50 protein-coding genes and 1 pseudogene (1 of these 51 cut by a window edge) are annotated in these 57671 nt (G+C 70.7%); 23 read left to right on the forward strand and 28 right to left on the reverse strand.

The features are described 5' to 3' along the window. Positions 1-60 precede the first annotated feature (60 nt). The gene (locus C7C45_RS17795; protein ID WP_110564783.1) at positions 61-1248 is read left to right on the forward strand and encodes an ABC transporter substrate-binding protein; all 1188 of its coding nucleotides are present in this window, start codon (positions 61-63) and stop codon (positions 1246-1248) included. 67 nt (positions 1249-1315) lie between these two features. Here C7C45_RS17795 and ddaH read toward each other — a convergent pair whose 3' ends face one another. Then, the gene (ddaH, locus tag C7C45_RS17800; protein WP_341866496.1) at positions 1316-2149 is read right to left on the reverse strand and encodes a dimethylargininase; all 834 of its coding nucleotides are present in this window, start codon (positions 2147-2149) and stop codon (positions 1316-1318) included. Positions 2150-2208: 59 nt separating this feature from the next. Between ddaH and C7C45_RS17805 the strand changes: the two genes are divergently transcribed. Together C7C45_RS17805 and C7C45_RS17810 are read left to right on the forward strand one after the other, a co-directional pair. Then, a complete protein-coding gene (locus tag C7C45_RS17805) occupies positions 2209-2673 on the forward strand; it encodes an Lrp/AsnC family transcriptional regulator (RefSeq protein WP_110564785.1) in 465 nt (154 codons plus the stop codon). Between the two features lie 72 nt (positions 2674-2745). After that, positions 2746-3699 carry a zinc-binding dehydrogenase gene (locus C7C45_RS17810; protein WP_110564786.1) on the forward strand — a complete coding sequence of 318 codons (954 nt, stop codon included), beginning with the start codon at positions 2746-2748 and terminating at the stop codon, positions 3697-3699. 90 nt (positions 3700-3789) lie between these two features. Here C7C45_RS17810 and C7C45_RS17815 read toward each other — a convergent pair whose 3' ends face one another. The 3 genes from C7C45_RS17815 to mobA form a co-directional block, all read right to left on the reverse strand. Beyond that, entirely contained in the window at positions 3790-4896 is a 1107-nt protein-coding gene (locus C7C45_RS17815) for a T3SS (YopN, CesT) and YbjN peptide-binding chaperone 1 (protein ID WP_110564787.1), read from the reverse strand. 81 nt (positions 4897-4977) lie between these two features. Further along, positions 4978-5244: a DUF6457 domain-containing protein gene (locus C7C45_RS17820; protein ID WP_110564897.1), complete on the reverse strand. Its 267-nt coding sequence runs from the start codon at positions 5242-5244 to the stop codon at positions 4978-4980. Next, positions 5241-5918 carry a molybdenum cofactor guanylyltransferase gene (mobA, locus tag C7C45_RS17825; RefSeq protein ID WP_110564788.1) on the reverse strand — a complete coding sequence of 226 codons (678 nt, stop codon included), beginning with the start codon at positions 5916-5918 and terminating at the stop codon, positions 5241-5243. Before mobA ends, C7C45_RS17820 begins: the two co-directional genes overlap by 4 nt. A 135-nt stretch (positions 5919-6053) precedes the next feature. Between mobA and fdhD the strand changes: the two genes are divergently transcribed. After that, positions 6054-6920 carry a formate dehydrogenase accessory sulfurtransferase FdhD gene (gene fdhD, locus C7C45_RS17830; protein WP_110564789.1) on the forward strand — a complete coding sequence of 289 codons (867 nt, stop codon included), beginning with the start codon at positions 6054-6056 and terminating at the stop codon, positions 6918-6920. Positions 6921-6935: 15 nt separating this feature from the next. Here the strand turns inward: fdhD and C7C45_RS17835 are convergent, their stop codons facing one another. The 3 genes from C7C45_RS17835 to C7C45_RS17845 form a co-directional block, all read right to left on the reverse strand. Beyond that, positions 6936-7643, reverse strand: coding sequence for a GAP family protein (locus C7C45_RS17835; RefSeq protein ID WP_110564790.1), 708 nt, complete (start codon positions 7641-7643; stop codon positions 6936-6938). A gap of 119 nt (positions 7644-7762) precedes the next feature. Continuing rightward, positions 7763-7981 (reverse strand): flavin reductase, encoded by a 219-nt coding sequence (locus C7C45_RS17840; RefSeq protein ID WP_244200429.1) that lies wholly within the window; start codon positions 7979-7981, stop codon positions 7763-7765. A 27-nt stretch (positions 7982-8008) separates the two neighbouring features. After that, positions 8009-8326 carry a hypothetical protein gene (locus C7C45_RS17845; RefSeq protein WP_110564792.1) on the reverse strand — a complete coding sequence of 106 codons (318 nt, stop codon included), beginning with the start codon at positions 8324-8326 and terminating at the stop codon, positions 8009-8011. Positions 8327-8526: 200 nt separating this feature from the next. On the opposite strand from C7C45_RS17845, the gene C7C45_RS17850 reads away from it, so the two are divergent. After that, positions 8527-9276 carry a DUF5753 domain-containing protein gene (locus tag C7C45_RS17850; protein WP_110564898.1) on the forward strand — a complete coding sequence of 250 codons (750 nt, stop codon included), beginning with the start codon at positions 8527-8529 and terminating at the stop codon, positions 9274-9276. Beyond that, positions 9264-9467, forward strand: coding sequence for a DUF397 domain-containing protein (locus C7C45_RS17855; RefSeq protein ID WP_110564793.1), 204 nt, complete (start codon positions 9264-9266; stop codon positions 9465-9467). The genes C7C45_RS17850 and C7C45_RS17855 overlap by 13 nt, the downstream gene beginning before the upstream one ends. Positions 9468-9537: 70 nt before the next feature. Here the strand turns inward: C7C45_RS17855 and C7C45_RS17860 are convergent, their stop codons facing one another. The 3 genes from C7C45_RS17860 to C7C45_RS17870 all read right to left on the reverse strand — a co-directional run bounded on the left by C7C45_RS17860 (position 9538) and on the right by C7C45_RS17870 (position 11292). After that, entirely contained in the window at positions 9538-9936 is a 399-nt protein-coding gene (locus C7C45_RS17860) for a hypothetical protein (RefSeq protein ID WP_110564794.1), read from the reverse strand. Further along, positions 9933-10184 carry a hypothetical protein gene (locus C7C45_RS17865; protein ID WP_110564795.1) on the reverse strand — a complete coding sequence of 84 codons (252 nt, stop codon included), beginning with the start codon at positions 10182-10184 and terminating at the stop codon, positions 9933-9935. The genes C7C45_RS17860 and C7C45_RS17865 overlap by 4 nt, the downstream gene beginning before the upstream one ends. A 61-nt stretch (positions 10185-10245) precedes the next feature. Next, on the reverse strand, positions 10246-11292 hold the full coding sequence (locus tag C7C45_RS17870; RefSeq protein WP_110564796.1) for a DUF4192 domain-containing protein: 1047 nt from the start codon (positions 11290-11292) through the stop codon (positions 10246-10248). Between the two features lie 173 nt (positions 11293-11465). On the opposite strand from C7C45_RS17870, the gene C7C45_RS17875 reads away from it, so the two are divergent. The 5 genes from C7C45_RS17875 to C7C45_RS17895 all read left to right on the forward strand — a co-directional run bounded on the left by C7C45_RS17875 (position 11466) and on the right by C7C45_RS17895 (position 18151). Beyond that, complete coding sequence (locus C7C45_RS17875; RefSeq protein WP_110564899.1) at positions 11466-12377, forward strand: fructosamine kinase family protein; 912 nt, start codon at positions 11466-11468, stop codon at positions 12375-12377. After that, entirely contained in the window at positions 12374-13387 is a 1014-nt protein-coding gene (gene moaA / locus C7C45_RS17880; protein WP_110564797.1) for a GTP 3',8-cyclase MoaA, read from the forward strand. Before C7C45_RS17875 ends, moaA begins: the two co-directional genes overlap by 4 nt. 3 nt (positions 13388-13390) lie before the next feature. Then, positions 13391-13645, forward strand: a complete 255-nt coding sequence (locus tag C7C45_RS17885; RefSeq protein WP_110564798.1) for a MoaD/ThiS family protein — start codon at positions 13391-13393, stop codon at positions 13643-13645. Between the two features lie 11 nt (positions 13646-13656). After that, the gene (locus C7C45_RS17890; RefSeq protein WP_110564799.1) at positions 13657-14904 is read left to right on the forward strand and encodes a metallophosphoesterase; all 1248 of its coding nucleotides are present in this window, start codon (positions 13657-13659) and stop codon (positions 14902-14904) included. 61 nt (positions 14905-14965) lie between these two features. Beyond that, entirely contained in the window at positions 14966-18151 is a 3186-nt protein-coding gene (locus C7C45_RS17895) for a UvrD-helicase domain-containing protein (RefSeq protein ID WP_110564800.1), read from the forward strand. A 167-nt stretch (positions 18152-18318) separates the two neighbouring features. On the opposite strand, the gene C7C45_RS17900 is transcribed toward C7C45_RS17895, so the two are convergent. Together C7C45_RS17900 and C7C45_RS17905 are read right to left on the reverse strand one after the other, a co-directional pair. Further along, a complete protein-coding gene (locus C7C45_RS17900) occupies positions 18319-18960 on the reverse strand; it encodes an A24 family peptidase (RefSeq protein ID WP_110564801.1) in 642 nt (213 codons plus the stop codon). A gap of 10 nt (positions 18961-18970) precedes the next feature. Next, positions 18971-19975 carry an EamA family transporter gene (locus tag C7C45_RS17905; protein WP_208641207.1) on the reverse strand — a complete coding sequence of 335 codons (1005 nt, stop codon included), beginning with the start codon at positions 19973-19975 and terminating at the stop codon, positions 18971-18973. A 444-nt stretch (positions 19976-20419) separates the two neighbouring features. On the opposite strand from C7C45_RS17905, the pseudogene C7C45_RS35065 reads away from it, so the two are divergent. The 3 genes and pseudogenes from C7C45_RS35065 to C7C45_RS17925 form a co-directional block, all read left to right on the forward strand. Further along, a pseudogene (locus C7C45_RS35065) lies at positions 20420-20914 on the forward strand (LppU/SCO3897 family protein); the annotation flags it as partial. Positions 20915-21303: 389 nt separating this feature from the next. After that, complete coding sequence (locus C7C45_RS35715; RefSeq protein WP_425271144.1) at positions 21304-21750, forward strand: LppU/SCO3897 family protein; 447 nt, start codon at positions 21304-21306, stop codon at positions 21748-21750. A 136-nt stretch (positions 21751-21886) separates the two neighbouring features. Further along, positions 21887-23131 carry an ATP-binding protein gene (locus C7C45_RS17925; protein ID WP_110564802.1) on the forward strand — a complete coding sequence of 415 codons (1245 nt, stop codon included), beginning with the start codon at positions 21887-21889 and terminating at the stop codon, positions 23129-23131. A 15-nt stretch (positions 23132-23146) separates the two neighbouring features. Here C7C45_RS17925 and C7C45_RS17930 read toward each other — a convergent pair whose 3' ends face one another. Beyond that, the gene (locus C7C45_RS17930) at positions 23147-23695 is read right to left on the reverse strand and encodes a GNAT family N-acetyltransferase (RefSeq protein ID WP_110564903.1); all 549 of its coding nucleotides are present in this window, start codon (positions 23693-23695) and stop codon (positions 23147-23149) included. A 134-nt stretch (positions 23696-23829) separates the two neighbouring features. On the opposite strand from C7C45_RS17930, the gene C7C45_RS17935 reads away from it, so the two are divergent. Continuing rightward, positions 23830-24375 carry a DoxX family protein gene (locus C7C45_RS17935; RefSeq protein ID WP_110564803.1) on the forward strand — a complete coding sequence of 182 codons (546 nt, stop codon included), beginning with the start codon at positions 23830-23832 and terminating at the stop codon, positions 24373-24375. Between the two features lie 215 nt (positions 24376-24590). Next, positions 24591-26036, forward strand: coding sequence for a glycosyltransferase 87 family protein (locus tag C7C45_RS17940; protein WP_110564804.1), 1446 nt, complete (start codon positions 24591-24593; stop codon positions 26034-26036). Positions 26037-26042: 6 nt separating this feature from the next. Here the strand turns inward: C7C45_RS17940 and C7C45_RS17945 are convergent, their stop codons facing one another. The 5 genes from C7C45_RS17945 to C7C45_RS17965 form a co-directional block, all read right to left on the reverse strand. After that, positions 26043-26471 (reverse strand): molybdenum cofactor biosynthesis protein MoaE, encoded by a 429-nt coding sequence (locus tag C7C45_RS17945; RefSeq protein WP_110564805.1) that lies wholly within the window; start codon positions 26469-26471, stop codon positions 26043-26045. Further along, the gene (locus C7C45_RS17950) at positions 26468-27727 is read right to left on the reverse strand and encodes a molybdopterin molybdotransferase MoeA (protein WP_110564806.1); all 1260 of its coding nucleotides are present in this window, start codon (positions 27725-27727) and stop codon (positions 26468-26470) included. Before C7C45_RS17950 ends, C7C45_RS17945 begins: the two co-directional genes overlap by 4 nt. An 82-nt stretch (positions 27728-27809) precedes the next feature. After that, positions 27810-28280 carry a MogA/MoaB family molybdenum cofactor biosynthesis protein gene (locus tag C7C45_RS17955; protein WP_110564904.1) on the reverse strand — a complete coding sequence of 157 codons (471 nt, stop codon included), beginning with the start codon at positions 28278-28280 and terminating at the stop codon, positions 27810-27812. Then, a complete protein-coding gene (gene moaC / locus C7C45_RS17960; protein WP_099856846.1) occupies positions 28277-28768 on the reverse strand; it encodes a cyclic pyranopterin monophosphate synthase MoaC in 492 nt (163 codons plus the stop codon). Before moaC ends, C7C45_RS17955 begins: the two co-directional genes overlap by 4 nt. 263 nt (positions 28769-29031) lie before the next feature. Beyond that, entirely contained in the window at positions 29032-31890 is a 2859-nt protein-coding gene (locus tag C7C45_RS17965) for an AfsR/SARP family transcriptional regulator (protein WP_167454746.1), read from the reverse strand. Positions 31891-32748: 858 nt separating this feature from the next. Here C7C45_RS17965 and C7C45_RS17970 point away from each other — a divergent pair. The 4 genes from C7C45_RS17970 (at position 32749) to C7C45_RS17985 (ending at position 37766) form a co-directional block, all read left to right on the forward strand. Beyond that, positions 32749-35268: a putative bifunctional diguanylate cyclase/phosphodiesterase gene (locus C7C45_RS17970; protein WP_425271143.1), complete on the forward strand. Its 2520-nt coding sequence runs from the start codon at positions 32749-32751 to the stop codon at positions 35266-35268. 68 nt (positions 35269-35336) lie between these two features. Continuing rightward, positions 35337-36695 carry a glycosyltransferase 87 family protein gene (locus C7C45_RS17975; protein WP_110564809.1) on the forward strand — a complete coding sequence of 453 codons (1359 nt, stop codon included), beginning with the start codon at positions 35337-35339 and terminating at the stop codon, positions 36693-36695. A 41-nt stretch (positions 36696-36736) separates the two neighbouring features. Further along, entirely contained in the window at positions 36737-37369 is a 633-nt protein-coding gene (locus C7C45_RS17980) for a phosphoribosyltransferase (RefSeq protein WP_110564810.1), read from the forward strand. A 19-nt stretch (positions 37370-37388) separates the two neighbouring features. Continuing rightward, entirely contained in the window at positions 37389-37766 is a 378-nt protein-coding gene (locus tag C7C45_RS17985) for a TFIIB-type zinc ribbon-containing protein (RefSeq protein WP_208641208.1), read from the forward strand. Between the two features lie 159 nt (positions 37767-37925). On the opposite strand, the gene C7C45_RS17990 is transcribed toward C7C45_RS17985, so the two are convergent. The 4 genes from C7C45_RS17990 to C7C45_RS18005 all read right to left on the reverse strand — a co-directional run bounded on the left by C7C45_RS17990 (position 37926) and on the right by C7C45_RS18005 (position 46342). Further along, entirely contained in the window at positions 37926-38570 is a 645-nt protein-coding gene (locus C7C45_RS17990; protein WP_110564812.1) for a response regulator, read from the reverse strand. A 47-nt stretch (positions 38571-38617) separates the two neighbouring features. Beyond that, positions 38618-39958 carry a sensor histidine kinase gene (locus C7C45_RS17995; RefSeq protein WP_110564813.1) on the reverse strand — a complete coding sequence of 447 codons (1341 nt, stop codon included), beginning with the start codon at positions 39956-39958 and terminating at the stop codon, positions 38618-38620. A gap of 59 nt (positions 39959-40017) precedes the next feature. After that, on the reverse strand, positions 40018-42090 hold the full coding sequence (locus tag C7C45_RS18000) for a serine hydrolase domain-containing protein (protein WP_110564905.1): 2073 nt from the start codon (positions 42088-42090) through the stop codon (positions 40018-40020). 151 nt (positions 42091-42241) lie between these two features. Next, positions 42242-46342, reverse strand: coding sequence for a replicative DNA helicase (locus C7C45_RS18005; protein ID WP_110564814.1), 4101 nt, complete (start codon positions 46340-46342; stop codon positions 42242-42244). 396 nt (positions 46343-46738) lie between these two features. Here C7C45_RS18005 and C7C45_RS18010 point away from each other — a divergent pair, with 396 nt between their 5' ends. Then, on the forward strand, positions 46739-48289 hold the full coding sequence (locus tag C7C45_RS18010; protein ID WP_110564815.1) for a hypothetical protein: 1551 nt from the start codon (positions 46739-46741) through the stop codon (positions 48287-48289). Between the two features lie 294 nt (positions 48290-48583). Here C7C45_RS18010 and rplI read toward each other — a convergent pair whose 3' ends face one another. The 4 genes from rplI to rpsF all read right to left on the reverse strand — a co-directional run bounded on the left by rplI (position 48584) and on the right by rpsF (position 50240). Next, complete coding sequence (rplI, locus tag C7C45_RS18015; protein ID WP_110564816.1) at positions 48584-49030, reverse strand: 50S ribosomal protein L9; 447 nt, start codon at positions 49028-49030, stop codon at positions 48584-48586. Between the two features lie 14 nt (positions 49031-49044). Further along, a complete protein-coding gene (gene rpsR, locus C7C45_RS18020; RefSeq protein ID WP_013289355.1) occupies positions 49045-49284 on the reverse strand; it encodes a 30S ribosomal protein S18 in 240 nt (79 codons plus the stop codon). A 41-nt stretch (positions 49285-49325) separates the two neighbouring features. Next, positions 49326-49859 carry a single-stranded DNA-binding protein gene (locus tag C7C45_RS18025; protein ID WP_208641209.1) on the reverse strand — a complete coding sequence of 178 codons (534 nt, stop codon included), beginning with the start codon at positions 49857-49859 and terminating at the stop codon, positions 49326-49328. A 90-nt stretch (positions 49860-49949) separates the two neighbouring features. Then, positions 49950-50240 (reverse strand): 30S ribosomal protein S6, encoded by a 291-nt coding sequence (gene rpsF, locus C7C45_RS18030; RefSeq protein WP_007073791.1) that lies wholly within the window; start codon positions 50238-50240, stop codon positions 49950-49952. A gap of 638 nt (positions 50241-50878) precedes the next feature. Between rpsF and C7C45_RS18035 the strand changes: the two genes are divergently transcribed. Together C7C45_RS18035 and C7C45_RS18040 are read left to right on the forward strand one after the other, a co-directional pair. Next, positions 50879-51670 (forward strand): deoxyribonuclease IV, encoded by a 792-nt coding sequence (locus C7C45_RS18035; RefSeq protein WP_110564817.1) that lies wholly within the window; start codon positions 50879-50881, stop codon positions 51668-51670. Continuing rightward, complete coding sequence (locus C7C45_RS18040; RefSeq protein ID WP_244200430.1) at positions 51667-54141, forward strand: hypothetical protein; 2475 nt, start codon at positions 51667-51669, stop codon at positions 54139-54141. The genes C7C45_RS18035 and C7C45_RS18040 overlap by 4 nt, the downstream gene beginning before the upstream one ends. Positions 54142-54418: 277 nt before the next feature. On the opposite strand, the gene C7C45_RS18045 is transcribed toward C7C45_RS18040, so the two are convergent. Both C7C45_RS18045 and C7C45_RS18050 read right to left on the reverse strand, forming a co-directional pair. After that, positions 54419-55924, reverse strand: coding sequence for a glycosyltransferase family 87 protein (locus C7C45_RS18045; protein ID WP_110564818.1), 1506 nt, complete (start codon positions 55922-55924; stop codon positions 54419-54421). Positions 55925-56050: 126 nt separating this feature from the next. After that, positions 56051-57671, reverse strand: partial view of a transglycosylase domain-containing protein gene (locus tag C7C45_RS18050; RefSeq protein ID WP_110564819.1) — the 3' portion only. It continues 1277 nt past the right edge of the window; the window shows 1621 of its 2898 coding nt (coding positions 1278-2898); its start codon lies beyond the right edge, outside the window; its stop codon occupies positions 56051-56053.

The raw sequence follows: 57671 nt of genomic DNA on the forward strand, positions 1-57671 counted from the left end.
ACCAGGTAGAACGCCGGAGGGGCGGTGTTCGGCCCTGCAACGCTCCTTGGAAGGAACTCGGTGTCGCAGATGAATCGCAGGCGGGCGCTCCAGCTGTTGGCCGCGCTCGGTACCACCGGTTTCGTCGCCGGGTGTGGCTCCGACACCGATCCCCAGCCGACCACCAACGCGAGCCCGATCAAGATCGGCCTGATCACGCCGCAGGCCGGTGGCTTCAAGAGCATCGGCGACGAGATCATCAACGGCTTCCAGCTCTTCCTCGACCTGCACGACAAGCGGCTGGGCGGCCACCCGGTGGAGCTGCTGACCGCCGACGAGGGGGACACCGCGAAGACCGGCAAGGCAGCCGTCGACGGCCTGCTCAAGCAGGGCGTGCTGGCGCTCACCGGGGTCGTCAACTCGGCGGTGATGGTCGGCATCCGGGACACCGTTGAGCAGGCCCGGGTCCCGCTGATCGGCTCCAACGCCTCGCCGAGCAGCCTGCAGAGCGTCTTCTACATCTGGCGCACGTCGTACGTGCTCGATGAGGCCGGCCGGGCGCTGGGCGGCTACCTGCGTGACCAACTGCCGGCGAACGGCCGCGTGGCGATCATCATGCCGGAGAACGTCGGCAGCCCCGACGTGGTGCGCGGCTTCCGGCAGGCGTTCGGCGCGAGCGACCCGCGCATCGGTGACCCGGTGACCTACACCAACCCCACCAACACCCCCGGCAAGACGACATACTCCTCGGACATCACCAAGGCACTGGCCAAGAAGCCCACCGCGGTCTTCTGCTTCTTCGCCGGAGCAGCCGCGGTCGAGTTCATCAAGCAGTTGCGGGAGAAGTTCTCCGGGCCGATCTACGCACCCGGCTTCCTCACCGAGGGCACCGTGCTGGAGAACCTGAAGGAAGACGCGCTGGGCATCCAGACCGCGCTGAACTACTCGGCCGACCTGAACAACACGTCCAACCGGGTCTTCGCCTCGGCCTACCGGAAGAAGCACCAGGTCACGCCCACCACCTACGCCATGGCGTCGTACGACGCGGCGCAGGTGCTCGACCAGGCGATCCAGCTTGCCGGCGGCTCGCCCAACTCGCAGCAGGTCAACCTGGCCCTCGGCAAGCTCGGTCAGATCGACAGCCCGCGCGGCATCTGGCAGTTCAACCAGCCGCGTACCCCGCAGCAGAAGTGGTACCTGCGGGAGGTGCAGCGCGATGGCCAGGTCATGTCGAACGTGCTGATCAACGAGCTGGCCACACTGGGCTGAACGCCCGCCCGCAGCACGATTCGGGGCCGGTCTCCCACTGGGAGGCCGGCCCCGGGGCCTTCGTGGGTCAGTGCCGCAGTTCGGCGATGCAGCACTTCACACTGCCGCCGCCCTTCTTCAGCTCGGCCAGCTCGACGGGGACCGGTGTGTAGCCGGCGGCCTTGAGCTTGCCGGCCAACCGGGCGGCTTCGCTGTTGAGCACCACGTTCGCGCCGTCGCTGACCAGGTTGAGCCCGAAGGCCAGAGCGTCCTCGTCGTCGGCGATCACCGCGTCCGGGAAGAGTTGGGTGAGCACCCGCTGGCTGGCCGCGGAGAACGCGCCCGGGAAGTAGACGACGTTCGAGTCGTCGATGGCCGCCAACGCCACGTCCAGGTGGTAGAAGCGGGGATCGACCAGACGTAGCGACACCACCGGCCGCCCCAACGCCTCCTGCGCCTCGGCATGCGCCGGGATCTCGGTGCGGAAGCCGTGGCCGGCCAGGATGAGCCCGCCGTGCGTCTCCGGGACGTACGCGAAGTCGCCCTCACCCTCGTTGGTCTCGCTCGGCGCGATGAACCGCCACCCCTGCGACTCGTAGAAGGCGTGGTGGGCGGCGGCCTCGGCGGCCCGCTGTTCGTGCTTGAACCGTGCGCCGTACGCGGTGCCGTCCACCATGAAGGCACCGTTTGCGGCGTAGACCATGTCGGGCAGGCCCTGCTCGGGGGTGAGCAGGTGCACCTCGTGGCCGAGGCCGACAAGCGTCTCGCGCAGCCGGTCCCACTGCTTGACGGCCAGGTCCCGGTCGACCGGGGTGGTCACGTCCATCCACGGGTTGATCGCGTACTCGACCGCGAAGTGCTCGGGCGAGCACATGAGATATGTCCGCTTTCGCGGGACTCGCTGCTGGTTCACGGTCACCAAGAGTAGGTACCGTGGAACTTTGGTAACAGCCACAACCGTTGCTTCCCAGAGGCGGAACGTTGCAGATAGACGCGGTAGACCAGCGGATCATTGCGTTACTCGTCGCCGACGCCCGTGCGTCGTACGCCGACATCGGTACCCGGGTGTCACTCTCCGCCCCGGCCGTCAAGCGTCGCGTCGACCGACTGCGCGCCACCGGTGTGATCAGGGGATTCACGGCCGTGGTTGACCCGGCCGCCGTCGGCTGGACCACCGAGGCGTTCGTCGAGCTGTTCTGCGCCGGACGAACCACCCCGGCGCAGATCGGTGTGGCCACCCGGCGACACCCGGAGGTGGTCGGCGCGTACACCGTCTCCGGGGAGGCGGACGCGCTCGTGCACCTGCGCGCCGCCGACATCGCCCACCTGGAGGCGGCGCTGGAGCGGCTGCGTGGCGAGCCCTTCGTGACCTCCACCCGCAGCACGATCGTGCTGTCCCGGCTGGTCGAGTCCCCCGGCGTGGGCCCGTCCACCCGCACCCCTTGACCTCAACCCAGGTTGAGGAGATGGACTGGCCCGAAGCGTGGGCGGGCCGCCCACCACAGTCGAGGGGATGTCATGCGAGCAGTCTGGTTACGTGAGTTCGGTGGACCCGAGGCGCTGGTGCCCGACGCGGCGCCCGACCCGACGCCCGGCCCCGGTCAGGTGCTGATCGACGTCGCGCACGCGAACATCACCTTCGTCGAGACGCAGCAGCGCTCGGGTCGCCCCGGGCCGTTCCAGGTCACCCCACCGCTGATCCCCGGCAACGGCGTGGGCGGGCTGATCGCCGCCGTCGGGCCGGACGTCGACCCGGCACTGATCGGGCGGCGAGTGGTCAGCGCCACCGGCGGATCCGGCGGATACGCCGAACGCGCGGCAGTGGACGCCGCCGCGCCGTTCGAGGTGCCCGCCGGGTTGGCGCTGGACGAGGCGGTGGCGCTGCTCGCCGACGGGCGTACCGCCACCATGCTGGTCCAGGCCGTCGGCGTCCGCCCCGGTGACCGGGTGTTGGTGGAGGCCGCCGCGGGCGGCGTGGGCAGCCTGTTGGTGCAGCTCGCGGACCAGGCCGGCGCCCAGGTGATCGGCGTCGCCGGTGGGCCGGGCAAGGTGGACCTGCTACCCGGCCTCGGTGCCGACCTGGCGGTCGACTACCTCCTGCCCGACTGGGCCGACCGCGTCCGTGCTGCGCTGGGCGGGGTCGACGTGGTGCTCGACGGGGTCGGCGGCGCGGTGGCCCGAGCGGCCTTCGACCTGCTGACCCCGGGCGGCCGCATGATCAGCTTCGGGTTGGCGAGCGGGCAGTGGTCCCCGGTGTCGCCCGAGGCCGCCACGGAACGGCAGGTCACCCTGGTCCGACCGGACGTGCCACCCGCGCAACTGCGGGCGTACACCGAACAGGCCCTGGCGGACGCGGCAGCCGGCCGCCTGCGACCGCTCATCGGCCAGCGCTTCCCGCTGGAGCGCGCCGCCGACGCGCACGCCGCCATCGAGGCACGCGCGACGGTCGGCAAGACCCTGCTGGACGTCTAAGGCCTGTTTCACAAGGGCGGTCGAGCCGAGGCGGAGTCCGGGCGGCGGTCCGGGCCCGCCGCAGGCCGGCCAGTTCTTATGAAACAGGCCTTATAGATACATGCCGGTGCGGTGCTCCGACTCGTCGCGCCGGACCGGCTTGTCGCCCTCGCCGAAGAACCGCCTGCCACCGAACTCGCCGTGCAGACGGTCGTCCAACTCGTCGGCGAGACCGGTCATCACCTGCACCGCCAGCATGAGGTGGGTGGCCTGGAAGTTGCGGCCGAAGACCGGAATGGACGCCCAGACCGTGTCGTCGGCGCAGTAGAGGCGGCCGATCGGCATCCGGTTGGTCAACTCGGAGAGCTTGACGTAGAGCCGTTCGGTCGGCTCCACCTCCGTGAGCACCGGGGAGAAGACGTCCACCAGAGGCGGGTTGTCCCGCACCCGCACGAAGACCATCGCCGAGCCCGCGCGGATGGTGATGTCGCCGTCCGAGTCGATCTGCAACCGGTCGGTGTCCGACTTCAGCATCGTGGAGACCACGGTCCGAACCCGATCCGCCAGGTCGAGCACGTCGTCCCGCTCGACCTGCGCGGCGGCGGCCTCCGCCAGCGCCTCCTCCAGGTCGGCCTCGACGTCGGCGTCCGGGCCGAACTCGCTGCGCGCGGTGCCCAGCGGGTCCACGGCCAGCGGCTCACCCTCGGTGTCCTGCACCAGATAGACGAGGAACGCCGGGTGCGGGGCGCCATAGACGTCTCGCAGCGTGCGGGAGAGCAGCGCGGCGATCCGGGTCGACTCGGCCGTCGTAGCGTCCAGGCCGAAGGAACCACCGGAGCCGGCGACCACCCCGGGTGGCGACCAGCCAAGCGCGATCATGTCCGCCACCGCGCTGCGGTCCAGTCGGTAACCCGCCGGCAGGGCGGCGTTTCCGACCGCCCGGGCGGACAGCCCACCGTCGTCGTTCACGTCGACGCTGATCGAGTAGACGGCATCCCCGGTCCCGGAGGCGGTGGGGTCCAGGGTCAACTCCAGGTGCGTGCCGACCGGAAGTTCCCGCAGCCGCACGGCGAGTGCCCGGGCGAACTCCCGCCACGCCTCGGTCACCTTCGCCCGCAGGTCGGTGGTGCTGGGTTCGTCGAGCAGGATCGATTCTGCCGGCTCAGCCGTAGCGCCGGGCAGCTCATCCTGCGGCGCCGAGGGGTGGTCAGCCGTCATGATCGCCTCCGTCCGTCACGATCACCCTACCCACGCCCATCGGCAGCCCGATCAGCCCGGACCGGGATCGGACAACAGCGGTCAGCGGGCCGTCGGATCCGCCGGGTCCGCGCCCAGCTCGACCGGCCAGCTGCCCGCCAGGGCGCTGAGCCGGGCCGCGGCGTCCGCCGGGTCGGCACCCCGGCCGACCGCCAGCCCAAGCAGGTACGCGGTGACCGGCGCACCCGGCCGTAGCACCTGGTGGGCGACGTCGCGGGCCAGATCCAGCACCGCCGGCACGGGCACCCCGGCCGGGTCCAGATCCAACTCGGCGCAGACCGCCGTGACCCAGTCGTCCAGCACCGTCATCGCACCCACTCCTCCGCCCGGCGTACGTCCTCGTCAGTGTCGCAGTCGAACCAGGGCGGCGGGCCGTCGCCGGACCACGGGACCTCCCGTACTACGAGGTTGGCCAGCAGCGCCCGGACCGGGGCCCCGGCCAGGTTGCCACCCCGCTCAACCGTCAGCCGGTCCAGCTCGGCCCGCAGCGCCGCTACCCGCCAGACACCGCAGAGCGACTGCCGCCGTCCGTCCCCGTCGACGAAGCACGCCCCGTCCGGCCCCCGCTCGCTGCCGCCGAGGCCGCTACGGGCTGGCGGTGCCGGAGCAGAGCCGCCGCCCGCCGGTTCGGTGTCGATGGTCTCCCGGTCGAGGTGGGTCAGCAGGGAACCGATCGCGGCCCGGGTGAGTAGCGGCAGGTCGGCGGCGAGCAGCGCGACCAGGGTGGCGTCGGAGTCGAGCAGCGCCAGGCCGGCCGCCGCCGCTGCGACCGGGCCCCCGCCGGGCGGGTCCTCCCGGACGACCCGCACGCCCGCCGGCACGGCGTCGGCCGTACCGACCAGCACCCGTGGCGTCGCATCGGTGACGGCGGCCAGAACCCGGTCACGCATCGGCCGGCCGCCGACCGGGAGCGCGGGCTTGTCGACCCCGCCCATCCGTCGGGCGGACCCACCTGCGAGCACCACGGCGGCGTACGTCCCCACCCGGTCACCGTAGCCGTGCCGGCGCTCGGTCGTGCCGGCCCTCGGTCCAGCCAGCGCTCGGTCGTGCCGGCGCTCGCGGGTACCCGATGTCCGGTGGCCGTGCGGGCGTGCCGGTGCGGGGTGGAGGATGGCGGGATGGGACGGGCAACTGATCGACGGGGCGTACTCCGGATCGACCTGGACGCTGCGACTGCCGGGCGCGGGGCCATCCGTCGGCCGGACACCCTGGCGGTGGAGGAGCCGCTGGAGATCCGGGTCGGCGCGGCCGGTCCCGGTCGGCGACGGCCGCTCGCCGTCACCATGCGCACCCCCGGGGACGACCTGGATCTGGCCATCGGTTTCCTGCTGACCGAGGGGCTGATCAGGTCGACCGACGACGTGCTCACCGCGCAACTCTGTGCCGGCGCGGAGACACCGAACACGTACAACGTGGTGGACGTGGTGCTCGCCCCCGGTGTGCCGGAACCGACCACCGACCCGTCCCGCAACTTCTACACGACAAGTTCCTGCGGGGTCTGTGGCAAGGCCAGCATCGACGCGGTCCGCACCCGGTCGCTGTTCCCGGTCTCGGCCGACCCACTCAGCGTGCCGGCAGTGCTCCTCGCCGAACTCCCCGACCGTCTGCGGGCCGCACAGCGCGGCTTCGACCGGACCGGTGGGCTGCATGCGGCGGGTCTGTTCACCCCCGACGGAGAGCTGGTGGTGCTCCGGGAGGACGTCGGCCGGCACAACGCGGTGGACAAGGTGATCGGCTGGGCCGTGCGGGAACGTCGCCTGCCATTGGCCGGGCACCTGCTGCTGGTCTCCGGCCGGGCCAGCTTCGAGCTGACCCAGAAGGCGTGGATGGCCGGATTGCCGCTGCTGGCGGCGGTGTCCGCCCCGAGCACCCTCGCCGCCGAGTTGGCCGACGAGGCGGGGATGACGCTTGTCGGCTTCCTGCGCGGCCGGACCATGAACGTCTACACCGGGCCGCACCGGATCACGATGGAACTGCCCGCCTGACCCGCGGGCGGATGGTCACCGACCGATCAGGTCGAACAGTTCCAGCCGCGCGGCGGCGTCCCGGGCGATCAGAAAGCCGGCGATGCCGAGGATCCAGCCCAGCGCGTTGCCCGCCTTCGTGACGATCCAGGCGTTCAGGCGAGCCAGCACCGGCTCGACCAGCGCCGGACGGGCCACCCTGGCAGCCAGCAACAGCACCGCCGGCAACACCATGACCAGGCAGTATCCGGCGAGCAGCACCACCACGGCCACCGCGCCGACCCCCGAGGTGGCCAACAGACCCACCGCACCGAGGTACGGAAGCATTGTCGCCACCTCGGCAAGTGCGGCGAGCAACGCGAGCCCGACCAACCAGCGGGCCGAGGAGTCACCGGCGGTGGCCCGGTCCCGCCACCGCAACACACCACCGGTGCGGGGACGCCGTTTGCCGTCGTAGCGAAAGCTGAGCGCCAGCATCGCGACGCCCAGGACGAGTTGCGCCCAGAGCACACCCCGGTTGTCCAGGGCGCCGCCCAGCGCGTCGGCCAACCTGCTGCCGCCCCAGACCAGCAACAGCCCCACCGCGAGGTAGAACGCCGCGATCGTGGCGAGATAACCCAGGATCCGTCGGGCGTTGACCGGCCCGGGGGCGAGTAACAACCAGACCGGGATGAAGAGGGTGCCGATGCTGGTGCTGTCGATCAACGCCAGCCCAGCCAGCGACAACAGCAACGCGACGGTCATGTCGTACCGGTTCGAAGAGCGGACACGCAATCAGTGTCCGGCCTTGATTGCGCCGCCGAGTCGGCCGCGATCAGGAGAAACGCGTACATCCTTCGACGGAGGCTCGCGGAGTCGGCGGGCTAGCGGGCCTGGGCCCAGCCGGTGAAACGTTCGGTCAGGTTGCCCGGAGGTGTGCCGCCGTGCAGATCGGTGAGTTCTTCGGTTGCCTCGGCCTGCACCTGCCTCAGGTGCTCGATCAGCTCGTCGCGGCGACCGCGATACTCGCCGAGCAAGCGCAGCTTCGCGGCCGAACAGGGCCACGCGATCCCGCAGGTTCGGCAGCGCCACGCCGGCTTCATGGCCACGTGCTCCGAGCGGCCGGCCATCTAGCGAGCCCGCACTGGGAGACGTCGGACCTGCTGACGGGTCGCGGGGCGAGTTGGCTCGGACGGACCGGATGGCAACAGGTCGACCCCTTCGCGGAGCACGAACAACTCCCGCTTGGCCCGTGCGCAGCCGTCCGGTCCCACCTCGTACGCCTCGATCCAGGTCCATCCGTGATAGGTGTGGCGGTCGGTCAGTTCGCGAATGATCCGAACGTTGATTGGACGGACGAACTGCGGGCTGGCGGCGCGGGTCAGGCGAACGAGGTCGCCGGCCTTCATCGTCCCGATCATTTCGGTGGTCTTCGACTTGTCCGGCATGGGTTCCCCCTCCTCGTTCGGGAGGGGCCGCCTCTGAGTGCTCGCCCACGAGGCGGCCCCGTTACGAACGCGACCGCCGGGTCTCGGGTAGTCCCTGCCGGTCACGCCGTCTCAGACACACGCTGCCAAGGGTTGCGAGCCGAATACACTGCGTAGGAATATCTCTTGTGGACGTCTCGGACGTACTTGAGGAGAAGCGGATGAACCGGGCAGTCGCCGACGCCATGTCGAAATCCGGCCTGACCGCCGACAGTCTCGCCGCCCAGATCGGGGTGGATCCCAAGACGGCGGCCAAGTGGGCGAACCCGGGACGGATTCCGCAGACTCGTCACCGGTCAAAGGTCGCGGAGGTGCTCGGCCGCGACGAGGGCGACCTGTGGCCCGACCTGTTCAAGAGGCGCGAGCCGGCGTGGTTCCGGCCCTGGACGGACATCGAGCGCGAAGCGACGGGACTCCGGTGGTACGAGTCCGCGGTGTTGCCCGGTCTCCTACAGACCGAGGCGTACGCGCGGGCCGTGTTGAGCAGCGGGCTCTGGGCCGATGACGACCTGGAGGCACACGTGGAAACCCGCCTCCGCCGGCAGGCCGCCGTGTTCGATCGGCCTCGCCCACCGTTGAGTGTCTTCGTCATCGACGAGGCCGCGCTGCGCCGGGGAAGACCCGACATCATGGCCGACCAACTCGATCATCTGATCGTGCTCGCCGAGCGGCCGGCCGTGATGATCCACGTGCTCCCGCTGACCGCCGGCCTCCACCCCGGCCAGGCCGGCCCGTTCGTCATCGCCAGCACCCCGGACGGCGGGGATGTCGGCTACCTCGACGACCAGGCGGCTGGGCGCCTCAGTAATGACGTTGCTCCGCTGTGGGCCGTCTGGGATAGCGTGAGGTCGTTAGCGCTACCGCGAGACCTGACCATCGACCTGATGAGAGCGCGAGCATGGATGACCTGACCGGCGCCCGTTGGCGCAAGAGCACCCGCAGCAGCTCGAACGGTGGGGCGTGCGTGGAGGTGGCCGACAATCTGCCGGGTGTCGTGCTGGTCCGCGACACGAAGGACCGCGACGGCGGCACGCTGACGTTCGGGCCGGCCGCCTGGGCGGGCTTCGTCCGGCTGGCAACGAAGATCGGCCCCGTCGGCTGACACGTTGGTCCAGCTCGGCCGCCTGCGACAGGTGACGCGGCGGTGTCGGCGTCGACCACCCTGCCGCCCTTCAGGCCAGGTCGAGGATGCTCCAGTTGGCCGGGAGGACCTTCGCCGCCGCTTTGGGCTGCGCGGTCGCGTAGTGCGCCTCGTGGGTGAGTGCCGCACTGGCGGCCTGACCGAGCGAGATGTCCCCGCCGACAGCGCGGGCCAGCGTGCCCGTCGCTCGCACATCGTCGGCATCGAGCGGCAGCACGCAAATCATCGGGGCGCTCACCATCAGGGCCAGCAGCGCGGCGCCAACCTCGTCGCCCGCGCCCGCGATGGCGACCGCCAGACAGGCGGCCGGAACGGCCACCTGCCGGCCCTCGTCGGCGACCTCCAGCATCAGCTCCCCCACCGATACGTTGCCCTCGATGTAGGCCGTCAACGCCGACGCGTCGAACACGGCCGCGATCCGATCGCTCATCCGGCACGACCCAACATCCGACGACCTTCGGCCAGGGCGTCGGCCGGAATGGGCGTCGCCAGCCGCTCCCGCCACCGCGCCCTGCCCGCCTCGGTCACCTCGATGCCAGCCCGGCGCAGCACCTCCTGAAGGTGCGCGGCGGCCATCTGCGCCCGTACCGCCGCGGTGATCGCGGCCGAGACGTTGGGCTGCTGGTCGAGCCACTCCGCGACGTCGTCGGGGAGGCTCACGGAGCGCTTCACGGTCATGTCCGTCAGCCTACCAATTTCGGTAGCACCGATGGTATTACCGTGCACCTGGTGAGGGCGGTCAGCGGCGGCCACGTCGACTCCGTCGGCGCGGCCGGACCACTCCGGGCATCCCCGTCGACGGCCACCCGTCCAGCTCGGACGGGGGCACGCCGCGCCGGAGCAGGTCGTCCAGCAGCAGGGCCAGCGAGTAGTCGGGGTGCAGGCTCAGCGTGCGCTCCAGCGCGACCGCCGCCAACGCCCCCTGCCCCGCACGCCAGGCCGCGAACGCCAGCAGAGCGCCCGGCGCGGCGGCCAACGTCGGCTCGGCCCGGCGCAGCACGTCGGTCCAGAGGGCGATGTCCCGGTCCCGACCGTCGGTGCGCTCCCAGGCGTGATCGCGGATCGGCAGGTGGGTCATCAGCAGGCTCAACCAGGCCACCTCGTCGTCGTCCAGCCGCTCACCGCGGCGTTGCCGACGTTGGGCCTCGCGGACCGCCGCGACCCCGGCGGAGTACATCGTCCGGCTGCCGAGCAGGTCCTCCGGGGGCGCCTGTTCCAGCAACTCGGTCAGTCGGAGCCGAGCGCGGGCGGTGGCCGCGCTCGCCGCCTCCCGGGCCGGGCCGTCCACCGGTGACACCTGCGCCACGAGAGCGGCCCGGTCGGGGAGTGCGACCTGGCCGGCGAAGACCGCCGAGGCGGTCACCGGGTTGGCGACCGGGTCGTAGCGCCGCCCCTCGGGCGGGCAGCAGTCGGGCTCGGTGCACAGGTAGGACCACCACCGGCCCTCGGTCACCCGCAGCGCGTCGAGCACCTCCAAGCCGGCAGCGCCCAGTGCGGCGCGCACCGCGTCCACGGCCGGAGTGACACGGTCGGGCGGCCCGTAGCCGACCACGGTGGCGGCATCCGCCCCCTGCCGGCGGATCACGGCGGCCAGGTGCCGGGCGCGCTCGACGAGATCGGCCGACGGGTCGGGCAGGTCTGCGCGGGCGGCGAAGATGATCTGCCGGCCGAGCAACGCCACGGCGACCACGCTGTCGGTGGGATGGAAGCCGAGCAGGTACGGCACAGCGGCGATCAGGTCGGCGGGCGAGCGGACGGCGAGCTGGGGGCGTTCGGTCGAGGTCATGGCGGAAGCCTGCGGCGGGCCGACCCGGCTCCGCCGCCCCTGTGGACGACACGCGGCTTATCCACAGTTACTCAGCGTGTTCTCCCTGCTCATCCCGCACCCACGGGTCCCGAAAGAGAGCCGATGTCCTCGGGCGGCGGCGTGGTGTCGTGGGGAGCGGTTACCGTGCGCTGATGGACCTGGCGTACCTGCGCGCACACCCGGCACACCTGCCGACCTTCCGGACCCACCAGCGGATCCGGGAGACGCCGGTCGCCGGTGGGCAGATCTGCGCCGCCGCTCGGCTCACCCTGGACGACGGCCACTCGGTCTTTGCCAAGTCCTGGCCGGAGGGGGCCGGGCGGCCGGCGCCGGAGGGTTTCTTCGCCGCCGAGGCGGCCGGCCTCCGTTGGCTGCGGGAGGCCGACGCGGTCGGCGTACCCGAGGTGATCGTGGCGTTGCCCGACCTGCTGGCGCTCGACTGGGTGGAGCCCGGCGAGCCGACGCCGGAGGCCGCGGAACGCTTCGGCCGGGAGTTGGCCGACCTGCACCGGGCGGGTTCAGCCGCCTTCGGTGCGACCTGGCCGGGTTTCATCGGGTCACTTCCACAAGACAACACCCCCGCCGACGGGCCGTGGTCGACGTGGTTCACCGAGCGACGCCTCTCCCCCTACCTGCGCCGCTCGGTCGACGGAGGCGCGTTGACCAGCGCCGACGCCATGCTGGTCGAGCAGGTGATGGATCAGGTCGGCGGGCTCGGCGGCGACGAGCCGCCCGCACGCATCCACGGCGACCTGTGGCCGGGCAACGTGCTGTGGGGCTTCGACCGGGCCTGGCTTGTCGACCCGGCGGCGCACGGCGGGCACCGCGAGACCGATCTGGCCCAGCTCGCACTCTTCGGCGGCATCCCCTATCTGGATCGGGTGCTGGCCGCCTATCAGGAAAGTTGGCCGCTACCGGAGGGCTGGCGCGAACGGGTGCCGCTGCACCAACTGCATCTGCTGCTCGTGCACACCGCGCTCTTCGGCGGCGGTTACCGAGATGCGGTCGTCCAAACCGCCCGTGCCGTCCTGGGCCGGGCCGAGCGCGCTACGGTCGACAGGTGAGCGTCGCCCCGGGGACCGACGGCGTCCTCGTCGACCGGTACGGCCGCGTCGCTCGGGACCTGCGTGTGTCCCTCACTGACAAGTGCAACCTGCGCTGCACCTACTGCATGCCGGCCGAGGGGCTGCCCTGGCTGGCCGGCCCGGAGGTGCTGACCGACGAGGAAGTCGTCCGGCTGGTCCGGGTGGCCGTCGAGCGGCTCGGCGTGACCGAGGTGCGGTTCACCGGCGGTGAGCCGCTGATCCGGCCCGGGTTGCTCGGCATCGTGACCGCGGTCGCCGCGCTCGAACCCCGCCCACGCATCTCGCTCACCACCAACGGCATCGGCCTGGACCGGCTGGCACCCGCGTTGCGCGAGGCCGGCCTGGACCGGGTGAACGTCTCACTGGACACCCTCGACCCGGCCCGGTTCACCACGCTCACCCGCCGTCCTCGCCTGGACGCGGTGCTGGCCGGGCTCGCCGGGGCGGCAGCCGCCGGGCTCAGTCCGGTGAAGATCAATTCTGTGCTGATGCGCGGTGTCAACGAGGACGAGGCGCCGGCCCTGCTCCGCTTCGCCGTCGACCACGACTACCAGCTGCGGATCATCGAGCAGATGCCACTGGACGCCCAGCATGGCTGGGACCGCCACACGATGGTCACCGCCGAGGAGATCCTGACCTCGCTGCGTACCGTCTTCGATCTCAGCCCCGACCCGGCCGAGCGCGGCGCCGCGCCGGCGGAGACCTGGCTGGTCGACGGCGGCCCCGCGCGGGTCGGTGTGATCGCCAGCGTCACCCGCCCGTTCTGCGGCGACTGCGACCGCACCCGGCTCACCGCGGACGGCCAGGTCCGCGCCTGCCTCTTCGCCACCGAGGAGTCCGACCTGCGCGCGGCGCTGCGCGCCGGCACGGACGACGACGAGCTGGCCCGGCGTTGGCGGACGGCGATGTGGGGAAAGCGCGCCGGGCACGGCATCGACGACCCGACCTTCCTCCAACCGACCCGGCCGATGTCCGCGATCGGAGGTTGAGGCATGGAGCCGACATCGCTGACCGTCCGCTACTTCGCCGGTGCCCGCGCCGCCGCCGGGCACCGCGAGGAGGTCATGCCCGCCGACCGGTCGCTCGACGACCTCACGGCCGAGTTGGTGCGGCGACACGGCGACCGACTCGGTGCCGTGCTGCGGGTGGCGAGTTTCCTGGTGGACGGCGTCACCTGTCATGATCGTCAGGCACCCCTGCCGGCCGGGGCCACGATCGATGTCCTGCCCCCGTTCGCGGGCGGCTGAGGGAGGCGCACATGTTGGCGGTTCTGGGGTTCGTGGCCGTCCTGGCGCTGATCATCGGCCTCATCCACCTCTACCTGTGGAAGCGCCTCGTTCGGGACACCACCACCCCGGGCCGCTGGCGGCGGATCGGCGGGATCGCCGCACTGGTGCTGGCGCTGCTCGTGCCGGTCACCCTCGCCGGGACGCAGGCCGGGCACTACTGGCTCGCCTGGCCGGGCTACCTGTGGCTCGCGCTGATGTTCTACCTGCTGATCGTCCTGATCGTGCTGGAAGTGCCGATGCTGGTCACCCGGCTGGTGCTGCGCCGCCGGCTGACCGCCGCCGAGCCGACCACCGCCGCGCCCGAACCGGTGTTGGTCGGCGCCGCCGGGCCACCCGAGCCGCCGTCCGCCGACGCCGTCGCGGCCCCGGACCACGACCCGGCCCGCCGGCTGCTGCTGGCCCGCGGGGCGGCCATCTTCGCCGGCCTCACCGCCACCGGCATCACGGGGTACGGCGTACGCACCGCCCTCGGCCCGCCACGCCTCGACCGGGTGCAGATCCCGCTCGCCAAGCTCCCGCGCAGCATGGACGGCCTGCGCATCGCAACCGTCTCCGACATCCACCTCGGCCCGTTGCGCGGCCGCGCACACACCGAGCGGATCGTCGCCGCGATCAATCGGCTCGACGCGGACCTGGTCGCGGTCGTCGGTGACCTGGTCGACGGTTCGGTCGCCGAGCTCGGCCCGGCCGCGGCGCCCCTGCGGGACCTGCGCTCCCGGTACGGCAGCTTCTTCGTCACCGGCAACCACGAGTACTACTCCGGGGTGGAGGAGTGGGTCCAGGAGGTCGACCGGCTCGGCCTGCGGGTCCTGCAGAACCGGCGACAGGAGATCCAGGCCCGGGGTGGCGTGCTCGACCTGGCCGGCGTGAACGACCTGGACGCGACGGGAGACAGCGGCCTGGCGGCCGGGCCGGACTTCGCCGCCGCCCTCGGTGACCGCGACCCGAGCCGTCCCGTGGTGCTCCTCGCCCACCAGCCGCTGGCGGCGGTGGAGGCGGCCAGGTACGGCGTCGACCTGCAACTGTCCGGGCACACGCACGGTGGGCAGATGGTGCCGTTCAACCTGGCCGTTCGGCTGGAGCAGCCGGTGGTCAGTGGGCTCGGCGAGGTCGACGGCACGAAGGTCTACGTGACCAACGGTGCCGGCTTCTGGGGGCCGCCGGTCCGGGTCGGGGCGGAGCCGCAGATCAGTCTGGTCGAGTTGCGCTCGGCATAGCGGACGTCACGTCCTCGCGTGGCGGCGGGCGGCCGGCGCGGCGGGCGTGACAGGATGCGGCGTGCCCCCGTTCAGCGCCGTACCCCCCGGTGGCCTCCCGCCATTCGTCGCGGACCTGCACATCCACTCGAAATACTCGCGCGCGTGCAGCCGCGATCTCACCCTGCCGAACCTCGCGTGGTGGGCCCGGCGTAAGGGCATCGGCCTGCTCGGCACCGGCGACTTCACGCACCCCGCCTGGTTCGACCACCTGCGGGAGACCCTGCGCCCGGCCGAGCCAGGGCTGTACCGGCTCGACGCCGAGGCGGAACGGGACGTCGCCCGCCGGCTCCCGCCCCGACTCGCCGGGACGGCGGACGCGGACCCGGTCCGGTTCATGCTGAGCGTGGAGATCTCCACCATCTACAAGCGGGACGACCGGACCCGCAAGGTGCACCACCTGATCTACCTGCCGGATCTCGACGCGGTGGCCCGGTTCAACACCGCCCTCGGGCGGATCGGCAATCTCGGCTCGGACGGCCGGCCGATCCTCGGCCTGGACTCCCGCGACCTGCTGGAGATCACCCTGGAGGCCAGCCCGGACGGTTTCCTGGTGCCGGCGCACATCTGGACGCCGTGGTTCTCCGCGCTCGGCTCGAAGTCCGGCTTCGACGCGATCGCGGACTGCTACGCCGATCTGGCCGACCACATCTTCGCCGTGGAGACCGGCCTCTCGTCCGATCCGGCGATGAACTGGCGGGTCGGCAACCTGGACGGCTATCAACTGGTCTCCAACTCGGACGCGCACTCGCCGCCGGCGCTGGGCCGGGAGGCGACCGTGCTGACCGCCGAGCGGAACTACTTCGCCGTCCGGGACGCGCTGCGGACCGGCGACGGCCTGGCCGGCACCATCGAGTTCTTCCCGGAGGAGGGCAAGTACCACGCGGACGGGCACCGGCTCTGCGGGGTCAACTGGTCCCCGGAGCGCACCCGCGCGGCCGGCGGGCAATGCCCCGAGTGCGGAAAACCGCTCACCGTGGGCGTCCTCAGCCGGATCGAGGAACTGGCCGACCGACCGGCGGGGCACCGGCCGGCGCACGCCCGGGACGTCACCCACCTGGTCCCGCTGGCCGAAATCCTCGGCGAGATCAACAAGGTGGGCGCCCGGTCGAAGAAGGTGGAGGGACGACTCAACGAACTACTGGCCGCGCTCGGCCCCGAGCTGGAGATCCTGACCACGACGCCGTTGGCCGACATCGCGCAGGCCGGTGGTGAGCTGCTCGCCGAGGGCATCGGGCGGCTACGACGAGGTGAGGTGCGCCGGGTGCCGGGTTACGACGGCGAGTACGGCGTGATCACGCTCTTCGACCCGGCGGAGCTGGGCGCTGGCACGGCGCAGGAGACGCTGTTCGACGTACCGGTGCCGGCGCAGCGCCGCCCCGCGGAGCCGCCGGCCCGCTCGACGGCCAAGCGCCCGGCGGCGAAGGCCGAGCCGAAGCGTAAGCCGGTCCCGGCTCCCGCACCGCCGATCGCGTCGCCGCCGTCCCCCCACGAGCCGTTCGAGCCGATGCTCTCCGGCATGGAGGAGGTCGGCACCGGCCTGCTGGACCGACTGGACGCGATGCAACGGGTAGCCGCGTCCGCGCCCGGCGGCCCGCTGCTCATCGTGGCCGGGCCGGGCACCGGCAAGACCAGGACGCTCACCCACCGGATCGCGTACCTCTGCGCGGAGCTGAACGTCTTTCCCGAGCACTGCCTCGCGATCACGTTCACCCGCCGGGCCGCCGAGGAACTGCGGCACCGCCTCGACGGCCTGCTCGGCCCGGTCGCCGAGGACGTCACCGTGGGCACCTTCCACGCGCTGGGGTTGACCATCCTGCGGGAGAACGCCGACGCGGCGGGCCTGCCGGCCGACTTCCGCATCGCCGACGACGCCGAGCGGGCGGCAGCCCGGTCCGAGGCCGGCGACGACATCGCCAGCTATGCGACGCTGCTGCGCAAGCAGGATCTGGTCGACCTGGACGAGCTGGTCACCCTGCCGGTGGAGTTGCTGCGGGCCGACCGGAAGCTTGTCGAACGGTACCGGGACCGCTGGCGGTGGATCTTCGTTGACGAGTACCAGGACGTCGACGCGACGCAGTACGAGCTGTTGCGGCTGCTCAGCCCGGCGGACGGCAACCTGTGCGCGATCGGCGACCCGGATCAGGCGATCTACTCGTTCCGGGGTGCCGACGTCGGCTACTTCCTGCGCTTCTCCGAGGACTTCACGGACGCCCGGTTGGTCCGGCTCAACCGCAACTACCGCTCGTCGGCGCCCATCCTGGCCGCAGCCGTGCAGGCCATCGCACCGTCCTCGCTGGTTCGTGGCCGGCGGCTGGACCCGGCGCGGCTCGACCCGGAGGCCCCGCTGGTCGGGCGCTACCCGGCAGCGTCCGTCGCCGAGGAGGCCGACTTCGTGGTCCGGACCGTCGACGAACTGGTCGGCGGGCTGTCCCACCGTTCGCTGGACACGGGCCGCATCGACGGCCGGTCGACGTCGCTGTCGTTCTCCGACATCGCCGTGCTGTACCGCACCGATGCGCAGGCCGCCCCGATCGTCGACGCCCTCACCCGGGCCAACATCCCGGTGCAGAAGCGCTCACACGACCGGCTGCGGGACCGGCCCGGGGTGGCGGCCATCGCCCGCGAGCTGCGGCACGCCGACGGGTTGGCCGGCGCACTGGCCGCCCGGGTGCGGCTGGCCGGCCAGGTGGTCGCCGAACGGTTCGCGGTGCCCACCCTGGACGGCGCCGGCAGCACGGTCCGCCCCGAGGACGTCCGTTCGGCCGTGGACCTGCTGACCCCGCTGGCCCGACGCTGCGGCGACGACCTGGAGACCTTCCTGGCCCAGTTGGCGACCGGCGCGGAGGTGGACGCGCTCGACCCGCGCGCCGAGGCGGTCACGCTGCTCACCCTGCACGCCGCGAAGGGCCTGGAGTTTCCGGTGGTCTTCCTGGTCGGCGTCGAGGACGGCCTGCTGCCGTTGCGCTGGCCAGGTTCGACACCCGACGAGGACGCGGTCGCCGAGGAGCGTCGACTCTTCTTCGTCGGCCTGACCCGGGCCCAGGACCGGCTGTACGTCAGTCACGCCGCCCGCCGCACCCGCCATGGCGCGGAGCGGGACTGTGCCCCGTCGCCGTTCCTCGGCGTCATCGACCCGGGCCTGTTCGAGCGGTTCGGTGAGACGGAGCCACGTCGCCCCAAGGACCGCCAGCTCCGGTTGATCTGAGCCTCCCGACGCCTGCGCGCCATCGGCGTGGCGCGTTCGGGCCGAGACATCTCGATGAGCGATATACCTCAGAGTCATAGTTATTCCTCTGAGGTATATCGCTCACTACGGCGCTGGCCACCGACGATGGCACGCTCGGTGACTATGGGCTGCGATTCCCGGTCGCGTCAGGCGAGGAGAACACCGAGCCAGGCGCCGGCCAGCAGGGCCGGTCCGAGGGGCAGCAGGGTGTCGCGGCGCACCCGCCGGGTGACGAGCAGACCGAGCACCAGGCCACCGTGCAGCACATGCGGCAGGAGTAGCCCGGCCAGCAGGGCGTCCCGGCCCAGCCAGCCGAGCGGCAGGCCGAGGACGGCGGCGAGCTTCACGTCCCCGAAGCCCAGCCGGGACCCGGGCAGCAGGGCCAGCAGCACGTGCGCGGCGCCCGCGACCCCGGCACCGGCCAGCGCACCGACCAGCCGGCCCGGAGTACCGGACAGCAGCGCCGCACCGGCCAGGCCGCCGAGCCCCGCCACCCCCGCCGCGAGGACCAGCGGGTCGGGCAGCCGCAGGCAGACGAGATCGACCCGGGCCAGCACCAGACCGACCGCCGCGACCGCGAGGAAGACCGGCAGCCCGGGATCGTCACCCACGGCGACGGCGAGACTGGCAAAGACGCCGGCCGCCAGTAGCGGACTGAGCACCACCCGGGCTTCGCGCCGAGGTCGGTGCCGGGCCGACGCAGCGGTGAAGCGCCGGGCCAACCGGGGTACGACGAGGCCGACCAGTGCGCCGAGCAGCGCGACCGGCACCAGCGCGACGGCCGACATGGGCCGGACGTTACCGGCGGCTGCTCACCGGCGCGGCCCCCGACCGTGATCCGGCGCCGGCCCGGCGGGGCCGTTCGGTGCTCACCACCAGAGCGACACCGGCGACGATGACCGCGCCACCGAGCAGCACCTGCGGGGTGATCGGCTCGGCCACCAGCAGCGCGCCGAGCGCCACCGCGACGGCCGGGTTGACGTAGGCGTACGTCGACACCAGCGAGATGGGCGCGTTGTGCAGGAGCCAGACGTACGCGGTGAAGGCCACCAGCGAGCCCGCCACCATGAGGTAGCCCAGCGCCAGCCATGACCGGGTGCTGACCGCCGCCGGGTGGAAATCACTCAGCTCGCCCCGACCGGCGGCGATGACGGCCAGCACCAGCGCGCCGGCCAGCATCTCGTACACCGTGGCCACGAACGGGTCGGCGGGCATCCGGATCCGGCCGGACAGGAACGACCCGACCGACCAGGAAACCGCCCCCGCCACCACGGTCAACGCCCCGACCAGCGGTACCGCGTCCGAACTGCCGGCGGGCAGCACCAGCAGGACCAGGCCGACAAAGCCCAGGGTGACTCCGGCGAACGTCCAGATCGGCGGGCAGTCCCCGGTGGCGGCGCGCAACAGCACCACGAGCAACGGCACGGTCGCCACCAGCAGCGCGGCGATCCCGGACGGGAGCGCCACTCCGGGCGGCCCGGATTCGGCGAGCACCACCAGGCCGTTGCCACCGGCGAGTAGGAGCACCCCGACCAGCGCGGCCGAGGCGAGCTGCCGCCGGTCCACCCGCAGCGCGCCGGGGCCTCGGCGCAGCCGCAGCACCACCGCCAGAATCAGGCCGGCGACGGCGAATCGCAGGGCGGCCGACAGCAGCGGAGGCAGCGTCTCCACGGTGATTCGGATGGCCAGATAGGTGGATCCCCAGAGGAGGTAGACCACGATCAACGCGGTCCAGATCAGGGTCGGCGCTAGGTCAGCGCGGCGGCCGACGGCGGCTGCTGCGCTCGGTGGAGGTGAGCTCATCAGTTGACCACGCTACGGTGACCTCGGAGTCGGCGTCGCGCTTTGGTGGCCGGCCTCTCACCACTTGTGCAGGAGGGCGGCATGACGAACTACGGACCACCCGGGGGCGGCAACCCGGGACCGTGGCGTGGGCAACGACCTGACGAGACGCCTGGACGGCCGGTGCCCCAGCCCTACCCGCCGACGGGTCCGCCCTATCCGCCCGCGCCCGAGGGACGACCCGGGACGTACGGCGGCCCACCCGTCTCACCCTACGGAGGTGCGCCCTACGGCGGTGCGCCCGGGGCGCCCTACGGCGGCGGAACGGACAGCCCCTACGACCGCGAGCCCGCGGCACCCTACGACCGCGAGCCCGGGGCACCCTACGACCGCGAGCCCGCGGCGTCGTACGGCGGCGCGTACCAGCCGACCGGGGCGAACCCGGCGTACGGCGGGCCGCCGTACCGGCCCGACGACGACCCGTACGGCGGCGGGGACCCGGCACCGGGCCGGCGCGGTCGAGGACCGCTGATCGCCGTACTGGCCGTCGTACTGCTGGTGGTGGCCGCCGGTGGTGCGTTCTGGTTCCTGCGCGGGCAGGACGACCCGGCGCCGGTGGCCGCGCCGACCGCTTCGGCCGAAGCTGTCGAGCCCAGCGGGGACGCGGACGCGACCGGGCCCGCCCCGAGCGCCGCCGCACCGGAGTCGTCGGCCGATCCCCGGTTCGCCAAGGTCGGCCAGTGCGTCCGCAACGACGGCGCGGCGGGCGGCAAACCCAAGTTGCTGATCAGCGGCTGTTCCGCGAAGTCGTACGAGGTGCTGAGCCGAATCGACGGAGCCACCAGCGGCGAGCGCGATGCCGAGGCCAAGTGCGGCAAGGTCGAGGGCTACACCAACTGGTACTTCTTCGACAGTGAGCTGGACACTCTCGACTTCGTCCTCTGCCTCAAACAGCGCTGAGACCACCCACCCCCAGGGATGACATGACGACCTACGGACCAGCGGGTTCCGACCAACCGGACGACCCGTACCAGCGCCCGCCCGCCGAGGATCCGACCCGGCAACAGTGGGGTCCGCCGCCGAGCGATGCCGAGCCGCCGACCGCGCCGATGTGGGCCCCGCCGCCGAGCGATGCCGAGCCACCGACCGCGCCGATGTGGGCGCCGCCGCCCACTTCGGGCCCGGGTTACCCGCCGCCCGGGCCGTTCCCGCCCGCCGGGCCGGTGCCGCCGCCCGGGCCGGTGCCGCAGGCCGGGCCGTTCCCGCCCGCCGGGCCAATGCCGCCGCCCGGGCCGGTGCCGGGTCAGCCGCCCACACCGTGGGGCCAGCCGCCTCTTGGCGGCTACGGGATGCCGCCCGTCGCGCCGGTGCAGAAGAACGGCCGCAAGGTCGCTCTGATCATCGCGCTGGTGGTGCTGCTCGTGCTCTGCCCGTGCCTCGGCCTGGCCGGTTGGGCGGTCTGGGAGGCCGCCGACATCGGCGACGCGGCGCGTACGCCGTCGACGAGCGCGCCGGTCGCTCCGCGCGCCCTGCCCAGGGAGGTGCCGAGGTCGGCCGCGCCGACCCCGGACGAGGAGTTCGCCACGGGCGACTGCCTGGTGAACGAGGGAACCGAGGACGAGGCCGAACTGCGCAAGGTGCCGTGCGGGCCGAACACCTATCAGGTGCTCCTGCGGATTCCGGCGACCACCGACGGAGACCGGTGCGAGTCGCTCGCGCCGCAGGCGACCGCGAACTACGTGCACGACAACTCGATCGACCTGCTCGACTACGTGCTCTGCCTGAAGGAGCGGTAGTCCCGATTGCCAAAACTAGGGCTGTCTAGCGTCCAGGCTAGACAGCCCTAGTTTTTTGTCGACGGCCACGACACGCCGGTAGCCCCATCTATCCATGTCTAGCCTCGCAGCTAGATGCCCCGATACTCTGCGATGCGTGGATCCGGTCCGCAACCCGTACGCGCCGGGCGCCGGCCAGCGTCCGCCCGAACTCGCCGGGCGGGGGCGGGAGCTGGACGTCTTCGACATCGTGCTCGAACGCATCGCACGTGGGCGACCCGAACGCAGCCTGATGCTCACCGGGCTACGCGGCGTCGGCAAGACGGTTCTGCTCAACACTCTCCGGTCGCAGGCGATCAACCATCTCTGGGGCAGCGGCAAGATCGAGGCACGACCGGACCAGTCGCTGCGTCGTCCGGTCGCCGCCGCGCTGCACATGGCGGTCCGGGAGCTGGCCCCCCGACACCGCGCGCCCGATCGGATCGACACGTTCCTCGGCGTCCTCAAGGCGTTCGCCCAACGGTCCGCCCCGACCGGCCGGGCCGGTGCCGCCCCGAAGCTGCGCGACCGGTGGCAGCCCGGCATCGACGTGCCCGCAGCCAGTGGCCGGGCCGACTCCGGCGACATCGAAATCGACCTGGTCGAGCTGTTCAGTGACGCCGCCGCAGTGGCCAGTGACGTCGGCACCGGCATCGCCATCTTCATCGACGAGATGCAGGATCTCGGCCCGGAGGACGTGTCAGCGCTCTGCGCCGCCTGCCACGAGCTGTCCCAGCTCGGTGCGCCACTGATCGTCGTCGGCGCCGGTCTCCCGCACCTGCCGGCGGTGCTCAGCGCCGCCAAGTCGTACTCCGAGCGGTTGTTCCGCTACCAACGCATCGACCGGCTCGACCGGATCGCCGCCGACCAGGCGCTCTGCGCGCCCGCCGAGCGCGAGGAGGTCGAGTACGAGCAGAAGGCACTCGACCTGCTCTACGAGAAGTCCGGTGGCTACCCCTACTTCGTCCAGGCGTACGGCAAGGCGACCTGGGACCACGCGCCGCGCTCGCCGATCACCGCCGCCGACGTGCGGGTCGCCGCGCCCGAGGCGGAGGCCGAGTTGGCGGTCGGGTTCTTCGGCTCCCGGTTCGAACGGGCCACGCCCGCCGAACGCGAGTACATGCGGGCGATGGCCACGATGTCCGCGGTCGAGGACGACTCCGGAGCGGTGGTGGTCCGCGACGACATGGACGCCGCGGTGCCCACCGCGGAGATCGCCCGTGCCCTCGGCCGCAAACCCGCCAGCCTCTCCCCGGCCCGGGACGCGCTGATCAAGAAGGGGCTGATCTACTCCGGTGAGCGGGGCACGGTCGCCTTCACGGTCCCGCACTTCGGCCGTTACCTACGCACTCAACCGGCCTGACCGGGTCGGGCGCGGTCAGACCTTCGACCAGGGCCCTGGAAAGAGCACCTCGCCGCGCGGTGGAGGCCCCTCCTCGCTGGTGGACGGCGGCAGCACCAACGCCTGCCAGGGCTCACCCAGACCGGCCCACGGGCCGGTCAGGCCCAGCTCGCTCGCAGGGCTGAAGCCGAACCGCCGGTAGAAGGCCGGATCACCGAGGACCACGACCAGCCGCTCACCCAGCTCGGTGCAGGCGTCCAGGGAGGCCTGCACGACCGCTGTGCCGTGCCCGACGCGCTGTCGGTGCGGCGCGACCGCCACCGGGCCGAGTGCCAGGACGGGCACGTCCGGGCCCCGCTCCGGCCGCACCCGCACCCGAGTGAGCAGCGCGTAGCCGACCACCTCACCGCCGTACTCGGCGACCATGGCCAGCTCCGGCAGCCAGGCGTCGGTGCCGCGCAGCTCGTCGACCAGGCTCACCTCCGGCGGCGTCGCCACGTCCGGGCGGGCGAAGGCGGCGGCCAGCACCCGGCGTACCGGGCCCGCGTCGGCCGGGTCCTCAGGGCGTAGCCGCAGCGTGGTCACCCGCGCGACCTTACCCGCCACGGCCCGGCCATCCGTGACGATCACTCGAATCGGCGTGGCGCGGACGCACGATCACCGATCCGGATCCGGCGGTTGCCCGGGTAGCAAACGCCGCGACGGGGTATGACTGATCCATGACGCCCGTACGCTCCCTCGCCCGCGCCATGTTGAGCGGCATCTTCGTGGTCAGCGGGTATCGCAACCTCCGCAACCCGGCTCGGCTGGCAGCGACCGCCAAGCCGGTGACCGACAAGGTCGCACCAATCCTGAAGAAGGCCCATCCGAGCTTCCCCACCGAGACCGAGACGTTGATCAGGCTCAACTCGGCGGTGCAGGTCACCGCCGGGCTGATGATGGCCACGGGGCGGTTCAGCCGACCCGCCGCGCTGGTCCTCGCCGGCACGCTGGTGCCGGTGACCGTGGCCGGGCATCCCTTCTGGAAGAACGACGACCCGATCGCCAAGAACAACAACCAGATCCACGCGTTGAAGAACCTCGGCCTGCTCGGCGGTCTCCTGCTGGCTGCTACCGACACCGGGGGCAAGCCGGGTCTGCGATGGCGGACGGGCCATCGCATCGGCCACTCTCGACGTTCCGTGCAGCGCGCCGTCCGTACCGCCCGACGCGAGGCCCGCATCGCCGTCCGTTCCGCGTCCACCGCACGTCGACTCCCCGGCTGAACTGCGTCGATGCGTTCCAGTGTCACCCCCACCCCCCGCTAAGGCCACGAATTACCTGAACCACCCGGTAGGCGTTAACGCGGTGGAAATGTCAAAAACTTGTGTGGGATCGGACACGGTCGCATAACGCGGGAGGCACTGACGTGAGGCGCCGCTCTAGGCTCCGTGCAGGACCTGGACGGGTAGGACGACCTTGGTATGGGGGTGGCCACGCCATGCCGACGGCTGTCGGTAGTCGGGCGGACCGCCTCGCCCAAATCCAACGCGTGACGCGTCGGATCGATCGCAGGAACGTCGTACGGGGTGCCATCGTGGCCGCCGTCGCCTACGCCGCATGGCTCGCCATCGGCACCTTCGGGCGGCCGTACAACTTCTTCGACATGAAGATCTACCACGGTGCCGTGGTGTGGTGGGCGAGCGGTCATGAGCTCTACGAGTTCATCGCGCCCGGGACCACCCTCGGTTTCACCTACCCGCCGTTCGGCGGGCTGGTCATGTTGCCGATGGCGCAGCTCCCGATCGATGTGGCCGGCCTGATCAACGCCTTCGCCAGCATCGCCGCGCTGGCGCTGGTGCTGGCCGGGCTGCTCCGACCCATCGTGGACCGGCTGGGCTGGCCACTGTGGTTCACGGTGGCCGTGGCGGTGCCGCTCGCGGTCGCCATCGAGCCCGCTCGGGAGACTCTCGGCTACGGCCAGGTCAACATCCTCCTGTTCGCGTTGATCATGGCTGACCTGATCGGCCTTCGGTGGCGCTCCCGGCGGGGCACCCACTACGCGGCCACCGACGGCCCCCTGCTGCGCTTCCTCTACGGCGGAGCGTGGGCCGGCGCCGGCATCGGCCTGGCCACCGCGGTCAAGCTCACCCCGGCACTGTTCATCGCCTACCTGCTGATCACCCGACAGTGGCGGGTGGCGGCCACCGCCATCGGCACCACGATCGGCGTGACGGTGGCGACCTTCGGGATCGTCGGCGACGAGTCGCGGACGTACTTCGGCAGTGTGCTCTGGCAGACCGAGCGGGTCGGCGCGGCGGACATGACGCCCAACCAGTCACTCGCCGGCCTACTCGCCCGCCTGTACGACTCGATCGAGACCCCTGGGCTGCTCTGGCTTGCCTTCTCGGTGCTGATCCTGGCGCTGGGTCTGTCCCGAGCGGCCAGTTCGCGCGCCGATGGTGACGAGCTGACCGCGTTCACACTTGTCGGTCTGACCGCGAACGTGATCAGCCCGATCTCCTGGACGCACCACCTGGTCTGGGTGATCCCGGCGATCATCGTGCTGGCCGACGCCGCAGTACGTCGCCGGGAGGCGAGCCGGGGTCTTCCCCAGCGCACCGGCCAGGGCCCGGCGTTCGGCGGGCTGCCCGGAGTCAACGGGCTCCGCCCGCCGATCTGGTACCCCACGTTGACCGGGCTCCGCCACGGCGTCGCCGCGATCGGGCTCTATCTGCTCTTCCTGATCTCGCCGATCTGGCCGTACGAGCACCAACTGCCGGAGATGTCGCACTACCAGGACGGTCTCTTCGGAGCCCTGATGGAAAACTCGCTCGCACTCGCGCTGATCGTGCTGGTCGCCGCGCTGCCTTGGCGCCCGGGTGCGGAGCCGGCGTTCTACGGCGACCGGCTCGCCAGGGCTGTGCTGGTCAACGGCCGCCGCTGAGCACGGTCAGGGGCAGTTGACCCATTCCTCGGTGCCGTCGGTGAAGACCTGCCGCTTCCAGATCGGCAGGCGTGCCTTGACCTCGTCGACGAGCCGGGCGCAGGCCGCGAAGGCCGCCGCCCGGTGCGCGGTGCTCACCGCGGCAACCAGCGCCACGTCACCGATTTCCAGGGGGCCGACCCGGTGCGAGACCGCCACCGCGTAGACGTCGGGCTCTGCGGCGATCTCGGCGGCCACCTCGCGCAGCACCTGCGCGGCGCTCGGGTGCCCTTCGTACTCCAGGCTTGTGACCTGACGCCCGTGGTCGTGGTCGCGGACCACGCCCTGGAAGGAGACCACGGCGCCGGCCCGGCGGTCGGCGACCGCCGCCTCGTGCGTGGCGAGGTCGAGCGGCTGGTCGGTGATCTCGCCGTAGGTGATCGTCGGTGCGGTCATGACGGACGCTCCCCCGGAAGCAACGGCAACGGCACGATCGGCACCCGGTCGCCCGGCTCGCCCCTGGTGCCGGGCCGGATGACGGCGAACCCGTCCGCGCCGGCCAGGCCACGCAGCATCGCCGAGCCGACGTGTCGCACCGGGAACGCGGTGCCGGCGGCCCGGTCCAGCCGGACCAACGCCAGGTGGGTGTGGTCGCCCCGGCCGGGCACCGCCTCGGCCAACGTGGCCTGCGGCAACACCGGCATCGAGCGGCCCTGCAGGCCGGCGAGCAGCGGGGCGACGAGCGACACCAGCGCCACGATGGCCGACTGCGGGTTGCCCGGCAGCCCTGCCACGAACCGCATCCGCCCGTCGTCGCCGGCCACCCGGGCCAGCAGCATCGGGAAGCCCGGGCGAACCGCCACCGTGTTGACCACGTAGTCGGCGCCGAGCGCCTCCAGGGTCGGGTGCAGGTGGTCGACCGGGCCGTTCATCGTGCCGCCGGTGGTGCAGACCAGGTCGGCACTGGCGAGCGCCGAGCGCAGGGCCGCCACATGGGCGGGCAGCGTGTCGGCAACCGGGCCGACCACGTCGGATGAGCGGACCTGGCAGCCATACCGCCGCAGCCACGCCGGCACCGCGGGGCCGAGCGCGTCCCGGACCCGACCGGCCCCGGGCGGACCCGCGGTCAGCAGCTCGTCGCCGAAGACCAGCAGCGCGGCCCGCGGCGCCCGCCGGACCCGCAGCGTGTCGTGCCCGCAGGAGGCCGCCAAGCCTATCACCGCCGGATCGACCGGCGTGCCGACCGGCAACAGCTCCTCCCCGGCGTACGCCTCCTCGCCCGGTTGCCGCCACTCGGGCGCCGGTCGGGGAGTGCCGCTGATCAGGCCGGTGGTGGATGCGGCGGACTCCTCGACGCGGAGCACGGCGGTGGCACCCTCGGGGACCATGGCCCCGGTTGCGATCTCGACGGTCGTGCCGTCCTCGGTGAGCGGCGCGGGGGTGCTGCCCGCCAGCACCCGGCCGACGACCCGCCACGGGCCGCCGCCACGCACCGCCCAGCCGTCCACGCTGGAGGTCGGGAAGGCCGGCAGGTCGGTGCGGGTGGTCAACGGCTCAGCCAGGGTCGACCCGTCGGTGTCGAGCAGTGCGCGGGCGACAGCGGGCAGCGCGGCGGCCAGACCGACCGCGTAGACCCGCGAACGCGCCTCCTCCCAGCCGGCTGGTGGGGGTGCGGCGACCCGATCCGCGCTCGGTGCGGTTTCCGTGCTCACCGACCGAGCCTATCGGCACCGACCGACACCCGCCTGGGCCTGGCCTGGACCGGTCAGTGGTCCCCACCGCGGAGGGGACCGGTCAGTGGTCCCCACCGCGGAGCTGGTCGACGGTGTGCCCGAGGATCGGCCCGAGCACCGCCAAACCGTCCCGGGCGCCGCCGGTCGAGCCCGGCAGGTTGACCACCAGCATCCGGCCGGCGACACCGGCCAGGCCCCGGGACAGCACCGACGTGGGCACTCGGTCGCGGCTGTGTGCGCGGATCGCCTCGGCGATGCCGGGAATCTCGTAATCCAGCAGGCCCCGGGTCACGTCCGGGGTCCGATCCGACGGGGTCACACCGGTGCCACCGCTGGTCAACACCACGTCGACACCATCGGCGCGGGCGGCCTGCAGGGCGACGCCGACCGGCTCACCGTCGGGCACCACCACCGGCTCGTCGACCTGGCACCCCAGCTCGCGCAGGCCGGCGACGAGCAACGGACCGCTGGTGTCGGCGTAGACACCGGCCGCGGCACGGTTGGACGCGACGATCACCCGGGCCCGGATCACGGCCGGTCCTCCGGCCGAACCCACTCGCCGGTCTTGCCGCCTTCCTTGCGCAGCACCCGGACCGCCTCCACCGAGGCCGCCGGGTCGACCGCCTTGACCATGTCGATCAGAGCGAGACCCGCGACGGCGACCGCCGTGAGCGCCTCCATCTCCACCCCCGTCCGGTCCGCCGTGCGGGCGGTGGCCGTGATCTCCACGGTGTCGGCGGTCAACCGCAGGTCGACGGTGACGCCGTGCAGGGCGATCGGGTGGCAGAGCGGAATCAGGTCCGGGGTGCGCTTGGCCCCCATGATCCCGGCCAACCGACCGACCGCCAACGCGTCGCCCTTGGGCAGACCGTCGCGGTGTAGCAGGTCGATGACCTCGGGCGTGGTCCGCAAACGGCCGGCCGCGACGGCGAGCCGGCCCGTCACCGCCTTGGCGGAGACGTCGACCATGCGGGCCGCGCCGGCGCGGTCGACGTGGCTGAGCTGCGCGGGTTCGGTCACGGCCGTGAGCCTATCGGTGCCGTACGACGGTGCTCGGAAGGAGCGGCGTCGGACCACCTGCCGCGCCGGGTGCTGACGGCGCCTGCCAGCAGGACACCGCTCCTCCCTCGCCGACCCGCCGCCGAGGTCGCTGGGGGGACCTGGCGGCGGGTGCATGTCGACGACCTGGTTCTGCCCGAGGGTAGAACCTCCCCCGTTCGCCGATACGGCCGAGAAGTTACCGGACCCGGCGATAAGAAATCGATAAGCGCCGTTCGGGCTGGTCAACGCCCCGTGTCCGCGACTCGGTCGCCCAACTCGGCGAGATGGCGTTCGGTTTCGAAGCGCTCCGGTACGCCCATCCGCCGGAAGATCGCCAACGCCCGCTCCCAGTACCGCCGGGCCTCCGCCGGGTCCACTCGGGCGAAGTGTTCGGCGATGCCTGCCAGAGCGCGCCCCTGCTCGTACGGATGTGAGATCCGAGTCGCCAACCGCAACGCTTCCTGGTGCCTCTCGAACGCCTCGCCGCCTCGCCCCTGCGCCAGCAGGGTGCGCCCGAGTTCGTTCAGCGCGGCCGCCTCGACGTGTCGTTCCCCCGAGCTGATCGACAGCTGTCGGGCCATCTCATGTTCCTGCTCGGCCTCGACCAGGCGGCCAAGGCCGCGATAGGCGATCCCGAGGTCGTTGCGCACCTCGGCCTCGGCGTACCGGTGGCCGGTGCGATCCCGCAGAGCCAACGAGGCCCGGAGGATGCGGATCGCCTGCGGAAGATCGCCCATTCGGACTCGTACGGCACCGATGTGGCTGAGAGCGTTGAGCACGTGGAAGTCGTTGGAGTTCGTCCGCGCCCAGGTCAGGTGCTGACGGTGCATCCGCAACGCCTCCTGGTACCGACCCAGGCCGGTCAGGGCCAAGCCAAGATTCGGCAGCAGCATCGGCACCCCGACGGTTCCGTACACCTTGTAATCCCGCAGGCAGTCGAAACCCAGCCGCACCGCCTCGGTCAGCTGACCGCTCCACCAGTAGACAGCGGCGAGGTTGGCGCGGTACCGCGCGGCGTTCAGCACGTCCGGCGAATTGCGGGAGAGCTCGACCGCGCGGGTCAGATGGTCGAGCGCCCCCCGGTTGTTCCCGGTGCGGACGTAGGCGGAGGCCAGGTAGTTGTTCGTCAGTGCCATCGCATCGACATCTCCCGTCCCCTCCGCCGCGCGGAGCGCGTGACGGTGGGTCAGGATGATGTCCTCGAAGTATCCACGGATGTAGTAGAACCGCCAGGTGGCACGGGCCAACCGCCACGAGTACTCGCGAAAACCCGACTCGCTCGCCGACAGCACCATTCTCACCAGGTCCGCTCGCTCCGTTTCCAACCAGTCGGCGGTGGGCTCGCCGATGGCCTCGACCAGTTCGGGCCGCCCGAACGGGAGTTGAGTGACCTGGGACCTTATGACGCCGGGCTCCAGCGTTTCGGCGACCCGCAGAGCGGCCTCCAGCGTGAAGCCGAACAACTGGGACAGTCCGCGCCTCCGGTCGCTCTGGGAGTCGATGCGCGAACCCAGGCCGACGGAGTACTCGCGCATGAGGTCGTGCAGTCCGTACCGCGCCGAGTCGAGGTCCTCGACCAGGTTCCGGTCGACGAGGTCATCGAGCGCCGAGTGAGCCTCCGCAACGGTCAGACCGGTCAGCGCAGCGACCGCCAGGGAACTGAATCGATCACCCGGGTACAGGCCCAGGAACCGGAAGACCCGTTTGGTCACCTCCGGTAACGGCTCATAGGAGGCGGCGAAGGCACCGACGACAGTGCTCTCTTCCTGGCCCAGGTGATGCAGCAACGGAGGATCGCCGCCGGCCATCTGGTCGGCGAGGTCCGCCAAGCGCCAGCCGCGCCGATGAGCCAGTCTGGCACCGGCCAGCCGGATCGCCAGAGGAAGATGACCGCACCGGCGGACCACCTCGACGGCCGCCAGCGGCTCGGCTTCGACCCGGTCCGGACCCACGCTGTGGCTGAGGAGCTCCACGCTCTCCTGGGAGCTCATGACCGGAAGCGTCTGCGACGGTGCGACATCCGGGTGGGACAGTCGCCGCCGTGAGGTCACCAGGACCACTGCGGTCGGCTCGGCCGGCAGGAGGGGCATGATCTGCTCACTACTCGCGGCGTTGTCGAGAACTATCACCGACCGCCGCCGGGCCAACTCCCGTCGCCACAGGTCCACTCGGTCGTCAAGCTCGACCGGAACCTGTTCGGCCGGCACCCCGAGCTGTCGAAGCAGGGCTACCAGGGCGCTCGCCGGCTCTACCCGGCTCTTCTCGCCATGCCCACACAGGTCGATGAACAACGCGGCGTCCGGGTATCGATCGGACAGCCGTCGGGCCAGGTGCACAGCGAGGGTCGTCTTGCCGCTGCCCGCCATGCCATCGAGGATGTGGACGGCCGGCACCCGCGCCTCGACCCTCCGGGTCTCCGCCAACAGCCGCGACACCACGTCTTCCCGTCCGACAAAGTCGGTAACCGCCCGGGGAAGGTGATCCACCGGGCTGACCCCACTCGTCCGTCCGGATGCCGTACCAACCGCCACGTCAGCCGCCATCGCCGTCGAACGAGCTGAGCCGGTTTCCCGCTGGGAGGCGACGGGACGCGCCGCGCCGCGCCGGGACGCTGCCGCGACGATCGAGCGGCGCAGGTCCTGCAGGTGATCCCCGGGGCCCACGCCCAGGTCCGCGAGCAGCCTTTTGCGAATCTCGTCGTACGTTGCCAGCGCCTCCGCGTTGTCCCCGCGCTGGTGCAGAGCCCGCATGAGAAGGAGGTGGGCCGGCTCGCGGAGGGGATGTCGAGCCGCCACTTCACGCAGCTGCGGAATCGCCAGGTCGTCGCGGCCCGACCTGAGCTGAACGTCGGCGAGAAGTTCGGTCGCCAACAGCCGCTCCTCTTCGGCGGCGACGGCTCTGGCGGCGAGGACAGGGCCGAGCGGGAGGCCGGCGAGCATCGGGCCCCGCCACCGCGCCACGGCGCGGCCCAGCAGCTTCCCCGCCTGGTCCAGATCGCCGTCCGCCAGGGCGTCCCGACCGGCGCGGCGCTCCATCTCGAAGAGGAAGACATCTATCAGATCGGGCCGCAGAACCAACCGATAGCCGTTGGGTTGCCGCACGATCGCCCCACGGCCAGGCTGCGAAGCCTCGAAGCCTCGGCGCAGATTGGCGGCATAGGTCCGTACATTCGCAACCGCAGATCGCGGAGGGCAGTCGGGCCATAACTCATCGACGAGATCTTCCATAGTCACGAGCTGGCCGGGCTGAACTGCGAGCATCGCGAACACGACCTGCTGTTTTGGCGTACCCAGCTGCAAAGTGCGGGCGGGCAGTTGCACCGAGAGGCCGCCCAGAACTCGTATCTCCACCCGTCCCCCCTACCTCAACGGCAGCAGCGATGTATCCAGTCGATCACGCAACGAAGCCTACGGTCACCAACGCCACCCTGGCGGCGTCACCACCCTTGGCATCAGCTGGAATGATCTGCTCAGATGCTTGCCCACGAACGACCCGATTCGCCTCCCTGGCGGCCCGAACTACGGATCGACTCGTGCACGGGCTCCGCGACACTGAATACGCCTTGCCGGCCACCGCACCAATGGTCGATTCGTCCCGACCGTCCGGCGAGAGGGTTGAGCGCTCTGTTCAGGAGCGCGGACAGAAAGTGACATATCCGCTCCAGCTTGGCTAATGTTGCGCATACCGACATTAATTGTTCCTTCCTGGGCATCAGCTCTCCTACTCTCAGCCCTACGAACGAATGGCGCCCAACACGGCGCACCGTGGTGGCAAGGGAGGTCGAACGATGCGCAACAGCACCGAGTGGGACTAGTCCACCTGCAGCCCGATGCAAATCCTCGACGCTGAAGGGGTGTCAGATGCGTAGCACCGAATGGGACTGAATCCTTATCACCATGGCGACACAGCGGTACGCTGCCCGTCAGCGGACACCGACGGTGGGTTACGGGTGAGGTTGAGTGAGCCGGACGACGCGTCGTCACAGGGGAGCCGACCCGCGCCTGCTGAGCCTCGTCGGGCTGATGGTGACGCTGGCCTCCGTCGTCGCCGTGGCAGCAGCGATCGCAACGACACGCAACGTGCCAGACAGGGCAGGCGACGTCTCGACGATCTCGGCGCTCGTCCTGATGATCGCCTTGGGGGCGGTCGTCAAAACGCGCCTCCGGATCAGGTCGACGACATTCTCGTTCGCCTGGGTGGAGACGGCCATCGTCCTCGGACTCGCGCTGGCCCCGCCACCCTGGGTGATCCTGTCCACGGGCCTCGGCATCGCCTGCGTGTCACTCGTCAACCGGCTGACCGCGATCAAGGCAGCCTTCGCTATCGCCAAGCACACCCTCGTGGCCGGCGGCGCCACTCTAGTGATCATGTTTTTCGGCCAGCGCTGGCCGCCAGACGACCTGTGGAATCACCTCATCCTGCTCGGGACCGTCTACCTCGTCGCCGCAGCACTCGATGACCTGTTGGCCGTTCCGGTCATCGCCCTGGCGTCGGGCACGCGGATCGTCCGGCAGTTCCGTACCCACTTCGACCTGCGGCTGGCCGGATTCGCCGTCCGGTTCGTGGTGGCCGCCCTCACCTTGCTCATCCTGCAGGCGGATCAGCGTCTGCTGCTCGCCGTTCCACCCCTGGTCCTGAGCCTCCACCTGGCCTACTCCGCGCGCATCCGCGGCCGCACCGAACAACAGGCGTGGCAGCGGCTCGCCCGCACCACCGACGCGCTCAACGTGGTCGACCTGGACAACGTCCTCACCACCGCCGTCACCCAGGCCGCCGAGTTGTTCTCCGCCGACGAGGTCGAGATCGAGCTGCGCGACGGCAACCGGGCCGTACGCGGCGGCACCGGCGGCATCACCTTCGACGGCCCGACCGGTACGCCCACCGACGTGGACGGCACGATCGTCCCCACACCGCTCGAAGGGCATGACCGGACCGTCGACATCGGCGTGTTACGACTGCGCTTCCGTGGCCCGGTGCAGCTCTCCGAACGGGAGCAGTACACCCTGCGCACCTTCGCCTCCGCGCTCTGCACTGCCGTACGCAACGCCCAGGCGTACGCCGAACTGGCCCGGGTGGCCAACGAACACGCGTACGCCGCCGCGCACGACGCGCTGACCGGGCTGGCCAACCGCCGGCACCTCCTCGACGAGGGCACCGAGCAGTTGAGCACCCGACACGCCGACGGGGTCACCGCGCTCGTGCTGATCGACCTCAACCACTTCAAGGAGGTCAACGACACGCTCGGGCACGCCGCCGGCGACCAGGTGCTGGTGCAGGTCGCCGACCGGTTGCGAGGAGCGGCCCAGGCCAGTGACCTGGTGGCCCGCCTCGGCGGTGACGAGTTCGCCGTACTCCTGCGGGGGTTGCCGGCCCCGGCCGTAGCCGCGCACCGGGCCGAGACGCTGCTCGCCACCCTGCACGAGCCGTTCGACCTGGACGGCATGCGGATCAGCGTCGAGGCCAGCGGCGGCATCTCCGTCGCACCGTCCAACGGCGGCATGGCCGAACTGCTGCGCCGCGCCGACGTGGCCATGTACCAGGCGAAACGCGCCGGGCAACGAATCTCCTCGTACGCCCCGACCCGGGACACCGCGGACCTGGGCCGCCTCACCCTCGGTGGTGACCTGCCACGCGCGGTCGCCGACCACGAGTTCGTCGTCAACTTCCAACCGATCGTCGACCTGGGCACCGGCGAGGTGACCAGCGCCGAAGCGCTCGCCCGCTGGCGCCACCCTACCCACGGCATGATCGACCCGCTGCGTTTCCTGGAGGCCGTGGAGCGTTCGGGCCTGCTGCCAGCCTTCGCCGAAGCGATCCTCGATCAGGCACTGATCGCCGCGGCCAGTTGGCGGGACGCCGCCTTCGACGTACCGGTCGCGGTCAACGTGTCCCCACGCAGCCTCCTCGACGCGCGGTTCCCCGGCTCGGTGCTGGCCCGCCTGCGCGCCCACGACCTACCACCGGACCGGCTGGTGCTGGAGCTGACCGAGACGCTCACGCTCAGCCAACTCGACGTGGTCGACCAGGTGCTCAGCCGACTGCGCGACGAGGGTGTCCGGCTGGCGTTGGACGACTTCGGCACCGGCTACTCCTCGCTCTCCCTGCTCTCCCGGATCCCGGTGCACGAGTTGAAGATCGACCGGAGCTTCGTGACGACGATGGAGAGTTCGGCGGAGGCCGCCGCGGTCATCCGCTCCACCCTCGACCTGGGCCGCAGCCTCGACCTGGACGTGGTGGCCGAAGGGGTGGAGAGCGAGCCGCAGCGGCGAGCCCTCTGGGAGTTGGGCTGCGTCGCCGGCCAGGGCCACCTGTTCGCCCGGCCGGTCCCGGCCGGCACCCTGCTCGCGGCGATGCAGCGCGGCTCGGGCGGGCGCCCCGGCGCACTCGCCGCGCCCCTGCACGACGCCGGCGCGGTGATCCGGTTGAGCCAGAACCGCCGCCAAACCGGCCGCATCCGCCTCCCACACCTACCCGCCTGACCGGGCACCAGCCGACCGGCACGACTCGGTCCGGTGCAGGTGCGGCCTGGTCTGCCAGACTGGCGCGCGTGATCGCCGACGCCCCGACCGCCCGCCGCCGTCGCTGGCACTGGCGGACGCTCGACACCGCCGCCGGCGGACTCGCCCTCGACCTCGGCCTCTACGCCGTCTCGGCCATCTTCGCCGTGCTCACCGCAGTCACGTCGACCCTGCTGCCGCACCGGGCCTGGGGCGCGGTCGCCGCCGTCGGATACCTGGTCGCGACGCTCGTGGTGATCGCACAACTCCTGCTGCGCCGACGCTCCCCGACCGCACGGCTGGCCGGTCTGCCAGCCCGCTGGGCGGTCACCGGTCTCACCTGGGTCGGCACCGCACTGCTGCCCCTGCTCTGGCAGAGCATCGAACGGGCCAGCGGACGCACCGATCGGGCCCAGGAGGAAGTGCTTGTCGTAGAGCAGGCCGGCACCCGCCTCCTGGAGCACGGCACGCCATACCTCGGACCCGACGCGATAGCCGCCCTCCCACCCGGGGAGCAACTGCTCGGCTACACCCCGTACCAGCCCGGAATGGCGATGTTCGGCCTGCCCAGAGCACTGGCCGACACCTGGTGGACCGACTCCCGGGTCTGGTTCGCGGTGGGCACCGCGCTGGCGCTCGCCCTGGCCGTGGCCGCCCTGCGCAGAACACCGACCACCGCCGCGGTGGGCCACCGACGAGACGCCGCGATGGGTCAGCGGCGGGACGCCGCGCTGCTGCGAGGCGTGCAGGCCGCCACCATCCTGCCAATCTGCGCCCTCACCCTCGCCACCGGCGGCGACGACCTACCCGTACTCGCGCTCTGCCTGCTGGCCCTCGCGCTCGCCGCCACCGACCGGCCCGGCCGGGCCGGCCTCGCCGTCGGGCTCGCCGGCGCGCTGAAGCTGTTCGCCTGGCCGGTGGCCCTGGTCCTGATCGTCTGGGGCCTGACCCGCCGGGCCGGCACCCGGGTCGCCGCCGGCGCGATCGGCCTGCCCATCGCGGCCCTCCTGCCGGCGATGCTCGTCGACCACGACGCGCTGACCGAGAACGTACTGCGCTTCCCCCTCGGCCACGGCCTGGTCACCAGCCCCGCCCAGTCCCCGTTCCCCGGCTACCTGATCGCCAACGCCATGCCCGCCGGCCGGCTCATCGCCGCCGCGCTGCTGGTCGCCACCGGCGTGGCCATCGCCGTCCGGCTCGCCCGCCGCCCGCCGCGCACCGCCGTCACCACCGCGCTGATCTGCGGGTACGGGCTGCTCGCCGCCATCGCCCTGATGCCCTCGACCCGCTTCGGCTACCTGCTGTACCCATTGGCCCTGCTCACCTGGGCACCCGCCCTGCACCGCCCGGTCGACACACCGAACGCCCCGGCTCCCGAGGAACTCTCCGGTCGGACCACTTCGGCGTAACTGCCGGGCGAAACACCGCGCCAGGGCGTAGACCTGAAGGCATGACGACCTACCGCGACCGGGCCGAGGCGGGCCGGGTGCTCTCCGAGCGACTCACCGCACTCATCGGCGAACCGGACGTCATCGTCCTCGGCCTCGTCCGTGGTGGCGTACCGGTCGCCCGGGTCGTCGCCGAACGGCTCGGCGCACCCCTGGACGTGCTTGTCGTCCGGAAACTCGGCATGCCGTGGGCCCGGGAGGTCGCCTTCGGGGCACTCGGGCCGGGCGGTGTCCAGGTGCTCAACGACGCGGTGGCCAGCCGACTCAGCAGCGACGACATCGCCGAGGTCAGCCAGCGGGAGCAGACCGAGTTGGAACGCCGGGAGCGGCTCTACCGGGGCGGTCGCCCACAACTGGACCTCACCGGTCGGACCGCGGTGATCGTCGACGACGGCCTGGCCACCGGCGCGACCGCCCGCGCGGCCGTGGAGGTCGTCCGCCAACTCGGGGCACACCGGGTCGTGGTCGCGGTCCCCGTCGGCGCGCAGGAAGCGTTCGAACTGCTCGCCGCCGAAGCCGACCAGGTCGTCTGTGCCCAACGCCCACCGGACTTCGGCGCGGTGAGCGTCTACTACGACGACTTCCACGAGGTGTCCGACGAAGAGGTCACCGAGGCGCTCACAGCAACTGCATAGGTGGACCAGGTACCGTCGGGTGATGAGCCTCACCTGTCCCAAGTGTCACGGAGAAATGCGCCAGTACGAGCGCAGCGGCGTCGTCATCGACCAGTGCGGGGAGTGCCGAGGCATCTTCCTGGACCGCGGCGAGTTGGAGAAGCTGTTCGAGGCGGAGGCCAACTGGAGCCGCCAACAGAGCGGCGGCGTGCCACCGCAACCCGCCCAGCAGCCGGCCGGGTACCCACCCCCGCCGCCTCCGCCGCACCAGCCCGGTTACGGCGCCGTCCCGCCGCCCCCGCCCGCACACGGCTACCCGCCGGCACCGGCCTACGGCCACCAGCAGCAGCACCACGGCTACCACGGGCACTACCGGCAGAAGAAGCGCAAGGGCTTCCTCGACGAGATGTTCGGCTGAGTCCAGCCTGACATCCCGCCCGGGTCGATCCACGCATCGGCCCGGGCACATCACCCACGCCATACGCTGCCAGGGCTGGCCCGCGTGGGACAACCACGACTTCGTGCTGAAGGCCACCAGGCGCGTCCCGCTGACCGACCGGGACCGGCTGGAGTTGGGTCAGCTCGCGGCCAACCCGTTCTGGTACGCCCACACCACGGTCTGCACCCGGTCCCGTACGCCGATCTTGGTCATCGCCCGCCCGAGGTGTGACTTGACCGTGCTGGTCTCGATGAAGAGCGCGTCGGCGATCTCGTTGTTGGAGAAGCCCTTGGCGAGCAACCGCACGATCTCGGCTTCGCGCGGGGTGAGCTGGTGCGCCGCCGCGGACTCGGGCGGTGCCGCCGGTCGCCGCCGGGCGAACTCCGAGATCACCCGGCGGGTCACGACCTGGTCGACGAGACCGTAGCCGTTGGCTAGCCGACGGATCGCGTCGATCAGGTCCTCGGGCTCGCAGTCTTTGAGGATGAAGCCACTGGCCCCGGATTCGAGTGCGCCGAAGACGTACTCGTCGAGGTCGAACGTGGTCACCACCAGGATGGCTGGGGGCGACTCGGGCGCGTCGGCGAGGATCTCGCGGGTCGCGGTGAGTCCGTCACCGCCGGGCATCCGGACATCCATGCAGATGACGTCGGGACGCAGCCGAGCGGCCACCGCCACCGCAGACGATCCGCTGGACGCCTCCGCCACCACCTCGATGTCGTCCGCCTGCTCCAGGAGCACTCGGAAACCGGCCCGCACCACCGCCTGGTCGTCGACCAGCATTACTCGAATCGTCCCAGCGCCAGCCTCAGCCCCGGTCCCAGAACTGGTCACGACGAATCACTTCCCTTTGATGTCAGCGTCACTGTGACAGACCAGCCGGCTTCGGTCGTCGGCCCGGCCGCGAACCGTGCGCCGATCAACTGCGCTCGTTCCCGCATGCCGATCAGCCCGACCCCGCTGCTGGTGCGCACCGCCGGCTCGGGACGCCGCGCTGGCGGACCATTCACCACCGCCAGCGACACCTCGCGCGGCAGGTAGCGCAGCGTGATCAGCACCGGCGCGCCCGGCGCATGCTGCCGCGCGTTGGACAGCGACTCCTGCACCATCCGATAGAGAGCGACGTCGGCGATCGGCGGGACCGGACGTGGCGACCCGACGCCCACGAACTCGACCGGCGCGCCCAGGTCCCGAGCGGTCCGGACCAGGTCATCGAGCACGGCCAGCCCCGGCACCGGGACGCTCCCCTCACCATCGTGGCCGGGTGTGTCGCCGCTTCCGCTGCCGTCGGCCGGGGTGCCGCGCAGCACCCCGACCACCAGCCGCAGGTTGTTCAGGGTCTCCTTGCCCTGGGACCGGATCCAGGCCACGCCGGTCTTCGCCGCCTCCGGGTCCCGGTCGATGAGCCGGTGGACCGCCGCCGCCTGCACCACCATTCCGGACAGGTGGTGGGCGGCGACGTCGTGCAGTTCCCGAGCCATCTGGGTGCGTTCCGCCTCGATCGCGGCCCGCACCTTCGCCTGCTGGGCCCGGACCGCCTCGCCGGCCTGCAGGCGCAACAGCTGCGTGTAGCGTCGACGGGTCGCCACGTAATTACCGACGACGACCGCGCCGAGGTTGGACAGTGCGCTCGACCCGGCAGGGCCGACAGCCGACGGCAGAAGGTCCGGCGCCGTCACGGCGGCGGTGCCGAACGCCGCTGCCGCCTCGACCACCACCGCCGCGCCGACCAGCGCGAACGCCGTCCGGGCCGGCAGCAGAACCCCGATGGTGTACGCGACGACGAAGGGCGCGAATACCCGGATCGTCGCGTCTGGTGGGGCCAACGCGATCATAGCGACCTGAAGGCCGACGATTCCGGCGAGGCAGAGCAGCGGGCGGACCCGGCGCAGGCAGAGCAGCAGCGCCTGCCCGACCCCGAGGGCGACGAGCAGCCAGGCCCGCACCGGGTCGAGCACAATTTCGCCCGGTGACGTCACGACAAAGAACAGGGCAGCCATCAACGTGAACGTCATCCCGGCGACGCAGACCGCGAGCAGACAGTCCTGGGCGAACCGCCCGGTCACCCCGAGGTTGGCGAGCAGCACGTCCAACCGCTTCGTCAGCCTGGGCGGGTCCGCCGGCTCGGTCGGCTCGGTGGTGACCGGGCCGTCCCCGATGTGATCGTTCACCGTGTCAGCATCCTCTGCTCATAGATCGAGACGGATCGGGAGGGGTCGGGTCGGGACGGTCAGTAGGAGATATTCGGCGAGAGCAGCATGAACTCGACGGCGAACCATCCCGTACCGACGAGGGCCAGCAGGACCAGGGCGCTGCCGGCGGTCCGCGACCAGCCGACCCGCCGGCGGACGTCGTCCACCAGCCGGACCGCTGCGGGGACCACCCCGAGCAGGCCGATCAGCTGGGCCACCTGCACGGTGCGCAACGAGGCGGTGGAGAGATCCTCCAGGCCGATGATGAGTACGAAGCTGCCCACCCAGCCGCCGACCGCGAGCAGGGCGCAGCCGACGCCGACGCGGCTGAGGATGCGCGCGGTGCGTCCAGCCCGATCACGCGGCGCCCGCCGCCGCAGCCGGCGACCGATCGCCCCGATCGGCCAGGCCAGGACGGTGAGCAGGAGGATGACCACCGACCCGACGATCACCGGGATGGCCAGGTAGGTGCTGCGTGCGGCCGCTACCGGCACCAGGGCGAACGCGGAGTCGAAATTAATCACTTCGACCCGGCCGTCTACCGCTCGCATCGCGATCGTTTCCTGCCCGCCCACCTCACGCCAGACCCAGGGCTCGATCTCCTCGTAGACGGCGGCGGAATCGGCCATCGGACGCGGTTCGAGCAGCAGCCGGCCGTCATCGCGGACGCTCACCGTGGTACGCCCGGACAGGCCGATCAGGGTCAGGAAGTTGCTCTTGATCATGCGGGAGCTTTCGTAGGTGCCGGCGGCCATCGCGGCCCGCTCGGCCGTGCCCGAGGCGTCGGTGGTCGGGGCGGCCAGCTCGGTCGCCGGCACGTTGTTCGCCGCCGCGCCGCGCACCGCCGGGAAGTAACGGTCGGCGAAGGCTTTCGTCAGCTTCTGTCGAAGCTGGTGGTTGGCCAGGCTCGACGTGCCGGTGCTGTTGAGCGAGATGAACAGGCCGGCGCCCTCGTCCGGGTAGATCTGCAGGTGGCTGTGGAAAAAGGGGGTGTCGCCGCCGTGGCCGAGGATTCGATGGCCGTTGCGGCTCTCGTCGAAGAACCCGAGGGTCATCCGGGGTGCACCCGCGAGGGTGCCGAGCGTGGTGGCGTCAAGCGCCGGCTGGTGCATCAGGTCAAGCGTCGGCTCGTCCAGAATCGGGGTGCCGCCGACAGGTTCGCCGAGGTGAGCGAGCATGAACCGGGCCATGTCCGGGGCCGAGGCGCTCATCGAGCCGGCGGGCGGGGTGCCGATGATCTCGAAGTACCCGGGTGGGGACGACGCGTTGTCGTACCCGTTCGACACGCGGCCCGCCAGGTCCGCGGGCAGCGGCTGCTCGAAGGAGGACGACGTCATGCCGAGGCGGTCGAAGACGTTACGGTCGACGTACTCCTCGAAGGGGATACCGCTGACCCGTTCGACGATGTACCCGGCGAGTGAGTTGCCGTAGTTGGAGTAGGCCGGCACGGTGCCCGGCCGGTAGATCTGCTCCGGCGGGTCGGTGACCAGAGCGTCGCGTAGGTCGGCCCGGGTGCCTTCCTTGCCGATGAGGCCGGCGATCCGCTCCTCGAACCCGGCGGTGTGGGTCAGCAGGTGGCGCAGGGTGATCGGCTCGTCGAAGTTGCGGGGGATGGTGAAGTCGAGGTAGGCGGCGATGTCGGCGTCGAGGTCGACCCTGCCGTCCTGGACGAGTTGCATCGCGGCGGTGGCGGTGGCGAGCTTCGACACCGATCCGATCCGGAACAGGTGCCGCTCGGGGTCGACCGGCACCGGCTCGGTGCCCTCGCTGCCGGTGTCGACGCGGCCGTACCCCCGGGTGGTGACGGTCTCACCGTCGTTGACGACGGCGACCGTCGCCCCGGCGATGTCATTGGCTTCCAGCGCGGCCGGGAGCATCTCGTCGAGCCAGGCGTTCACGTCGCCGGCGTCCAGCGCGTGCGGTTCGACGGCTGCCGCCGGGGCGTCGCTCGTCGGGGCCGGCTCGTGCGCGGCACCGGCACCGCAGCCGGCGACGCCCGCCCCGACGACGACCGCGGTTGCCAGGGCGGCACCGAGACGCCGCAGGCGGAATGCCGGCCGGGACGGGTACGACCGGGAAGGAGTCAGCTCTGGTGCATCGTTCTGGTTCATGCCCGAGAGCCTGCTGCAGCGGCGCGGCGGCGCCATCTGGCGCAGGACCACAGTCGACTTACGACTTAAGTGGTAAGGCTCAGCCGACCAGCTGACGTGCAGTTGATCACCCTGTCGGCCGGTGCGATGTGCGCCCCTGGCAGAAGAAAACTCATCCGATGGCCATGTCCACAAATCTCGATAGATGCAGTTGGGCTGCGACGGTCACGGTGTCGGTGGGCCCATTCCGATGCTTGGCAACAATAAAATCCGCCTCGCCCGCCCGCGGCGACTCCTTGTCGTAGTAGTCGTCGCGATGCAGAAGGATGACAACGTCGGCGTCCTGCTCGATGGAGTTGTGGGTAGCGATGCCATTTGCGATGAAGTTGTGCGTCCCGAGCACAGTCGCGTCGAACACTTCCTGCTCACCGATCGACTGAATAGAGACGATCGAGTCCCAGAAGATGTCGTTCGTGGCGTGCAGGTCCAGGTCGGCCGCATCCAGAACGGTGGCGATCGCCGCCAGCCGGGAGCGGCTGGGCGCACGCTTCCAGAGGGTGCTGCCGCAGAACTGGGTGCCGATGGCCTTCGCGAACTCACGGTGAGTCATGCCCTGCTCGACCAGAATCTCCTTGACTCTGGTCCACACCTCACGTGGCACGGTATCAACGTTGGTATTACTCTCCGTCAGCTCCAGCGCGGCGAGCAGAGCGTCACAGCCCTCCGACCGCTGCCCGTAGACGCCGATCTCGCGCAGGAACCTCAACTGGTCATCCCGGCCGGAGATGTCGAGCGTGTACTGAGGGCGGTGCCCCACGACTGGTACGACCTTCAGCCGGGCCGTAATGCCATACCTCAGGAGCAGTCGCGAGATGTCCTCAAGCATTCGACGGCTCGTGGACGCGAAATACACGCGCCCCCCGCGACCTGAGCCGTTGACGGTCACCGAACCATCCGTGGCCCAAAGGTGCCGCAGGAAGGCGGTGATCTGCACCTTGGGCAGGCTGAAGACGCCCGAAGGGAGAAACTTCTCGTGTGATCTCAGGCCGAAGAGGCCCAATTCGTCCAGCCAAGCCGCGATGGGGTTACGCCGGCCGCGAGCCAGTCGATAGGGCGCAGGCAGTCGGAGGGTGGTCACCCTCGCCGCCGCATAGTCGTCGCGCACGGCGGTGATCCCGAAGTGCTTCGCGGCTTCCGCCACAGCCTGCAGGTTCAGCTCATCGCAGCTTGCGTATCGGATGGGTTGGCGCCGCACGAAGGAGCCGTCGCCCAACAGGTGCGCCAACATGACGACCTCCGCGTCTGCCCATGGGAGGGTGGTCATTGGCGGCGGCAAGTGGCGTGGCGATGCGATGCGATCTCCGGGCGACAACTCACCGAGCGGCACCCACCCGGTGAACGCGAGGAAGGGGTGATTCGCCGTGGCGTCGATCTGCTTACCCGATGCGAGGGTCAGCCGGAACACCTCGCGGCTACCGCTTGGGAAGACGTGGGTCATGGTGCGGGGCGTGTACCGAAGGCTCTCGTCCAACGCCCAGACCGGGATGTCTTTAGCGTTGCTTGACAACAACTCACCGAGCGTAATCTCGGTGTTGTCATCCGCTCGAACCACTCGTGTCTCCGCTGTGAGGCAGCCAGACTCCCGCAAGTCGGACAACTGGGGCCGCTTGTCGGTGCGCTGCTCGGGGCCACGGTTCAGCTGGCTGACCGCGATCACCGGGCACTCGACCTCCTTGGCCAGCAGCTTCAGGCCACGGGACAGGTCCGCGACCTCCTGCTGCCGGCTCTCGGTGCGCTTCGGCGAAGTCATCAGCTGGAGATAGTCGACCACGATCATCTTGAGGTCGTGCCGCTGCTTGAGCCGCCGAGCCTTGGCCCGGATCTCCATCAGGTTCATGCTCGGCGTGTCGTCGACGAAAAGCGGCGCTTCGCTGATCTCACCCATGCACCGGGCCAGCTTGGTCCAGTCGTCGTCGGAGAGCTGACCACTACGCAGCACGTGCAACGGCACCCGCGCCTCGGCGGAGAGCAGTCGCATGACGATCTCGACCTTGCTCATTTCCAGCGAGAAGATCGCGGCAGCCTGATTGGCGCGGATAGCAGCATTTCGGGCAAAATCCATGCTGGCGGTGCTGTTGTGGGTAGGAATCATCGCCCGGCTGGCCAGGTAGAGATGCTCGGGGTTATCTACCGTGACGCACCGGACCGGCACGCTCGGCACCGCACGAACGTCGACGATGAACCGTGAGCTCGTTCGAGCAGCAGAGACGGTACGGCGGCGCTCGGCGTGCGCGTCCTGCTTGCGCTTCAGACGGAAGACGACATCCGGGGTGGAGAAGTTCAACGTGTACGCGACTGACGACTCGGGGGTGCGGCCGCGTACCGGCTTCGCGTTGACGGTGCAGCGGTAGCCGAGACTGACGACGAGTTCGCGCACGTCATCCGCCAACCGCTTCGAGGTCGACGTGTACTGCAGGTTGCCTGTGGGGGCGACGGTGCCGTCGGTGTCCATCAGGCCCGCCAGCAACGCCCGGCGCTGGGCCTCGGAGGCGCGCAGGTAGACGTTTGGGATGTGCTTGTTCCCTGCTACCCCAGTCTTACGCAGCAGCCCGATGAAGGAACCGTTCTGGTTGTGACAGCTGGCACATCTCCTGGTCGCTGGATTTTCGCGCAATGCCCGGGTGGAAGCGCCGCAGTCCGGGCAGACGCCGTTGCCTGAAACAACGGGCTTGGACGGCAGCAGGATGGTGTAGACCATCGGCCCGCTGGGCCGAACGACGAAGCCGTCCGCCTCGACGTGCGTGACCATCTCCGGATCCGCGGTGGTGAAGCGGCTGGCGTCGGTGTGCCCGTCACCGAGCCATGCTCCCAACGTGTAGGGCGGGACCAACAGCTCCCGATCCGGAAGGCGGAGGGGTGCGCTGTTTCGTACGGCGTGGTTGAGCCGTCGATCGGCGGTGTCGGTACGCAGTGTGGCCGCGATTTCAGCAGTGGTGACGACTCCGTCGTGGTCGGCCCGGCTGCCGGCGTTGACCTCCCGCTCGGCCCGTTCAAGAAGTGCGGTCAGAAGGGGACCGGCCGGATAGCCGGGCGCAGTCCAGTTCCGCGGCTTGCCGGCGCGGACGATGGGGCGGGTGATCCGGCCGGTCGACCCAACCTCACGGGCGACGGTGTGCAGGACATGCCGGAACTCCGGCCCAACCTGCGAAATCGTGTCGAAGAGTGTGATCGGCTGGTTTTGCAGGGCGTTGAGCCTCGTGTGTGCCGCACGTACGTTGGCCAGCGACGACTCGGACCAGTGCCGCCTCTGCCGCGCCGGCCCCTGCCGCCGACTCGCCCGGCTGGTCGTCTTCCACAGGTGCTCCGCGTCCGCCACGATGACCGTGCCGTCGGAGAACTCCACTTCGTAACAGGGGCGGTCGTGCATCACATCGAAGGCGTGGGTGACAGCGGTGGGGCTGCCGTCCGCCGCCAGTAGGTGATCGCCCACCTGGACCTCACCCATGGTGGTCCAGCCGTCCGGCGTCGGCAGTGGGGTGTCAAGCGCGAGCGCCTTGCCCAGACCGGGCCTGCCCGCCACGATGATCAACTGTCCGGCGTGCAGGCCGTTGAGCAGGCGGTCCAGGTCGCTGAAACCGGTCGGTACGCCGGTCATCATGCCACCTGTTGCCCCGACCGCCTCGATCTCGTCGAGCGTCGGCTGCAGCATGTCGGCGAGGATCGCGAAGTCCTCGCTGACCCGACGTTCGGTGACGTCGTAGACGGCCTGCTGAGCGAGGTCCACGACATCGTCGACGTCGCGGCTGCCGCCGCTGGCGGTGCCGTAACCCAGCTGCACGATCTTGGTGCCGGCCTCGACCAGCCGGCGCAGCACCGCGCGTTCGCTAACGATGCGGGCGTAGTAGGCCGCGTTCGCCGCAGTGGGCACGCTGGCGATGAGGGTGTGCAGGTAGGGCGCGCCGCCGATGCGGGCCAGATCGCCGGAGTCGGTCAGGGCGGCGGCCACGGTGATCGGGTCGGCCGGCTCACCCCTGCCATAGATGTCGAGGATGATGTCGAAGATGGTGGCGTGCACCGGCCGGTAGAAGTCGTTGGTCTTAAGGATCTCGACGACGTCGGCGATGGCGTCCTTGGAGAGCAGCATGCCGCCGAGGACGCACTGCTCAGCGGCGACGTCCTGGGGTGGGGTCTTGTCGAACTGGCCGTCTCGGGGCGCGGATGGCTGGCCGCCACCGGATCGTGACTCCGCCCGCCTGTCGTCGGTGACCGACACGGGTCCCCCTCCACTGCGTCGGATCTGATTCCAGCTCTACCGCTGGGGTCTGACACTTCCGTCCGACCGGGCCGGTCGATCGGGGGCCATCGCGCCGGCGGTCGGGGGCCAACCATACGGACCCCGAGGTCAGAGACTCAACAACGCCGGTGGACGAGCCTCGGGACAACCTGTGGATGCCGGTGGACATGATGTGCGCAGGGTGTGCACAGCCTGTGGATAACTGTTGGGGAATTCTTGGCCTTAAGCCGTTGACCTGCGGAAACATGCTCCCCAGCCTGTGGAGGAGAATATTTCGGTCGGCCCTGTGACACGATCGTCCCGTACTATCTCCAGCGAACGGCTACACCTGGACGGCGGATGCCGCTTTCGGTTCAGAAGGGTCACACTCCGGCCGTGAGTTACCGGGACTGGGGACGCGGGGATGGCAGCCCGCGCGAGCGCCAGCCGATCGCCTCGTGGAGTGAGCGCGCGGCGTCTCTTCCGGTCGATCCGTACGACGAGGACGGTCGCTACCGCACCTCCAGCCGGCGACGTGCCCTGGACCGTGGCCAGGACGAGCCCGTCGATGCCTACCTGCCCCGTTGGGCGCTTGAGTCGGGGGTTCGGCACGCTGACGGCGGTGGTCGCCACGCGGCACCGGACGAGGACGGCGACGACCCCGAACGCCAGCCCGAGTGGCCGAGTTCCGCTGCCGCTCGGCGGTCCATCGAGTCACCGGACAGCCGGCGGCCGGGCAGCGACGCGAGTTGGCGGGAGCAAGCGGCGATCGGCGCGGCCCCCGAGTCGGACCACACCCGGGAGTGGACGCTCGACCGTCCGCAGGAGCAGGGGTACGCCGGCCGCCGACGCGCGGACGCAGGGGAGGACGAGCCGGTTTCCGGCGCTGTCCCGGACCGCCGTCCCCGCCGCGCGCCCGCTGGCCGTCCACAGGTGATCTGGTCGGGTGGTGATCTGGAGCCGACCCCGAGCGAGCCGGCACCGGCCCCGGAGGTGAACCGTCCCACCCGGCGCAGCCGCCGTGCGGCGGAGGAGTCCTGGTCCCGCCCGGCGGCCGACCCGTGGGCGCGCGGGTCTGATCGGGTGGCTGAGCCCGAGCCGTCGTACCCGCCCGCGGTGGACCCGTGGGACGCCTCGGGCGTGCACGCGTGGCCGCCCGGCCCCGGTGCGGACGGCACGGATCTGAGCGAGCAGTGGGCGGCAGTGGAGGGCGTCGGTGGCTGGGAGCGGTCCGACCGCACCGGCCAGTGGGAGCGGTCCGCGATCGAGGACGACCAGTGGGACCGTACGCTTCCGCCGCGCTCCGACCGGTCCGTTGCGGCGCAGGGTTGGCCGGCCCGGGACGACGGGTTCTGGTCTGGCACTCGACTTGCCGACGATGACCCCAGATGGACGGACCCGTCGACGTCGGCGCCCCGCTCGCCGGTGGTGGGCTACACGGCTCCGCGGCCGCGCAGCGCGCCTGTGCCGCGTGGGGGTGCGCCACGGCGTCGGGCGGACCGGCCAGCGGTTGGGGCGGCGTCGGTGCGTCAGCGGGTCGAGTCGGCCGCGACGGGTGCCTGGGCTCGCCGTCTGGAGGACGATCTGCTCGACCCGGATCCGGGTGGGCCGTTCCGGCCGTTGCTGTACACGGCGGCCTGCTACCTGATGCCGGCGATGCTGATCTTCGTGTGGCTGTTGACCCTGGACAGTCAGGCGCCGGCTGGTTGTGTGACCGACATCAGCGGGGGTGGGTGCGACTCGCCCCGGTCGCGGGCGCTCGAGTCGTTGCTCGCCGGCTCGCCGCGCTTCGGGTTGGCGCTGGTGAGCAGTCTGGTGGTGGCGGCGCTGCTGCGTCGGGTGGGCACGACCTGGCGCTCGGCCACCATCGCGGTCGCCGCAGCGGTGGTGGGCGGTGGCCTCTCCACGGTGCTGATCAGCGCGGTGACCGGTCAGCCGATCGGCTGACCGGCCTGGGGCCCTGGGCCTCCGGCTGCCGAATTGCCGCCGTCGGTTCGCCACTCCGCCTGCCGTGGCGGGCGGCGGGCGGTTGATCCACACCAGATCGGCGACATCGCGGCATCACACCCGCCGCGACACCCCCACATCGCCGACCCGGCCGGGCCGGGCCAGACCAGACCAAGCCGGGCCTGGGCTGGCCTGGCCTGGCCAATCCGGGCTCGTCGACCCTGCCCGGACGACGTACGCACAAGGGCCCGCACCGATCGCTCGGTGCGGGCCCTTGTGGTGGTGTTGCGGACGTCAGCCCTGAACGACGTTCAGGTTGAACGACGCGGTCACCTCAGGGTGCAGCTTGATCTTCACCGGGTAGGTGCCGGTCGACTTGATGTGACCGGGCACCTCCAGCCGACGCCGGTCGAGGACCGGGCCGCTGGCCGCCTTGACGGCGTCGACGATCTCGGCCGGGGTGACCGAGCCGAAGAGCCGTCCGCCGTCGCCGGCGCGGACCTTCAGGTTGACCTTGAGACCCTCGAGCTGAGCCTTGACCTCGTTGGCGTGGTCGAGGTCGCGGATCTCGCGAGCCCCACGGGCCCGCTTGATGACCGTGACCTGCTTTTCCGCGCCCTTGGTCCAGGCGATCGCGAAGCCCTGCGGCAGCAGGTAGTTACGGCCGAAGCCGTCCTTGACCTCGACGACGTCGCCCGGGGCACCGAGGCCGGACACTTCCTGAGTCAGGATGATCTTCATATCGGTGCCTCCTCTCAGCGGGTGGTGGCCGTGTACGGCAGGAGCGCCATCTCACGGGCGTTCTTGACCGCACGGGCGATCTGCCGCTGCTGCTGCGAGGTCACGCCGGTCACCCGCCGAGCGCGGATCTTGCCGCGATCGGAGATGAACTTGCGCAGCAGCGCGGTGTCCTTGTAATCGATATAGGTGATCCCGTCCTTGTCGAGCGGGTTCACCTTCTTCTTTGGCTTGCGAAGTGCCGCAGCCTTGGCCATTGCACGTGCTCCTGGTTTGCGATCGCGGGCGCTCGGCGCCATTAGAACGGTGGCTCCTCGTCGAAGTTGCCGCCCGATCCAGCACGCGCGGGAGAGGGTGCGGCCGAAGCCCAGGGGTCGTCGAAGTTGCCTCCGCCGCCGCCCTGGTTGCCACCGCCACCGCCACCGAAGCCGCCGCCACTGCCGCCGGAGCGGGACATCTTCTGCACCTTCGCCGTGGCGTAGCGCAGCGACGGGCCGATCTCGTCGACCTCAAGCTCGATGACTGTGCGCTTCTCACCCTCGCGGGTCTCGTAAGACCGCTGACGTAGCCGGCCCGACACGATCACCCGAGCGCCACGCTGCAGCGACTCGGCGACGTGCTCGGCGGCCTGCCGCCAGACGGTGCATGCGAGGAACAGCGGCTCGCCGTCCTTCCATTCGTTCGACGCCTTGTCCATGAATCGGGGCGTCGAAGCGACTCGGAACTTGGCGACCGCAGCCCCGGAGGGGGTGAACCGCAACTCGGGGTCATCGGTCAGATTGCCGATGACCGTGATGGTGGTGTCTCCTGCCATGACCATCTCCTCGCGCACTCAGCGTCTCGTCGTACAGGCTCGCAGAGCCGTACGACAGAGTCGCGGAGGCTGATCCGGGCGAACCGGGTTGAATACCGGGCTGAATGCTTAGCGCATCTCCGGCCGGATGACCTTGGTGCGCAGCACGGACTCGTTGAGCCGGAGCTGACGGTCCAGCTCGGCCACGGCAGCAGGCGTAGCCTGCAGGTCGACGACGGCGTAGATGCCCTCGGCCTTTTTGTTGATCTCGTACGCGAGGCGCCTGCGGCCCCACACGTCCGTCTTCTCAACCGAGCCACCCGCGGTCCGAATCACGTTCAGGTACGTGTCGAGCGACGGGGCGACGGTGCGTTCCTCGAGGCTGGGATCGAGGATCACCATGATCTCGTAATGACGCAAGACGTGCTCACCTCCTGTGGGCTAAGCGGCCACGGTCCTTCCGTGGCAGGAGGTCGTGCGTCGCTGCCCGCACGTGCCGGGGGAACCCGGCCGGACGCGGACAACCTGACCAGGATACCCGGTCCGAACGATCATGCCCGGGGCGGTCGGGTCGGCACCCGGACATGCTGACGGGGGCCCACCGTCCGACCGTGTGCCGGCCGGTGGTGGACCCCCGTCTACAAGGCCGCGGGGCGTCCCGTCCGCATTCCTTGGGTGGGACCTGGGGAGGAACGACCACACCGATGAGGTTGGACCGAAGACGCCCCGCGGAGCTTTATCGTGTTGTTATCTGACGATACAACGGCACTCGTACCTTGTCGGGGGAAAAAGCACAAATTTCCGAGATTCTTCATCGGTCGGGACCCGAGTGCGAAGGGGTCGCCCCCGCCGCGCCGGGCCGCGTGGCGGAGGTGACCTCGCTGTTGGCCGTCGACCACCGGTCGCCGTACGCGGCGCTCACGCCGCCGGCTTTACCGGGAGCTGGTCGCCGGTTCAATCCCATCAACGATCGCCGGTCCGTGCGGTGACGTGAACCGTGCGCGACACCGTCCCGGCCGTCGCTCCACCAGTCAGGGGCGCGACGTAGGCTCGCTCGCATGCGTATCGGAGCCCACGTCGATTCGACCGACCCGCTGGCGGAGGCGGCCGACCGGTCCGCCGACACCGTGCAGTTCTTCCTCTCCGACCCACAGGGGTGGAAGGCGCCCAAGCCTCGCGAAGACGCCGAGCGGCTGCGCGCGGCTGAGGTCGACCTCTACGTGCACGCGCCGTACGTCATCAACGTGGCGACCCTCAACAACCGCATCCGGATCCCCAGCCGGAAGCTGCTGCTCGGGCACGCCAACGCGGCCGCCGCCATCGGCGCCAAGGGCGTGATCGTTCACGGTGGGCACGTCAACGCCGGGGACGACCTGGCCGTGGGCTTCGACAACTGGCGCAAGACCTTCGCGTACGCAGCCGACTCCGGCGGCTTCGGCGTGCCGGTCCTGATCGAGAACACCGCTGGCGGCGACAACGCGTGCGCCCGGCGGCTGGACGCGCTCGCCCGGCTCTGGGACGCCATCGGCGACTATGAGGTCGGCTTCTGCCTGGACACCTGCCACGCGTTCGCCGGCGGCGAGGAGCTACTCGGCCTTGTCGACCGGGTCAAGGCGATCACTGGACGGATCGACCTGGTGCACGCCAACAACTCCAAGGGCGCGTTCAACTCCGGCCAGGACCGGCACGACAACCTGGGCGGCGGGACGATCGATCCGGAGCTGGTGGTGGCGGTGATTCGGGCAGCGGGGGCGCCGGTGGTCGTCGAGACACCGGGAGGTGTGGCCGGACAGGCCGCCGACATCGACTTTCTCCGTCAGCAGCTCGGGACGGAGAGCCACGCAGCATGACGACCGGACAACCCGGGACCGGTAAGGCCCGGCCCGCCACCGCCCAGGCGGATGCCGAGATCCAACCTGCCACCGCAGCCGCGACGGGCACCTCCGCCCACCCGGCCCGCACCTCCGACAAGGCCTCTGCGGCGCCGACGCCAGAGAGCAGCGCGCACCGCCCGGGACGGACCGACGGTACGACGACCGGAGCCGCCACCAACGGCAGGCCCCACGGCGCCAGCGCCGCAACCAGCGCCAACGAGCCCCGCGCCGCGAAGAGCGATGTGGCCGAAGACGGCGACACGTCGAAGGACGACGCGGCAGCCAAGGCCAGCGACGCAGCCCTCGGCCGACGTGACCGAGGTCGTGGCCGCACATGGCGCTGGTGGGCCAAGAACAGCAAGACGGCAAAGGCCGGCGACGCAACCGAGAACGGCGACGCAACCGAGAACGGCGACGCAGCCAAAGACGGCGACGCAACAAAAAGCGGCGACACGGCGAAGGCCGGCGAGACAGCCAAGGTCCGCGACACGGCCAAGAACAGCGAGACAGTCAAGGCCGGCAGCACCAAGAGCGACGCCGACAAGGCCACTGACCCGGCCAAGGACGGTGGCACGAAGGACGATGCGACCAAGAACGGCGGCGCGGCCAGTGCCGAGAAGGTCGGCGACGCCGACGCCCCGGTTAAGGTCGACGGCGAGTCGAAGCCGGTCGCCGCGGATCGGTGGGAGGCGTTCGCTTCCGCTCCGGAGCCGAAGCCGTCCATCTTCAGCCGGGCGGGCGGGGCCGTCGGCCGGTTCCTGATCCACGAGTGGACCCTGGCCAGCCTCGGCGCGCTGGTACTGGCCGTGCTGATGACCTGGCCGACGCTGCGCTACCCGCGTTACACACTCCCACAGGACTACTGGGACCCGAGCCTGCAGGCCTGGCAGATGGCCTGGTCCGGGCACATCCTGCTGGCCGACCCGGCGCACTTGTGGCAGTCCAACACGTTCTTCCCCGAGCTGTGGAGCTTCGCGTTCTCCGACACACTGCTCGGGTACGCCCCGGCCGGGATGCTCGGCAGCGGCCCCGAGGACGCGGTGCTGCGCTACAACATCATGTTCGTGCTGGCGCATGCGCTCGCCACGCTCGGGGCGTACGCGCTGGCTCGACAGCTCGGGGCCGGCCGAATCGGCGCCGCCGTCGCTGGCGTCAGCTACACCTATGCGCCGTGGTTGTTGGCCCAGGCCGGGCACCTGCACGTGCTTTCCAACGGCGGGATTCCGCTGGCGCTGGCGATGTTGGCGCGGGGGCACGGCTGGTCACTGCGGCACGGTTACCGGCCGGAACGCCGGCACGACGGTTGGATCTACGCCGGTTGGCTGGTGGCGGCCTGGCAGCTCAGCCTCGGCTTCGGCATCGGGCTTCCGTTCGCGTACCTCCTGGGCGTCGCGGTCGTGGTCGCCGTCATCCTCTTCTTCGTGCGGCGGCTGCGCACCCGCCAGGCTGTGCCGTTCGGTCGCCGGTTGCTCGTCGCCGACCTGCTCGGCGGATTGTTCTTCGCCGGTGTGGGTCTGCTGATGGCGTTCCCGTTCTTCAAGGTGACCGAGCTGCACCCGTACGCCGAACGCACCATCCGCGACATCAGCATCTTCTCGCCGCCGGCGTCGGGTTTCGTGACCGCGCCCGCCGAGTCACGGATCTGGGGTGGACTCCACGAGGGTGCCCGCGCGGCGCTGCCGTGGCACCCGGAGATGACCCTGTTGCCGGGCTTCGTGCTCTACGCGCTCGCCCTGGGTGGGCTGTTCTTCTCGGTCTGGCGGCTGCGGCACCGACTGCTGCTGCTCGCCGGGGTGCTGGTGACGATGGTCTTCGCGATGGGCACGCGCTTCTTCGACGGCACGTTCACCTACGTGCCGCTCTTCGAGCACGTGCCGGGCTGGAGTGCGCTGCGTACCCCTGGTCGGTTGATGCTCTGGACCACGTTGCTGCTCGGCCTGCTCGCGGCGGGCGCGGTCACCGCGCTCACCGACCGGGTCCGTGAGTTGACCGCGCAGCGGATCCCGTCGTGGCCGGGGCCGTGGCTGCGGACAGCCACCCTGCTGCCGCTGCTGCTGGTCACCCTGGAGGGCCTGAACACCACTCCGCACCCGGTGGTGCCGACCCAGCCCGCCGCGATGCGCTCGGCGGAGGGGCCCCTGCTCGTGCTGCCCAGCAACCAGAGCCTGGACCAGCACGTGATGCTCTGGTCGACCAGCGGGTTCCCCGATGTGGTCAACGGCGGTAGCGGCTTCACTCCGCGCCAGCTCGACGACGTCCGTCGGGTGAGCCAGTCGTTCCCCAGCCAGACAAGCATCGACTACCTGCGCACGCTCGGCGTCCGCACTGTGGTGTTGCTGCGCGGGGAGGTGGCGGGCACGCCGTGGGAGATCAGCATCGACGCACCGGTCGATTCGCTCGGCATCACCCGTCAGGAAGTCGGCTCCGCCGTGGTTTACCGGCTGTGACGTGGTTGTTGTTTAGGGCGGGTTTGCGGGGGAGCCCACCCGGCTCCGGGCGGTCAGGCTTGATCCCTGCGCCGGGCGGGCTCCCCCGCAAACCCTGACGACAGCAAGCCACGCGAATCCTTGCGGACCAAGGCTTGAACCCCACGCCGGGCGGGCTCCCCCGCAAACCCTGACGACAGCAAGCCACGCCAATCCTTGCGGACCAAGGCTTGAACCCCACGCCGGGCGGGCTCCCCCGCAAACCCTGACGACAGCAAGCCGCGTGAATCCTTGCGGGTCAGGTGGTGGCGGGCTCGGGTTGGGGTTCGGGTTTTGGTTCTCGGATGCGCCAGCGGTCCAGCCAGGGGGCGTCGGGGGCGCCGTCGAGCACGCCGCCGTCCGGGTCGTCCGGATAGGTGGCCCGCACCGCGTCCCGCTCGGGGTGCAGGATCTCCTTGACGACAAACACGCAGAGCACCACCACGGTGGTCAGCCGCAGCGTCGAGGCCAGCACGAACACCCCCTCCGGGAAGACCGGACGGCTGGTCGCCGCGCCGAGCAGCTCACCGTAGAAGGCGACGAAGTAGCAGACCTCGGCGATCTGCCAGGCCAGGAACGCACCCCACTTCGGTCGGGCCAGCACCACCAGCGGCAGCAGCCACAGCACGAACTGCTGCGACCAGACCTTGCTGAAGATGAGGAACGCCGCAACCACCAGGAACGCGAGCTGGCCCAGCCGCGGTCGGCGCGGCGCCCGCAACGCCAGCACCGCCACACCGAGACAGGCCAACCCGAACAGCACGTACGAGAGGGTGTTGAGGGTGGGGATGTTCGCGTTCAGCCACTCGAACGGGCCGAGTCGGGCGGGGTCGTTGCCGACCTTGCCGTCCAGGTAGCGCCCGATGTACCAGAGCGTGCCCCAGTCGATCGGCCGGGTGGTGTTCAGCTCGAAGAACCGGTCCCAGTTGTCCGGGTACGCCCGCGCGGCGGGCAGGTTCACCAGCACCACCGCGGCGATCGCCGTACCCGTGGCGACGAGCGCGGCGCGGAGCCGGTCGGCGCGCAGCGCCAGCACGAGGATCGGCCCGAGCAGGAACAGCGGCCACAGCTTCGCCGCACCGGCCAGTCCAAGCAGTACGCCGGCCGTCGCTGGTCGTTTTCGGGCCCAGGCCAGCAGGCCGAAGGCGGCCAGCCCGATGGCGAGCAGGTCCCAGTTGACGGTGGCGGTGAGCACCAGCGCCGGGGCGAGCGCGAACAACGCGGCGTCCCAGGGTCGTCGGCGGCGCAGCGCCAGGATCACCGCCACAGTGGCCACCGCGAGCGCGCCCAGCACCAGCGCGTTGAGGTTGTAGAACCACTGGCCCTGGTTGATGCTCGGGTCGCCGTCACCGATGGCGTGCACCGGCAGGCCCAGCGCGCCCATGAAGTAGCCGGTCAGCACCGGGTACTCGACCGGGTGGTCGCGGTAGGGCACCTTGCCCTCGTTGAGTCCCTCGGCGTAGTAGAGGGCGAGGACGTCGGTGTAGCAGAACCGGGTGTACTGGACGTTGTTCTGCCAGGCGCCGTCCTGGCAGGGCGACTTCTGCACCCAGTGCAGCGCGAGGGTGAGGCAGGCCAGGGCCAGCACGATTCGGACGGCAGTCCAGAAGCGCCGCTCCTGGCCGGCCGGCCGGTCCAGCGCGGTCGCGTGCTCGCCCAGCGGGCCGCCGATCGCGCCAGAGATGCCGCGGACGAACCCATCGGAGCGGGACGGGTGGTCGGTGGTTCCGGCTTCGTCGATGCCGGGCGTCGACTGGGTGCTCATGAAGAGGCATCCTGCCGTACGACAGGGGTGTCCGTCCCGTCCCGGCGCGGAGATACCGGTAGGAAAACGCCGCCGCCGGCCGGGACAGGTCGTCCGGCCAGCGGCGGCGTGATGCGGTGGTGCGGGTCAGTCCCGGTTGGGTGGCAGGCTGGGCAGCACACCACCGCCACCGCCACCTGTCCCGGGTCCACCGGGATTGTTCGGGTTGTTGCCGCCCTGGTTACCGCCCTGGTTACCGCCCGGGGGGCCACCGGGGGTGCCCTGGCAGAACGGGTTGGTCAGCGGGTCGCAGGGCGGCGGCGGGCCGCCCGGGAAGATCGGTGGTGGCGGCGCCTTCTTCTCCTCGCCGTTGCCCTTCGTGACGTCACCCTCACCGGTGGGGTTGGGCAGGGGGATCTCCTCCTGGCCCTTCAGGGCGGTGTTCATGAACTTCTCCCAGATCGGGCCGGGAAGGTTCGAGCCGCCGACGTCCTTGCCGCCGGTGAGCCGGATCTGCGGCTTGTTTATGTCGCGGCTGCCCACCCACACCGCGGTGGCGATCTGCGGGGTGTAGCCGACCGTCCAGGCGTGCGAGTTGTCCTTGTCGTCGTACTCCCAGGTGCCGGTCTTGGCGGCGGCCTGGCGGCCGTCTTCCAGGGAGATGTCGTTGGGGCGGGGGATCTGCTTCAGGACGCCGGTGACCTCGTCGGTGATCTTCTTGGGGATCCGCTGGTCCGGCTTGATGCGCTCGCTGCCGACCACCTTCCACTTGCCGGTGTCCTTGTCCTGCTGCTCCACCTTGACGACGAAGTGGGCCTTGATGTATTTGCCGTCGTTGGCGAACGTGGCCATGGCGTTGGCGTGGTCGAACACGGTGATCGGGTACTTGCCGAAACCGGTGTAGTTGTCGAACGGGTTCGGCCCCTTCTTCGACAGGTCGAAGGCCACCCGCGGGTCGACGCCCCACATGGTGGTCACGCCGGCCTTCCTCGCCATGTCGACCACCTTCTCGGCGCCGATCTCCTTGGTGACCCAGTAGAAGGGCACGTTGTACGACTGGACCGTCGACTCTTCGAGGGTGCACCACTTGCCGCACTTGAGGTTGGTGCGGTTTGCGTTTCCGATAGCCACCGAAGAGCCCTCCGGCTTGTACGGCGTCGGATCCCAGTGCGACTTGATCGAGATGCCAGCCTCGATCGCGGCGGCCAGGGTGTACACCTTCATCGACGAGCCCGGCTGGTGCCCACCGACCAGGTCGCCGTTCTCGTCGATGTTCTTGCCGGCGTAGTCGAAGTCGGCGCCGCTGTCACCGCCGTAGTAGGCCAGCACGCGACCCTTCGAGGGGTCGATCGAGACCACCGCAGCCATCAGGTTCTTCGGCTGCGTGTAAAGCAACGAACCCTTCTTCGACTGCATCGCGATGTTCTCGGCGGCGGTCTGCAGCTTCGGGTCGATCGTGGTGGTGATCCGGTAGCCGTCGTCCCGCAGCGCGTCCACGCAGCTCTTCTTGCCCGCCGCGCCGCTTTCGGAGCAGAGGCCCATCGTGTCCATCTCTTGGCGGACGTAGTTGATGACGTTGCCGCGCGGGCTGTCGACACCGAACCCGTTCCCGCCCTTTTTCGGCGCCAGCACCTTGGGGTACTCGGTCGGCGCCGCGGGCTGGTTGGGGGCGTCGACCCAGCCTTCCTTCTTCATGCCGTCGATGACGTAGTCCCACCGCGACTTCGCGTCGGTCGGGTTGACGGCGGGGTCGAAGCCCCGGTGGGTC

The organism is Micromonospora arborensis (assembly GCF_003205615.1).
In the GTDB taxonomy this organism is placed as follows: domain Bacteria; phylum Actinomycetota; class Actinomycetes; order Mycobacteriales; family Micromonosporaceae; genus Micromonospora; species Micromonospora arborensis.

Excerpts from the sequence above, each read along its gene's own strand:
- C7C45_RS18000 (WP_110564905.1), bottom strand. The coding sequence starts at position 42,090 with ATGAACCAGAACGATGCACCAGAGCTGACTCCTTCCCGGTCGTACCCG.
- C7C45_RS17810 (WP_110564786.1), top strand. The coding sequence starts at position 2,746 with ATGCGAGCAGTCTGGTTACGTGAGTTCGGTGGACCCGAGGCGCTGGTG.
- fdhD (WP_110564789.1), top strand. The coding sequence starts at position 6,054 with ATGGGACGGGCAACTGATCGACGGGGCGTACTCCGGATCGACCTGGAC.
- C7C45_RS17815 (WP_110564787.1), bottom strand. The coding sequence starts at position 4,896 with ATGACGGCTGACCACCCCTCGGCGCCGCAGGATGAGCTGCCCGGCGCT.
- C7C45_RS17945 (WP_110564805.1), bottom strand. The coding sequence starts at position 26,471 with ATGACCGCACCGACGATCACCTACGGCGAGATCACCGACCAGCCGCTC.
- C7C45_RS17845 (WP_110564792.1), bottom strand. The coding sequence starts at position 8,326 with ATGCCGGACAAGTCGAAGACCACCGAAATGATCGGGACGATGAAGGCC.
- C7C45_RS17870 (WP_110564796.1), bottom strand. The coding sequence starts at position 11,292 with ATGACCTCGACCGAACGCCCCCAGCTCGCCGTCCGCTCGCCCGCCGAC.
- C7C45_RS17840 (WP_244200429.1), bottom strand. The coding sequence starts at position 7,981 with ATGAAGCCGGCGTGGCGCTGCCGAACCTGCGGGATCGCGTGGCCCTGT.
- C7C45_RS17900 (WP_110564801.1), bottom strand. The coding sequence starts at position 18,960 with ATGTCGGCCGTCGCGCTGGTGCCGGTCGCGCTGCTCGGCGCACTGGTC.
- C7C45_RS17885 (WP_110564798.1), top strand. The coding sequence starts at position 13,391 with ATGGAGCCGACATCGCTGACCGTCCGCTACTTCGCCGGTGCCCGCGCC.
- C7C45_RS17855 (WP_110564793.1), top strand. The coding sequence starts at position 9,264 with ATGGATGACCTGACCGGCGCCCGTTGGCGCAAGAGCACCCGCAGCAGC.
- C7C45_RS17980 (WP_110564810.1), top strand. The coding sequence starts at position 36,737 with ATGACGACCTACCGCGACCGGGCCGAGGCGGGCCGGGTGCTCTCCGAG.
- C7C45_RS35715 (WP_425271144.1), top strand. The coding sequence starts at position 21,304 with ATGCCGCCCGTCGCGCCGGTGCAGAAGAACGGCCGCAAGGTCGCTCTG.
- C7C45_RS18040 (WP_244200430.1), top strand. The coding sequence starts at position 51,667 with ATGACGACCGGACAACCCGGGACCGGTAAGGCCCGGCCCGCCACCGCC.
- C7C45_RS17875 (WP_110564899.1), top strand. The coding sequence starts at position 11,466 with ATGGACCTGGCGTACCTGCGCGCACACCCGGCACACCTGCCGACCTTC.
- C7C45_RS17905 (WP_208641207.1), bottom strand. The coding sequence starts at position 19,975 with ATGAGCTCACCTCCACCGAGCGCAGCAGCCGCCGTCGGCCGCCGCGCT.
- C7C45_RS17890 (WP_110564799.1), top strand. The coding sequence starts at position 13,657 with ATGTTGGCGGTTCTGGGGTTCGTGGCCGTCCTGGCGCTGATCATCGGC.
- C7C45_RS18045 (WP_110564818.1), bottom strand. The coding sequence starts at position 55,924 with ATGAGCACCCAGTCGACGCCCGGCATCGACGAAGCCGGAACCACCGAC.
- C7C45_RS17820 (WP_110564897.1), bottom strand. The coding sequence starts at position 5,244 with ATGACGGTGCTGGACGACTGGGTCACGGCGGTCTGCGCCGAGTTGGAT.
- C7C45_RS17935 (WP_110564803.1), top strand. The coding sequence starts at position 23,830 with ATGACGCCCGTACGCTCCCTCGCCCGCGCCATGTTGAGCGGCATCTTC.
- rpsR (WP_013289355.1), bottom strand. The coding sequence starts at position 49,284 with ATGGCCAAGGCTGCGGCACTTCGCAAGCCAAAGAAGAAGGTGAACCCG.
- C7C45_RS17850 (WP_110564898.1), top strand. The coding sequence starts at position 8,527 with ATGAACCGGGCAGTCGCCGACGCCATGTCGAAATCCGGCCTGACCGCC.
- C7C45_RS17940 (WP_110564804.1), top strand. The coding sequence starts at position 24,591 with ATGCCGACGGCTGTCGGTAGTCGGGCGGACCGCCTCGCCCAAATCCAA.
- C7C45_RS17990 (WP_110564812.1), bottom strand. The coding sequence starts at position 38,570 with ATGCTGGTCGACGACCAGGCGGTGGTGCGGGCCGGTTTCCGAGTGCTC.
- C7C45_RS17865 (WP_110564795.1), bottom strand. The coding sequence starts at position 10,184 with ATGACCGTGAAGCGCTCCGTGAGCCTCCCCGACGACGTCGCGGAGTGG.
- C7C45_RS18035 (WP_110564817.1), top strand. The coding sequence starts at position 50,879 with ATGCGTATCGGAGCCCACGTCGATTCGACCGACCCGCTGGCGGAGGCG.
- C7C45_RS17835 (WP_110564790.1), bottom strand. The coding sequence starts at position 7,643 with ATGACCGTCGCGTTGCTGTTGTCGCTGGCTGGGCTGGCGTTGATCGAC.
- rplI (WP_110564816.1), bottom strand. The coding sequence starts at position 49,030 with ATGAAGATCATCCTGACTCAGGAAGTGTCCGGCCTCGGTGCCCCGGGC.
- C7C45_RS17860 (WP_110564794.1), bottom strand. The coding sequence starts at position 9,936 with ATGAGCGATCGGATCGCGGCCGTGTTCGACGCGTCGGCGTTGACGGCC.